Below are 57,244 nucleotides of genomic sequence, written 5' to 3'. Positions count from 1 at the left end.
TACAAAAGTCATATCAAAGTGAACCGACAGATGAATTACAACGTGTCGAAAATTGGGGTCAACAATATTTTCAGGCAAAGATAGCTAATGCTCTTACAGGAAATATCTATGCTCAGACTTTACTAGATATTAATCAGGTAGAAAGTCTGATTAATCAGTATGCCGAAAAAATTGGTGATATCGAGCAAGGTTTAGCTGGAGAAGAAGATGAACTGGATGAATATCTCTGTAAAAAAGCCTAATTTTAAAGGATTGAATGAGGATGTAAAAGCTCATGCAGTTAAATAATCAAAATCCTTCTTTGTTGACTTCAACTAAAGAAGCAAAAATCACAATCAAAAATGATTACTTACAAACAGTACAAAAGCGGTTAGCCGCAGCCACGATCGTTATTCCTTTGATCGGGACACTGATAGCGCTGAAATTCGCTTGGGATTTTGGAATTAATCTCATGGAATTAGAACTGCTTTTGGTTTTCTGGTTTCTCACAATGATTGGCGGGGTGACTGTAGGTAATCATCGGCTTTTATGTCACTGTGCTTTTAAGACCCACCCATCTGTGCGAGTTGCTTTGGCTATCTTGGGTTCTATGGCGGCTCAAGGCCCTGTGATTAATTGGGTGAGCAATCATAGACGACATCATCAATATAGCGACCAGATAGGAGATACTCATTCACCCAACCTTTATCAAGGAGAATCTTGGGGAAAGTTAAGGGGAATGTGGCATAGCCATGTTGGCTGGATACTTAACGGCGAAATCACAAATACTACAGTGTTTGCGAAGGATTTGCTGCAAGACCCTGTGATGAAAAAAGTCAATCAACAATACCTAATTTTCGTTTTTTTAGGTCTTTTGATTCCAGCTATTCTTGGAGGACTTTTATCAGGTACTTGGATAGGTGTAGGGCAAGGATTTTTGTGGGGAGGGCTTGTGCGAATTTTTGTAGTCCATCATTTAACTTGGTGTCTTAACTCCATTGTTCATCTGTATGGTAGTCGCCCTTTGAATACTAGTGAACAGAGTACTAATAATGTTTGGCTGGCAATTTCTACAGGAGGAGAAGGATGGCATAACAATCATCATGCTTTTCCTAACTCAGCAAAGTTTGGGTTGCAATGGTGGCAAGTTGATTTAGGGTACTGGTTAATCCGCACTCTGGAAGTATTAGGTTTAGCTTGGGATGTTAAAGTTCCCACACTCGGAATGATTGAAGCGAAAAAAACTGCTAGCTGATTTTAGTCTAAATTTTGGAGGATGTATGCTTTCTCAAAAAACTGAAACTTTGAAAGTATCTACTACAGAAATCAAAGAATGGTTGATTTCTTATCTAGCAGATTTGCTAGAAATCGAACCCGAAGAAGTAAATGTAGAAACCACTTTTGCCCGTTATGGTTTAGATTCATCGGTAGCGGTGGTTTTAACCGGAGATTTAGCAGATTGGCTAGGAAAAGAGCTAGAGCTAAGGCTAGTTTGGGATTACCCGACGATCGCATCTCTTGCACAACATTTAAGCGAATAGTTTTAGTACGAATTTTATGGAGATGCTGAAAATGGTTTTATCTACCTTACAAGAAACAAAAGACTACATTGCTCTAGCTGCGTCATTAGGAAAGGAGTTTGCTAAAACAGCAGTCGAACGGGATGCCAAAGGTGGTAGTCCGACTGCCGAACTAAATCGTCTGCGAGAAAGTGGTCTGCTTAAACTCCTGATCCCAGAACAATATGGTGGATTTGGTCAAAGTTGGGTTACAGCCCTCAAAGTTGTACGAGAAATTGCCAAAGCGGATGGCTCCCTTGGTCAACTTTTGGGATACCACTATGTCAATTCTGTCATCCCTGAACTAAATGGTACTCCCGAACAAAAAGCCCGATTCTACAGCGAAACTACTCGCAACAACTGGTTTTGGGGTGATGCTGTTAATCCGCGAGATCCTAAATTGGTGCTAACAGCAGATGGAAAAAATTTCCGGCTCAATGGTACTAAAAACTTTGCCACAGGCAGTACTGGCTCCGACATTATTGTAGTGACAGCAGCGCGAGGATATGTAGAGAATCTTCCCGTTAGCATTGTTGCCAAGCATCGGGAAGCTGTGGAGAATCTTCCCATTGCCATTGTTCCCACCCATCGAGAAGGAGTGGTTCTCAATGACGATTGGGATTACATTGGACAGCGACAAACCGATAGCGGTAGCGTCACTTTTAATAATGTCTTGATTCACCGAGATGAGATTCTGGGCAATCCTAACTCTAAAGATGCGCCTAGCTCCTTTGCCTCATTGGTAACTCCTGCTTTCCAGTCCGTCTTTGTCAATTTCTATCTGGGAATTGCACTAGGTGCCTTTGAGGAAGGCAAGCAATATACACTATCTGGAAGCCGTCCCTGGATTTTTTCACCTGCCCACACGGCAGCTAAAGATCCTTATATTATTGAGCAATACGGTAATCTCTGGGTGAGTTTGATTTCAACCATCAGCCATGTTGATTATGTCAACTCGGTCTTCCAATCTGCCTGGGAAAAGGGAGAAGACCTGACAGCCACCGAACGCGGTGAAACTGCTGTTATTATTAGCACTGCCAAAGTCTTGACTACACGAGTGGCATTAGAAGTGACAAGCAAGATTTTTGAAGTGATGGGAACTCGTGCTACTGCGACAAAATATCGCTTTGATCGCTTCTGGCGCAATGTCCGTACTCATACTCTGCACGATCCAGTTGTTTACAAAGTCCACGAAGTTGGTGACTGGGTACTCAACGAACAAATCCCACCCTTCACCATTTACACCTAAGCCAAATGGTACGAAGTTAATAGTGAAGACAAGATTTAAGGAGGATGTAGAACCTAATGCAGTTAGACAATCAAAGTCATGGTTTGGCGACTTTAAGTAAAACAACAAAGATAATAATCCAAAATGATTACTTACAACAAGTACAAAGGCGTTTTGCTATAGCCACAATCATAATTCCTTTGATCGGGACAATGATAGCGCTCAAATTCGCTTGGGATTTTGGAATTAATCTCATGGAATTAGCATTGCTTTTGGTCTTCTGGTTTCTCACTATGGTCGGAGGGATTACTGTAGGTTTTCATCGGGTTTTATCTCACTGCACTTTTAAAACCCACCCATCTGTTCGAGTTGGTTTGGCTATCTTAGGTTCTATGGCGGCTCAAGGACCTGTTATTAATTGGGTGAGCAATCATAGGCGCCATCATCAATACAGTGACCAGATAGGAGATACTCATTCACCCAACCTTCACCAAGGAGGATTTTGGGGAAGGTTAAACGGAATATGGTATAGCCATATTGGTTGGATGCTTAACTGCGAAATCACAAATTCTACAGTGTTTGCGAAGGATTTGCTGCAAGACCCTGTGATAAAAAAAGTCAACCAACAATACCTAGTTCTGGTCTTTTTAGGTCTTTTGATTCCAGCTATTCTTGGAGGACTTTTATCAGGTACTTGGATAGGTATATGGCAAGGACTTTTGTGGGGAGGACTTGTGCGAATTTTTGTAGTGCATCATTTAACTTGGACTATTAATTCCATTAGTCATCTGTATGGCAGTCGCCCCTTCAATAGTAGTGAGCAGAGTACTAATAATGTTTGGCTGGCAATTCCTACAGGAGGAGAAGCATGGCATAATAATCATCATGCTTTTCCTAACTCGGCAAAGTTTGGGTTGCAATGGTGGCAAGTTGATTTAGGGTACTGGTTAATCCACACTCTGGAAGTATTAGGTTTAGCTTGGGATGTTAAAGTTCCCACACTCGGAATGATTGAAGCGAAAAAAACTGCTAGCTGATTTTAGTCTAAATTTTGGAAGATGTATAAGACTCTTAGGGACTTTCAAGAAATAAATTATCCAAATGAACGAACCACAGAGACGCAGATAACACAGAGATAGGAGAAATAGAGAAGATTTTTGCGTCAGTTTTGGGATATTTTTTTATTTGGAAGTCCCTTATTTGAGCATCTCTTTTTCAAGATTTAACCAAGTAATTAAATACCGTGCTACTGGTTGATAAATATTAGACATCTTGCATAAATATATTTATGCAAAAATGGGGGAAAGGATTTTGATTCCTTTTCCCTTTTGCCTAACTTATGCAAGAATTTGATTTAAGCTCAAATCAAAATATATATTAAATTGTTCTCCCCGACTTACTTAGTAAGATGACGCAAGTTTCCCTCACAGACCTAATAGCTGGCGCACAGGCCGGCCTTTTGGTGAGCTTTCCCACGGATACGGTTCCTGCACTTGCGGCGATACCAGAAAAAGCCGGATTAATTTTTACGGCTAAACAACGCAGTCAAGACAAACCTTTGATTTTGATGGCTGCTAATGCTGGAGATTTGTGGCCTTATGTCAAAGGTGATGAGAACGAGTATAAAATATGGCAAGAATTAACAGATAAATATTGGCCAGGAGGGGTGACGTTAGTTTTACCAGCAAGCGATCGCGTGCCAAAAGTTATGAACCCTATTGATCCAACGACAATTGGGATTCGAGTCCCAAACAGTGCGATCGCTCAATCTATTCTGACTCAAACAGGCCCTCTTGCTACCACTAGCGCCAATTTTTCCGGTCAACCGCCTTTGCAAACGATCGCAGAAATTCAGACTCAGTTTCCCCAGGTTTTGACTTTAGCAACAACAGAATGCCAAGGTGAAATGCGGGGGATGGGTGTACCTTCCACCGTTGCTAAATGGACAGGGATCAATTGGCAGATTTTGCGGCAAGGTGGGATCAAGTTAGATATTTCGACTGATAACAAGGTATAGATAGCTATAATGTTGTTTTCCTGATTTGAACAACAGAGAAATCTGAAACTTTAGTTTGCGCTGTTGTGGTTAATTAACAAGTTAATAATTGCCAGATTATGAATTGGAGCAACTGGATATATCTAGGAGCAGGAATAGCACTAGGTATGGTTTTCCGTCAGTTATTTGGGCGATGGCCAAATGTTTCATCTAGCTCATCCCCAGTAGCGCCATTAGCTCAACCGGATATGCCATCAATATCACAACAGCTACAGCAAACCCATCTGGCATATCTGATGGCTAGGGAAATGAGTCTGTTTAAAGCTGGTTTTTTGGCACGAACTACCCATGAATTGCGATCGCCTTTTAATGGTTTAATTGGCTTACATCAATTAATTTTGTCAGATTTGTGTGAAAATCCAGCTGAAGAGCGAGAATTTATTGCCCAAGCTCACGAGCGAACTCTGAAGCTGCTGAAGCTGATGGATGAAATTCTCAACGTTGCAAGAGCTGAACATGGTACCAATAAATTAGATATTCAGCCTAGACCCTTAGCCCAAATTTTAGAGGAAGTTCATAAATTAACTTATATGCTGGCGGCAAATCGCAATTTTCCCTTGCAATTGTTACCCAGCGACCCAGAAATTTATGTTTTGGCAGATTATCTTTGGCTGCGCCAAGTATTAATAAGTTTAATAGACACTGCAATTAGTCAGATGGAGGAAGGTAGCATCTGTATTTCCAGCAGCGCCATAGGTACAAATAAATTTGTAACCATTTGGCTGGATGTACCAACCCATGCTATGACCTGGAGCGAGCCGATTGATTTGCTCAAATCTGAAGATCATCTGACCAAAATTGACCAAGAAAACGCTGCTCTTTCCCCAGGAATGAGGCTATTAATCAATCAGACTTTGATGGAAGTTATGGGAGGAAAGTTAGAAATCCTGCCCTCGACCATTGTGAAAGAACCACTTCAGCAGTTTACCAGACTACAAATCTCTATCCCCCTAGTGATTCCTGAAGCTGAACTTCTGTAGCAGCAAGGAAAGCACGGTTAGCTAGGTTGTGTAGCACCATCGTCGTGGTAGTGTTGGGTTGAAAACCAATCTTTTCGTAGAAACCCTGTTGGTGAGTAGTCATTAGATAAATGCGCTCAACCGACCTCATGCGGGGATGATTCAAAACGGTTTCGACTAACTTGCTTCCCAACCCACTATGTTGAGAATCTGGATGAATCACAACATCCCAAATTGTGGCGCGATATATGCCATCAGATGTTGCTCTCGCAAAGCCAATGAGTCGATCGCGATCGCACACAGAAATCACTGGTTCACTGTTGGCAATGGCTATACCTAAATCCTCAATACTACGTCCCTTTGCCCAGAAAGCTGAAACGTTTAACAGTTCTTGAAGTTGGTAAAGGTCAATTTCAGACTGGCGTTCGCTAAATTGAATCTGAGGCTCATTCATCTCTAGAAATTGCTGTACGTGTATATGTATATCCAAGGAGAAAGAAAATTTAATGACAAACCCACTTCCACAGAGGATGAGTTGCTCCCTGTTGACGTATCCGATAAACTTGTTTTTCTAAACGTTGTTTTTCCGGCTCTGGTAATCCGAATAGAATATTTCGACTTTGCCAAACTAAAACAGCAGCAGTCATACCCAGACAAAAGGCTAAACCAAAGGTAGATAGTGGATGGTAGAAGAGTCCAAATCTCACTGCCACCCAGGTAAAATATTGTTGCCACAAAGAAATTTCTGCACGTAGACCCCACAAGGAAACAGGCGCAATGGTCAGCCATAAACAGCCCACAAACAGCCATCGGCCATATACTGTCAGCTGATGTAGCCTTTGTACTTGTTGGGCAAAGGCTGGGTCAGATTTGTCAAAGTCTGGGACAGTAGTTAATGGTTCTTCTGGTTGATCCATAAATGGAAATAAAATTTCAAAGCATAGGTGAGCAATTTAAAATGCTTTTACCCAATTGTGAAATATACACAAGTTTAACTATCCTGAGAACTAGTAGGTGTATCAATTGACCCAGCACCTTCTACCACGCTGGTTTGACCTTTGCGCTCTCGCCACCAAGCTAGGAGAGTACTGGCGATGAAAATACTTGAATAAGCACCCATCGTGAAGCCAATAATCAAAGCTAGGGAAAAGTTTCTCAGTGTTTCTCCGCCAAATAGGAATAGGGAAAACAAGGTTAGCAAAACGGTTAACGTGGTATTAATTGAGCGCGTTAGAGTTTGATTGATGGCATCATCAACAACTTTGTCAATGTCATCGTTAGGATGTAGAGTCAGTATTTCTCGAATGCGATCGTAGATAACTACGGTATCTGTCACTGAGAAACCGGTAATAGTCAAAATAGCAACGACGAAAAGACTATCAACTTCAATACCTGCGACTAATCCCAAGATGGAGAAAGCACCCAGCGTAATCAAAACATCATGGAATAATGCAAGAATTGCGATTACGGCATAGTCTATCTGGAAACGCACACTCAAATAAATAACGATCGCAGCAAAGGAGACAAGCAGAGCTAATAACCCTTGGGAAAGTAGTTGACGACCAAGTGTTGGACCAACGGTATCAATTTGAGTGGCTTTCGGGTCAAAGGCTCCAATTTTTTCACTCAAAGCTGTTTGCAACTGGGTGCGTTGCTCGACATCTAATGTCTTTGTGCGAATGGATATTCCCTGTTGGTTTTTACCAACAACTTGGATGCTACTATTATTTAATTTCTGAGCGTCAACGACTTCCCTGACGTTAGAGATATCAATGGGTTGAGTGCAGTTGTTTGCTTGTGTACAATCGCGTTCAAATTGTAGTCGTGTACCACCAACAAAATCTAAGCTGGGACGTAGTGGTGCGCCGAGTTGTTGCCAAGAAATCACCATCGCCACGATGCCAATGATCATCAGGGTGGCAGAAATTGTCCACCATAATCCACGCTGTTTGATGACACTAAATTTCATAACTGCACCTCTGCACCAGACTTAATTGACGTTGAGAGATTGGGACAAAACAACTCTGGCTTACGCAAGTTGGGAAATTGCAATGATAAGAACAGCAGTGTGCGGCTACAAGTAATGGCAGTAAACAAATTCACCAATAACCCTAGCGCCAATGTCAAAGCAAAGCCTTTAACTAAACCTGCTCCTAAGAAAAACAGTGCAGCACAAGAAATTAATGATGTGACATGACTATCTAAAATGCTAGACCAAGCTCGGTAGAATCCTGACTCTACAGAACGATATAAACTTTTGCCAGCGCGTAGTTCTTCACGGGTGCGCTCAAAAATCAATACGTTAGCATCAACTGCCATACCGATACTGAGAATAAATCCAGCAATACCGGGAAGAGTTAATGTCACACCTAGCAAAGCGAAGGTGGCATAAGTCAATACGGCATAGATAATCAAGGCAAAGTCGGCAATTAATCCTGGTAGTCGGTAGTAAACTAACATGAAAATCAATACTAACAGCAATCCGCCAGCACCAGCGTAAATACTGCGTTGAATACTATCTTTACCTAATGTTGCCCCAACAGTGCGGTTTTCGACGATTTGCACTGGCAAGGGTAAAGCACCCCCCCGTAGCTGCACACCTAAGTTGTTAGCTTCTTCGGCGGTAAATCTACCTGTAATCACAGCAGCACCACCAGTAATACCAGTAGCGGCATGTTCTGGCCCGACACTGGGAGCGCTGATCAATTCATTGTCTAGGAAAATACCAATACTGCGTCCTGTACCGGCAAGTTTTTTCGTCAGTTCGGCAAACAGTTCACCACCCTTTTGATCGAAGCGAATGGCAACATTCCAATTGTTGCCTTGAGAGGGTTCACCGGCTGCCTCTTTGAGGAATTTCCCTGCGAGTGGGGGGTTTGTGCTTTCAAACAATTCAGCGATCGCTTGATTATTTTTCTGTAAATCTTGCTGATTTTTGACAATTTCTGCTTGATTGTTACTCTTTCTCAAATCTTGCTGCTTGGATTTATATTCAGCTCTGGATGCTTGGAAAGCAAGCAGTTGGGTTTCTGTATTTGGTTTTTGTGTCCGAAATTCTAACTGTGCTGTACCCCCTAACACCCGTTCAGCTTGTTGGGGATCGCTGACTCCGGGTAACTGCACTAGAATTTGATCTTTCCCTACAGTTTGTACCACTGGTTCAGAAACGCCAAGACCGTTAATGCGGCCTTCCACTACTTTTTTCACAGCTTCCAATTCGCGATCGGTGATTTGTTTAATCTCCGGTGTTGTTTTCACTTGAATTGTGAGCTGTGAGCCTCCGCGCAAGTCCAGTCCTAACGGAATCGAAATTGTGGTAATCACCGCAATGGCGGCGATTACCAGGACTACAATTAAAATTAAAAGCGATCGCTGTCTTTGCATACCATAACTCGCAACTGACAAACGCTATGATAGCGTTCTTTTGCTGCATCCATCATGAGTTAGGACTCCCGCTTCGTCGATAGGATTTTTATTGGTACTGGTAATGCACCACCGCGTAGCTGAATGCCTAAGTCATTGGCTTGTTGTGCAGTAAACCGTCCTGTAATCACAGCAGAGCCTCCAGTAATACCAGTGGCGGCAAATTCTACACCCACGGTAGGAGCGCTCATTAGTTGATTGTCAACAAAAACACCAATACTACGCCCAGTGCCAGCAAGGTTTTTCGTCAGTTCGGTAAACAGTTCACCACCTTTTTGGTCGAAGCGAATAGCCACATTCCAATTGTTACCTTGACTCGGTTCACCATAGGCATCCTTGAGATATTTGCCAGTTAATGGTGGATTGGTGCTTTCAAACAATTCGGCGATCGCTTGATTATTTTTCTGCAATTCTTCTTGATTCTTGACAATTGCGGCTTTGTCCTTGCTGTTTCTCAATTGTTGTTGCTTGGCTTGAAATTCGCCTCTAGATGCTTGGAAAGCAAACAGTTGGGTTTCTGTATTCAGCTTTTGGGTACGGAATTCTAACTGCGCTGTACCACTTAGCACCCGTTCGGCTTGCTCTGGATCGTTAACTCCTGGTAGCTGTACGAGAATTTTGTCTGCACCCACTATTTTAATAACTGGTTTTGAGATACCTAAACCGTTTAGACGACCTTCAATTACTTTTTTAACGGCTTCTAATTCTCGTTCAGTGATTTGCGGGATTTCTGGTGTTTTTTGTAACTCAATAATTAACTGATAACTTCCCCGTGGGTATTGGCTTTGTCCCAATAGGGCGGGAATGCAAGAACTCAAGGTCATTGCCACGACTACCTGAGTTGAAATTAGGGCTAATAATGAGCTTTGTTTTTGCATACCATAACCTGCTTCAACTAAAGATTATGATACCGTTCTCTTACGGAGCTAAAAGTTAAGAGTTATAAGTGAGAATTTTTACTCCTCACTCATAACTCCTCACTTTTAGACTCGCAACGCTACCATTTTTTCCACAGCTTCTACTATTTGCTCTGGTTGGACGATTGTCAGTCGTTCTAGATTGCCGTTGTAGGGTGTGGGGATATCTTGGGAAGAAAGCCGCAGTACTGGCGCATCCAATTCATCGAATAAGCGATCGTTTATTGAGGCGATGACTTCTGCTCCAATACCCGCAGTTCGCATGGATTCTTCCACAACAATGACTTTATGGGTTTTACGTATTGATGCACCAATGGTATCAAAATCTAATGGTTTGAGGGATATCAGGTCGATAATTTCTGGATCATATCCTTGTTTTTCAAGAGTTTTTACTGCTTGCACCACATGATGGCGCATCCGCGAGTAAGTAATAATGGTTACATCTTTTCCTTCACGTACAATTTCGGCTTTATCTAGAGGTAACAAATATTCTTCTTCTGGTAAATCTTCTTTCAAGTTGTAAAGCAGAACGTGTTCAAAGAACAACACGGGATTATCATTGCGGATGGCGGATTTCAGTAGTCCTTTAGCGTTTCTTGGTGTGGAGCAGGCAACAATTTTTAACCCTGGTACAGCTTGAAAGTAGGTTTCTAGTCGCTGGGAATGTTCTGCGCCTAGCTGTCGTCCCACACCTCCAGGGCCGCGAATTACCATCGGAATTTTAAAGTTACCGCCAGAAGTATAGCGCAGCATCCCAGCATTGTTGGCTATTTGGTTGAAGGCGAGTAGTAAAAAGCCCATATTCATCCCTTCGATGATAGGACGTAACCCAGTCATTGCGGCTCCCACAGCCATGCCAGTAAAGCTATTTTCGGCAATGGGGGTGTCTAAAATGCGGAGTTCGCCATATTTTTGGTACAGGTCTTTGGTAACTTTATAGGAACCGCCGTAGTGTCCGACATCTTCACCGAGAACGAATACGCTGGAGTCACGCGCCATTTCTTCATCAATGGCTTCCCGTAAGGCGTTGAAGAATAGTGTTTCTGCCATTTAGACCTTTTAGTACGATTATGGTTTTAGAATTTTATCGTGCTGCTGTCGCAAATACGGTGAGCGATCGCACTAGTTAGAGTTTAGATTGTTTAAACGAACCGTCCATAGCATACAGCGAGCAATTGCCATAACTATATCAAAGCAGGAGCAACGCGATTTGGTGAGATTGGATAAAAAGGTGCGATGCCTTCTCTACGAGACGCTACGCCTACGCTAAAAATTATATTTAAGTACAAAGTGGCTTTATTTGCCATTATTATACTGATTCACCGGAAAATTTGTCTTGATGAAATATCTCAAAAAGATTACAGCAAGCTATTTAACGATTTTTTAAAAAAGAAGTAAAGCAATCAATTAGAAGATGTTTTAAAAGTTCTCTGGTCGGTAGCAAAACGTTTTAGTTTTAAATGAACACCAGATACACAGATAAAGCATAGGTAAGAAAATAAACTTATTTTATTATCTTTAGTTAATAGGTAAATTGCGGAGAAAGTAAAAGCGATCGCCTTTATCTTCCAATACTCTTGGGTTAAGCATTTCTTTGTTCTCTCTGCGTCCTTGGCGTTATTCTCTAACGAAACTCTGCGCGATGGCGGTACCCTGCGGGAAGCCGAAGCGTCTACGTTAAAAAAATTTACTTTGACAAAGAGTTTTAGCCTTAACTGAACCGTATTGCTTTATCTTTCTGTAAAATAAAGTTAAGGCGGCATTAATAAATGGGGTTAATTACTATGAATGAATCAACGGCAAAACAACCTGCACGTAGAGGCAGAATTTTCCCAGAACGCACTTTACCACCAGAAGAACTTGCTAGACGCAAAGCTGAAGATGAGGCATTTTATCATCGCTGTCGGGAAATTTTTGAGCGTGTACGTCCCGATTTAATTAAGGAACACTACGGCTGGTATATTGCAGTAGAGCCAAATAGTGGTGATTACTTAATTGATGTGGATAAAATGCAAGCTCATAAAAAATCCCTTGAAAAATACTCAAATAGTAGACATTGTGTATTCTGTTTAAATGAAACGGGAACCACTGGCACAATATGATTCAGGGGGACTTTGGAGATAATGGGCAACTATTTTTTGAAATTGATTTGATTACATCTGATGGATTAGATTTGCCTGTAGATGCTATGTTGGATACTGGTTTTACAGGCTTTATGGCTATTAACAAACAAGATTTAGATGGTCTTGATTGGGTTTATATCGGTGAGGAATCTCTACGAACTGCTAAGGGAGAATCAAGATTTGATATTTATTTAGGCAAGGTGATATTAAACGAGCAAGAGTATGAAATTAATGTTTATGTGGGCAATGAAATTAGGGAAGTATTGTTAGGCTCAGAGTGGCTAAAAATTCTGCCGTTGGTGGTGAATTATCAGGCTGGTATATTAACTTTTGGTTAACTGCGATCGCAGTTATAGCGGTTCCGATTCAGATGCGGTACAACATTATATCGCGGGTTGTAGGGGCACGGCACTGCCGTGCCCCTATGAGTGTACGTCACGTAAACGAGAAGTGCTATATTTTTAAATGAACAGCCCCTCCAGAGATAAAGCATAGGTAAAAAAATAAACTTATTTCACTATCTTTAGTTAATAGGTAAATCGCGGAGAAAGTAAAAGCGATCGCTATTCCAATCACTGCCTTTTATTCGTCCTAAATAGCCTGTTAATGGTGAAGAAAGTTCAATCAGAATTTCGTGCATTTCTGCTATTTTTATTGGCTGTGGCGGATGTGAGCCGAAATACGCACCATGTAGAGCTTCAACACCAGCAGATTTTATACCTGAGTTTTCTAAATAGTTTTTGACAAGCTGGATAATGTGCGATCGCAACCTTATAGATTGTTCAACTTTATTAATATAAGTATTAATTTTATCTTCAGCTAAACCAAAAGGAGCTTGTTGCAAATACTCTTTTAGTTCTAACAAATTGATAGAATTTTTATAGTGTGCTTGCAGTTCAACTAGTTTTTGCAGTGTTTCAGGGCTAATAACATTCATTTCATTTTCGGTAGCTGTTCTTGATGCGTAAAAATTTAATTCTCCGGCGGCTACAATTAATTTAATAGAATTGTCATACTGAAATTTCCCAAGATGGTTCATACCTATTTTTAGTAACTGTGCAGGTGTACCATCAGGAACTTTCTCCGTTTTAGTTGCTTTGCACTCTCCTACTATTGGATAAGGTTGTTCAGCGTAAAAATCCATGCCTCCTGCGCCACCCGTTGCATCTGGATTCAAACCTGAACCTGTAAAGCCTAATTTTAGTAATCCTCTACGAACTAATTTTTCAAATGTATGTCCGTCGCTAGAGTTCCCAACTTCAGCAATTTTATGAATCCAAGGTAAGTCTAAATCTAATGAGTTTTTTGATTTATCACTACTCCAACCCAAAAATGCTTTGATATCGTCGTCTAATTGTTTCGCTGCTGGTTGGCTAATGGTTAGGGATGCGATCGCACTCTGCAATTCTTCCAATTCAGGATGTAGCGGGGGTTCTAGCTTTTCTAATTGGCGTTTGCGTTGGGCGAAGGTGCGATCGTTTATTACTGGGTTGGCTTCAGAAACCGTTAGAGAATTAGGTAAACTAACAAATTTTCCTAGCTTTTCCTGAATGTTGGGATTAACTAATATTTCTTGCAACTCAGGTAACTGATAGACACGCAAGTAAGCCAGGAAAAGATACTGTTGTTTTTGTAGTATCTCCTTTAATGCTTTTGGTGTCCATATTGTTAACTTAGACAAAATATCTAATGGCTTACTCTCGTCTAAAATTTCGCAAAGTTCACATTTAGCCCAAGCTTTAATTGAAACTGAAGAGTCAGCAGGATAAAGTGCAAATCTCTGCCCAGGACGAATAAACATCCTGGGTAAAGCTGCAATTGTTCGCCCCTGTATTAAAGCTTCAATATCAGAGACAGGTAGACACAGCGCTGTTGGAATTGAAAACTGCTGATTCATTTCTAGTTAGCTATAAGGTCGATATTGTCAGCAGGATTAATTGGCTGAGGAATTGAAATAGGAAATTCATTATCAACCCAATTATCATAAGAAGGAGGGCTGATAATTTCTCGAATCAGAGGGTTATTCATTGCTATTTTTTTCTGTTTAATAAAATCTAGAACTTGTTTCTGAAAATCTAAAATATCTTTCTCCTCTGTGATCCCGTAATTTTCACTACCCCAGTAAACCCATGAGATAGCTACAAGAGCTTGAATATCTTCACTTTGTAGTGCTACCCACTTTCCGCCTTTTCTTTTGTCTAATAGTAGTCTCAATTTCTCTTTAGCTACTGCTGCACCTGGATTAATAACATTTGAGCGAACTAAACAACCACGGGTTAAGTTAAATGTTTCGTAGTCAATTAGTCGTTTCAATGCAGCACCTACATTTGCACCATCTTGCTGAACTACATCTACTCCAATCCTTAATTTGTTCCTTTTGCCAATTAATTTGCCAATTATTTTGAAATCCATGAACCCATTATTTACTGCGCTAGGCTCTACTTCTTCAAGTGATTCAATTATTACTCCTTCTAAAGTTTCTCCAATTAAGCTATAGAAGGAAAGCCAAAGGGCATTAGAAATTGATTTTTCATCTTCTAACAGTTCATCAATAGCCTCCTTCACATCTACTAGCTCTTGATGGAAGTATGTTTCAACAAGAGATATATTAACTTGTTGTCCTGTATTTTTGTTATTGTTATCAGCAAACTTATTATCATAATCTATTTGATTTTTCTCAACAATATCTTCTTCGCTTTGAATCTCACTATTATTAATGTACTCAATTGGCAGAAAATTCTCTGCACACCATTTTAAGATTGACCTAACAGTAGGTTTCTCTTTACCTCGTTGCCTAAGCTTATTTTCATCAAATGGGTAGAGAAGATGAGGAGGAATTTGTTGATTTTCTTGATAAAACTCTTGTAGCCATCCTTTAACAAGAGCAATAATATCATCAGAATTGAGATATTTTAATTCAATTGGTTGTCTATCAGCTTGTTCACTTACTAATCTATCAATGACTGCCTCAGCTTGTGGCAAAAGTCTGATTTGCTCATTCCAAGTTTCAGGATACATAACCGACAGGAAAACACCTCTTTTGAGATTGTTATATAGATCCTTAACTAAGCTTGCAATAACTTGTGCTGTTGTCAAACCATTTTCTGCAACGTCTGCATTATCTAATTCATCAAAGCAAAGTACTGGAACTTTATAATGGCTAGTAATATCTAGAATCTGCCGAATATTACGTAAAGATTCTGTCTCTCTATCCTCTTTTTTGGGATTTGGCAAACCCATTGCTTCAGCTTCTTCCTTTGTTAGTTCTAAACCAGATAGCCAGCGATTTGCATAATTAACATGATCTGGAGAAAGTGTCCACAAAATTGCTTTAACTATGTAAGGGTTGCTAATTTCAGGCTTTATTGGTAGAACTAGCTTTGTAAATTGTTCAACAAAGTTAGTTGAATATTTATTTAACCAAGTTGGATATTGGCTAATATACTGTTGTGGTGTGTAGTTCCATTGCTTCGCTTCGTTAATTAAAGCCGCCGCGATTTCTTGCCACTGCATCACCTTTTGATTACCATAAGCTCTGAGGCTAGAGGCAACACTTTGTAAAAATTCATATTTGATTTGATTTAAGTTATCATATTTACTCATGTAAATAAATAAGCTATTATTTTCTGCCTGTAAATGATGACGAATTCGACTAATAATATGGCTTTTACCTAGTCCTCTTTCAGCTACAATAGTGATACCTACAGTTGTACGCTGCCCTTTTTGGATTTTGTCAAGTGCATCAAATACCGCATTAGAGGCATGAGCATTAATTGAGGATACATCAGGAAAACTTTTTCCCCATATTTGCTGCGGTTTAACAACAAGATGCCCTGCAAATGGGTTTTGTTTCTGAATTAATTCGTCAATCATAGATGTGCTATTAATCATATTAGTGTGAGGTTTATGAGTAAAGAGTCTAAGAAAGTTTAAGGTTTCAGACGTTTTGAGTAGCAGCGTAATCCATTGAGTTCTGTAGTAATAGAATCTTCTATTTTGTCGCTTGCATTATCCTCTACGGTTCCGCCTTGCAGTTGCAAAATATCGTCGGCTTGCATTTCCAGCAGCCAATCATTAAACTCTGTACGACTCACCCGATCGCCAATTCCTCTTCTAATGCGATAAATTGGCACTAGATTATTAAAGTTGTACTCATAGTTCAACTTGTCGTAGACTTCCAACGCCACAGATTTAAACTCGTCGTAGGATGCGATCGCACCCTTAACCCCATTAACCAGTACATCTGCACCAGCCACCGCAACATCAATCTGACTAATCCACCTCGCCAACGCATTCGCCGCCCAAGTACCAACAATCGTCCCTTCAAACTTAAAATCGCTACTTCTCAAACCCTCACCTAATACCTCTAAACCCTTGCCAGATGTCAGAGAATATCCCTTTTTGGAAATTGCGATCGCACCCTGCTTCTGCAATTCCTCGAATATGCCCTGATAATCTGCTACCTTCTGGCTTTTGGATACAATTCGCTTAGTGAGTTGACCCTTCTTAACTTCCTGCTGAGTTCCTCCCAAATCCCACAAAGCCAAAAGGAGACGAGTGCTAGTATTTTTTGATGTCATATTGAGTGTACTTTTTAACAAAAAGCATCATAGTAACTGTATCTTTTTAAATTATTTACCCAGAAAAAATAACCGAGAAATTGCTGAACATTTCCGCGTTTGGGCTAAATTGACGCGAGTTAAATGAACCTCTCCCTACCTAAACTTCAAGTCTTTGCCTCTCCGACTCGGAGAGGGAGGGTTTTACTACGTAAAACCAGGGAGAGGTCTTTTTTATTTAGACGGACAGTAACTATATAACCCGTCGAAATGAGGTTACAGCAGTTTTCATGTATTTGAACCACAGATGTCGTAGGGAACATGCTGTGCCCCTACCGCGTGGTCTATTTACCTGAAAATAGCTGTAAATAGATTAATCAAAAATCAACAATATATTTCCTTAGGATGAATGCAGTTTCTCTCAAAGGCGGGATGGAATACTTGAGAAAATGGATAAAGATAATAGAGAAACGCTGTAGCTGTGCAGTTGTAAATTGAGTGGTAGATGTTTTTTCAATACCAGGCGAAATAACAGGAATTCCAACTTTGTTTTTGCAACAGCTACGCTTTTAGCAAATACAGGTGATGATGAAATCCAATGAACACAACAATATATAAAGAACGTAAAATAGTTTCGCGTCTATTTGCAGTCCTGCTTTCCGCATTGCTAATGGTACCCTTGCTGAGTAGCTGCGGTGGCGGTTCCCGAAACGCTTCAGTTCCACCACCTGTTGATGATAGTGTTGGTAGAACAGTCAGCGAACGCAACACCACAAACCAACCCGAAGCTAAGAAAGGATTGGGTACAGGGCAGAAAGTAGCGCTTTTGGCGGGAGCTGCGGGACTTTATTACCTCTACAACAAGCATAAAAATGCTTCACAAGAAGGAGCAGAAGGCAAGTATTATCTTTCCAAGAATGGGCGTGTATACTACCGTGACGCTGAAAAACGCGCTCACTGGGTAACTCCACCAAAAGAAGGAATTCGAGTGCCGGAATCTGAGGCGCAAAAGTATCAACAATTCCAAGGCTATAACGGGAGTACCACAGGTCGCGATCTCACTGGCATAACTTCATCCGCAGCTCCATCACTCTAGATCAGTGAAGCGTGTGTAAATAAGAAAGCGGGTTTCCCGGAGGATAACGCCAATCGCGCACGTCGGAAACACGAACTTAAATCAGGAGACAGATTATGGTAGATGAATTTTTGCGAAAGGCGAAGGATTTGCTTTTAGGGTCGAACAGCGATCAAGCTGAAGAAGATGCTAAATTGCGCGATGGGCTACGCCCCGCCGGAGGCGATCGTAATGTACGTCCAGCCAGCGAAGATCCCTACGGTGATCCCGCAGATCCGGCATCTTACGGCAACGTCACCCCAGCCAGTGAAGACCCCTACGGCGACCCCGCAGATATCGCCTCTTACGGCAACGTTCGCCCAGCTAGCGAAGACCCTTACGGCGACCCCGCAGACCAAGGGGAGTTTGGTAACGTCCGTCCAGCCAGCGAAGACCCCTACGGCGACCCCGCAGATGAGGATTCCCGTCGTTAACGTGAAACTGGTATTTGGTCACGCAGTATTGCTTGTTTACCTATCAAATTAAACTTCACAAAAAACTAAATATCTCTCCTACAAGGAGAGATATTTTTAATTTTCCCCCTTCCCATGTCGGGAAGGGGGTTGGTTTTCCGTGGACTTTTCCAGATTATTTAAATTCTTCGAGTTGATCTACACGTAACCAAATATTAGGTGTTGGCACTTTTCCAAACTTAATCAGGGCGTAATCACCTTTGATATCTACAATTTCGCCCTTGGTTTCAAACAAATAAGAAGGAAAGCGAGTATCACTGGCTTTTGCCTCCAGACTGTTTTCCAGTTTCTCGCGGACAGCGCGAACCATATCTCCTTTTTTGACTGCCATTAGTTCCTCTCTAAAATTTGTAACTAGTTTCATCTGCATTTTAAGAGAGTTCCGACTTAGAAGTAAAACTCCTAACTCCTAATTCCTAACTCCCAACTCCTAACTCCCAACTCCTAACTCCCAACTCCCCGTAGCGTTTGACACTGGGAGCAAAAATGACTAGATCGCCCAGCTAACCTAAGCCGTTGAATTGCTGTGCCACAGACTCGACAGGGTTTTCCAGCGCGGTTATAAACCCAGGCAACACCACCATAGTTGCCGTTAGTACCTTGGACATTTAGAAAATTACTAAAAGTCGTACCACCAGCCTCAATACTCGTTTCTAAGACTTGAATTATGGCTGTTCGCAAACGCTCAATTTGCTTTAGCTGCAAATCTATACACAAGGTTTCAGGTAAAATTCCACTCTTAAACAACGCTTCATCGGCATAAATGTTACCTAATCCCGCCACCACCGATTGATCTAGTAGCGCAGTCTTAATTGGACGGCGGCGATTTTGGAGTTTGCTTGCTAGATACTCAACAGTGAATTCGGGTGAAAATGGTTCTGCTGCCAGTTTTCCCAAACCAGTGATAATACTTTCTACCGCAACACCAGGCGGAACCAACCACATTTTACCGAAGGTACGCTGATCTACAAAGCGTAATTCCTGGTGTTCCCCAAAGAATAATCTGACCCGCGTATGCTTGTGTAATGGTTCATCTCGATCCAACCATAGTAATTGACCAGTCATTCGCAGATGAACCCCTAGCCAACTGCTTGAGGGAAGAGAAGATGAGGAGAGTTCGGCCAGGAGATATTTACCGCGACGATGCCAAGTAGCGATCGCTGCGCCAACCCCAGAGGGGTATGCATTCTTTTGAATTCTATCAAGAAATTCATTGACAGAAAAAGGGTAGGCGATGGTGCGATCGAGCAACACATCTCCCCCCGTGATTTCTTGGTTGAGGGTCAATTGATTTAGACCCCTTCGGACTGTTTCAACTTCAGGCAGTTCAGGCATTCAAACAGATTAAGCAAGCAATTTTGATGTCCTTGGGGGGTCAATAAAGAAGAGATTGGGTAGTAACTTACACAGCCGTAGATAGCTCGTATTACTACCCTAGAGAAACCGTAAATACCCGCAGGGCGGCTCTCGTAGATTAGGGTAGTCTAGGATGAAGAACGAATGAACTGAAATTTTCAGACTTCAGACTTCAGACTACCCTTCATCATCGCATCAAATAAGCCCCTTGTAGCTTTGCTGCTATTTTTTAGGTGCTTTAGCCTTTGGTGCTTCAACCTCGACTAATTCATCCTGGGCAAAGTTGTTGGTATTGATACCAGAATAATTGACCTTTTCAAAGCGGACAATTACAGGGTATTTGATGCCGCTTTGGTCAATAGAAGCCACAGTTCCTAAATCCTGAAACCAGTAGGATTCAGGGCGGAGAATACGTACTTTAGAACCACGTTGAACCATGATTATTTTCCCTTTTAGTTATCAATCGCCAATCTAGAGGGCTAATTGATTTCACTCTACAACCTCAAGGTTGCAACAAGAGTCTTTGTTAAGTTATTTGTCTGAATTGGGTATGGGGCATTGGGAATTGGGCATGGGGCATGGGGCATGGGGCATTGAATATTAGTTATTCTTTCTCCCTCATCTTCCTGATCTCCCCAAATTTAAAACGGTATTGTAACCTACTTGACAAGGTACACGTTATAGCTTACCTTCGTTCCCAAACAGTTATTTTGTACAAACTTATGTTTTAGTTAAGACAAACACACTTCCCTCGTTACCTCTACCGATCCGCAGATTGTTATCTATATAAGTGATATCTAACCAGCCTTGCTGTTTGTCACTGTTTATGGCAACATCAATCGCCGGAAATTTTCTACCTGCTTCAATTTGTTGGATAAAAGTTACCGGAGAATTGTATTCTATTAAACGTTGTAAGCCGATAATAGACCGCTCAAATTTCACCTGGACACGCCGACCGGAAACTGGCTCAAATTTAGCAGCAATGCTGACTAATCCTGACAAATAAGGTAAGCCATAAATCTCAGCTATGTTGTAAATACTGGTAGTCTCTACCCGGATACACTGATAGATTTGACCGAGTTTGCACAAAGGTAGACGATCTAAGTTTAAAAGAGCCTTGCTAGTGGTGTATAGTAATCGCCAATTGCCATCTAGCAAATTACTAGCTTCCACCGGACGGGGCGTAGGATTAAAGTCTTCTAAATTGGCGATCGCTGCTAGGATAGCCTGTTTCTGTCCTTCAGTCGCCAGTAGACCGCGATTTGTAAGTGCGATCGCATCGATCAGAGCTGCTTTTCCCATCATCGCCTGTCACCTCAAAAATCACTCACCTTCCATCAGCATAAACAAGATATTCATGAGATATATGTAGAGCCATAAAAATAACTAAGAATCGCTTGACCTAAGCCTTATGCCCATTAAATAAAAAATTTCTATCTCAATGCGGATTTGTCAACCAAAGGGTTGAAAAGATAACTAAATAAATCCGTGTCAAGTGATAGACTCTAAATGTCAACTTACCTAAACCTTTTCTTGTCCTGACTCGATATGTTGAACTCTCCATTACGTGAAGAACCTCGTAACCAACGAGCCGATGTCATCCACCTAAAGCCAGAATCTTCTTTGTTGGACTGGTTGCAAAGCAGCGATCGCATCATATCGCGTGACGTTCACGAACCGGATTTTCAAGATAACGAAGAAGGAATAGACTCTTTAATGGGTGTAGAAGATGGAATTGGTTACGACCTCGATGATGATGAGGATGATATAGAAATCGCTGAGAATTAGCCTTTTCAAGCTAGGGAATTGGTAGTATTCCTAGTTCCTGGTATTTAGTTTTATAAGTGTGGAGTGAAGGGAAACTTTTGTGGACGCTAAATTATCTCCTGAGCAAGGATTAAATATTTCTGGAATCGCTCTAGCCTCTTTATTAGCCGTAGGGCTAGGTACAACAGCATTTTTCTTGGATTCGATGGCCAATCGGCTACCGTGGCAAAGTATGTCGTTAACCCTGCCACTACTGTTGTGTACGCTGGGTTCAGGTGCCGTGGGCTATTGGGTAATACCCTTACTTCAAGCACTCAAAACTGGACAAATCATTCGTGAAGATGGACCCCAAGCCCATTTAAAAAAGGCAGGCACCCCAACAATGGGAGGTATATTTTTTATACCTGTATCTGTGATGCTTGCCTGTATATTGTCTAACTTTGCTAAAGATGTGCTTGCAGTTTCGGCTTTGACAATCAGCTACGGATTGGTTGGCTGGCTCGACGATTGGCAAATTCTGCGCCGGAAATCAAATAAAGGTATATCTCCCAAAACAAAACTGGCTTTGCAAGTGAGTTTTGCGGCAGTGTTTTGTTTCTGGCTGATGTTTAATCAACCTTCTAATATTACAAATATTGCTCTGCCTTGGGTGGGCTTCACACTACCATTAGGATTCCTATTTTGGCCTCTAGCAGGTTTTGTGCTAGTTGCAGAAAGTAATGCCACTAATTTAACAGATGGTATTGATGGGTTAGCAGCAGGAACAGTAGCGATCGCACTTTTGGCATTAGGTGCCCTGATCGCCCCGACAGCACCAGGGTTGATGGTTTTCTGTGCGGCTTTAAGTGGTGGTTGCTTAGGTTTCTTAGCCCATAATCGGAACCCAGCCCGCGTTTTCATGGGAGATACCGGTTCTTTGGCGTTGGGAGGAGCTTTAGCGGCTGTAGCATTATTGACAAACACCTTAGTAGCTCTATTTATTCTCAGTGGTATCTTCTTCGTAGAAACCCTTTCGGTGATGGCGCAGGTAAGTTATTACAAAGCTACCAAAGGACCCGATGGCAAAGGCAAGCGCCTCTTTAAAATGGCACCTTTACACCATCATTTAGAACTAACTGGCTGGTCAGAATTGCAAGTGGTGGGAGTATTTTATATAATCGCTGCTATATTGGCTACTATCTGTTTAGCGTAGGCGCAGCCCAACCCAGGTCTTACCCTGAGCCTGCACCGAAGGGCATCGCTCCATTCTGAATCTTTTAAAAAATTACTCGAATACAAAACGACAACTCCCACGTCTTCAGGGAGTTGTTTTTTTATTTATTTTGCTGAAACCCAAAATAACAGCAAGTTCGCACAAAAATATGAAAAGATTTATGATATGTGATAATGATTATCCACAAGGTGAGACAAGGGGAATTTAGAGTATGGTGGCTGACGTAATCAACAATTCAGTTCCCGTTACTGTTCTTACAGGTTATTTGGGAGCAGGTAAAACGACTCTACTCAATCACATCCTCACCTACGAACACGGCAAAAAAGTTGCTGTGATTGTTAATGAATTTGGGGAAGTGGGTATTGATAATCAATTGATTATCGATGCAGATGAAGAAATTTTTGAAATGAACAACGGCTGTATCTGTTGTACAGTGCGCGGCGACTTAATTCGCATCATTGGCAATTTGATGAAGCGGCGTGATAAATTTGACCATATAGTAATTGAAACCACTGGACTAGCCGATCCTGCACCAGTGATTCAGACATTTTTTGTTGATGAAGATTTGCAAAGCCAACTGTCTCTAGATGCAGTGGTGACAGTCGTAGATGCCAAACATATTTGGCAGCATTGGGATGCAGACGAAGCCCAAGAACAAATTGCCTTTGCCGATGTGATCTTACTTAATAAAACAGATTTGGTGGCGCCAGAAGAGTTGGATGAATTAGAAAAACGGATTCGGGCGATGAATGCGATCGCCAAAATCTACCGTACCCAGAATTCGGAACTAGGAATAGACGCTTTATTAGGTGTAAAAGCCTTTGATTTAGACCGCGCATTAGAAATTGATCCAGATTTCTTAGGCGAAGATGCCCACGTACACGATGAAAGTGTTTTTTCAGTAGCTTTAGTAGAAGCAGGTGCAGTGGATGGAGAAAAATTAAACACTTGGCTTTCCGAGTTACTGCGTACCCAAGGAACAGATATATTTCGGATGAAAGGCATTTTAAATATTGCTGGAGAAGATAATCGATTTGTGTTTCAAGGAGTACACATGATATTTGATGGGAAACCCGATCGCCCCTGGAAACCAAGCGAAACCCCCAAAAACGAACTAGTTTTTATCGGTCGCAATCTTGATGCAGCCCAACTCAAGCAAGATTTTCTCGCTTGTTTAGCATAAAAGGGGATTGGGGACTGGGGATTGGGGATTAGGAAGAAACAAGGTACACAAAGGAGAGATGTGTTTAATAATTCTTCCTTGTCCTAGTCCCCCTAATTCCCAATCCCTAGTCCCCAGTCCCCAGTACCCAGTACCCAATAACTATGAACACCACAACCAGCAAATCTAAGGAATTTGAACAAAATTATTCGGGGACACTTTCAGATTATGTAACTGCGATCGCTTGGTCGCCACAAGGTAAAACTTTAGCAGCAACTTCTGCCGCCGGGGAAGTAGTTCTGTGGAATGATGGCGAACTCACAACCTTACAAACTGCTAACGGGAAATCCGTAGACTGTCTGGCCTTTTCACCCGATGGAAAATTTTTAGCCGTTGGCGGACAAGATGGACAGGTGAAAATTTGGCGCGACACCGAATTAATTGCCACCTTGTCAAATGCCCCCGCATGGATTGACAAGCTAGCTTGGAATTATACCAGTAACCAACTGGCTTTTAGTTTGGGGCGTTACGTCCAAGTCTGGGATGCAGATACTCAGGAAATTGTCGTGACACTAAATTTCGACAACTCTTCAGTACTGGGTATAGATTGGCGCATTGACGGGCAATATTTAGCCATTAGTGGTTATAAAGGAGTCAAGATTTGGCATAGTCAAAACTGGGATGAAGAACCATACAGCTTAGAGATGACTACTGTCAGTTTAGCGATGGCTTGGTCGCCCGATGGCAAATTCCTGGCTTCTGGCAATATGGATCGCAGTGTCAGCGTTTTGGAATGGAACAACCCCGACCCTTGGGTAATGCGTGGCTTCCCTGGTAAAATTCGCCAATTGGCATGGTCAGAAGCTATTACCAAAGTGGGTGCGCCAATACTGGCATCTTCTAGCGTTGAAGGTATTGTGGTGTGGGAAAAGCTAGAGGATGATACCTTGGGTTGGGAAGCGCGAGTATTAACAAATCATGTGGGTGTGATCAATGCGATCGCCTTTGCACCCAAAAGCTTCCTGCTCGCTTCTGCTGCTACTGACGGCTGGTTATGTTTGTGGAACAAAGCCAAGGAAGTATCCCAAATTATCACAGGTGTCTCAGCAGGATTTTCTAGCCTAGCTTGGCATCCCGAAGGTAACTTACTGGCCGCAGGCGGTGAACAGGGCGAATTACTTGTATGGTCAAAAGTTTTGCGGGGTCAAGGATTCGGGCGTAGTTAAAAAACCTTAATTTTATCTTAGGGACTGACAAGAATTAAATTACCCAATCTTGTGGGGTGGGCGACACGAGAGCCCGTATACAAGGGCTCTCGTGTCGCCCACCCCACAATAAGTAGTTGAGTATTTTTTTATTTGTCAGTCCCTTAGTCCGCGCAGTTTGTATAGCCGCGAATTCTATTGCCCTGGCTTCTTAGCGATCGCAATTTGTACCCAAGCTGTTAAGCTCTTGTTAAAAGAGCTAGTCTGGGGATTAGAAAACTTGCTAGAGTGAACAGAGTTAGCCTTGATGTCTAATCGCCAAAACCTATACATCTCATGGATTTTGCTAATATTGCATCCCAGTTGAACGCTGGAACGATTTTACCAGAGGGGATTGTTATTCTCACCCTCTTGGGGGTTTTGATAGTTGATTTGATTTTGGGGCGTACATCCGCACGCTGGATTGGATATTTAGCGATCGCAGGTTTATTTGCTTCGATTGTCGCCCTATATTTTCAATGGGACGCTCCTAATCCCATCGGTTTTACCGGCGGCTTTAATAGTGATGACCTGAGTATCGTCTTTCGCGGGATTATTGCCTTATCTGCGATCGCCACTATACTGATGTCAATTCGCTACGTTGAACAGAGCGGCACCCCTTTAGCCGAATTCATCGCTATTTTGCTGAGTGCCACTTTAGGAGGGATGTTTTTATCCGGGGCTAGTGAGTTGGTGATGATTTTCATCTCTCTAGAAACCCTGAGTATCTCCTCTTATTTATTGACAGGTTATACCAAGCGTGACCCCCGCTCCAATGAAGCAGCGCTGAAATACTTGTTAATTGGAGCTTCCAGTACGGCAATATTTTTGTACGGTGTATCACTGCTGTATGGACTATCTGGAGGACAAACTGAACTAAGTGCGATCGCTAATGGCATTGCCACAGCTAAAGTCGGTCAATCTTTAGGTTTAGTGATTGCCTTGGTTTTTGCGATCGCAGGTATTGGCTTCAAAATCTCTGCTGCACCCTTCCACCAGTGGACACCAGACGTTTACGAAGGCGCTCCCACCCCAGTCATCGCCTTTTTATCAGTCGGTTCCAAAGCAGCTGGGTTTGCCCTAGCCATCCGCTTACTAACAACAGCCTTCCCCCTTGTTGCTGACGAGTGGAGGTTTGTCTTCATTGCTCTAGCCGTTCTCAGCATGATCTTGGGTAACGTAGTCGCCTTAGCCCAAACCAGCATGAAACGGATGCTAGCTTATTCATCCATTGCCCAAGCTGGGTTTGTGATGATTGGCTTGATTGCTAGTACACAGGCAGGATATGCCAGTATGATATTTTACCTACTGGTTTACCTGTTCATGAACCTGTGCGCCTTTACCTGCATCATCCTATTCTCATTACGCACGGGAACCGACCAGATTGCCGAATACTCTGGCCTATATCAAAAAGACCCACTCCTAACATTGGGGCTGAGTATTTCCCTGCTTTCCTTGGGTGGTATTCCCCCATTGGCTGGCTTTTTCGGCAAGATTTACTTATTCTGGGCAGGTTGGCAAGCAGGACTTTATTGGTTAGTTTTGCTAGGCTTAGTTACCAGTGTCGTCTCCATCTACTACTACATTCGCGTAGTTAAGATGATGGTAGTTAAAGAACCCCATGAAATGTCCGACGCGGTGAAGAATTATCCACAAGTGCGTTGGGATTTACCTGGGCTAAGACCTTTGCAGGTCGGGTTGGTGGTAACATTAATTGCCACTACTATAGCAGGAATTTTGTCAAATCCACTGTTTACATTGGCCAACAATTCCATCTCCAATACCCCATTTTTGCAAGCAACAATCAACAGTAATGTAAAAGCACAAAACCTAGTGCTTTTGCCAAAGTTAGATTCGGTTAGTCAGTCTCAACCCTCAGTTGATTCTACTGCTAAGATTTAACCGAGTCTTAATCAAACTTTCTACTCAAAGACACGCCTGTTTGCTAATTAGCAGACAGGCGTTTCTCATATAAAGTACATCATTATCTGGGCAATTAAAGATAACACCCGAAACCCCACCCCGCTCAGGGTAACGGTTCTTTTATTATTTATTATGGGAATTTGGCAGACATCATATTAATCGGTATCCTAATTACAAATTCTGCACCTTTTCCGGGAACAGAAAAACAGCTAAGTTGTCCGTTATGTTTTTCAACTATAATCTGATAGCTTATGTATAAACCTAGTCCAGTACCTTTGCCCACATCTTTTGTGGTGAAAAACGGATCAAATAGCTTTGAGCGAACTTGTTCATTTATCCCCAAACCATTATCAGCAATAGTAACCGCTATCCAGTTTTCATCCATTACCTCAGTTTTAATTTGAATTTGGGGATTATTCTTTGGCAGTTTTCCATTGTCAGTAGTTTGTGAATCGACTGTTGACGACTTACCATTCTTTGCCAATACCTCCAGTGCATCAATGGCATTAGCAAGAATATTTATAAACACTTGGTTCAGTTGACCAGGGTAGCAATTTACATCGGGCAGTTGACTATATTCTTTGATGACTTTGATTTCTGGGTACTCATGGCTACCTTGTAGGCGATGCTCCAAAATCATTAAAGTACTATCAATTCCTTCATGGATATTAACTTGCTTAAGTTCTGCTTCATCCAGCCTAGAAAAGTTACGTAGTGATTTAATAATTTCCTGAATGCGTTCTGCTCCCACTTTCATTGACTGGAAAAGTTTAGTTGTATCTTGAATCAGGAAATTTAAGTCTATTTCTTCTATTTGCTGTTGGATTTCTGGAGAACTATTTGGACAAAATTGTTGATAAATTTGCACCAATTTCAGTAAATCTTGAGTATATTTATACGCGTGGTGAAGGTTGCCATAAATAAAACTCACTGGGTTATTAATCTCATGGGCGATACCAGCTACCATCTGACCTAAACTAGACATTTTCTCAGCTTGGATAAGCTGAGTTTGGGTAAGTTGCAGTTCATTTAGGGTTTCTTGTAAAGCAGTTGTACGTTCCTCAACCCGAATTTCTAGCTCTTGATTCGCTTTCTTCAGGGCTTCCTCTGCCTGTTTTCGTCTCTGAACCTCTTTTGCTAACTCATCGAGTTTCTCATTCAGGAGAACGAAATTACTGCTGGCTAAAGTTCTGTTTTCCAAGCGTAAGAGAATTAAAGCTGAAGATTTACAAGACCAAGGTTGAATAACGGCTCCTTGGCTACGACATATTAACGTTTGTCCATCATTCTTTCGTAAAGTCAAGGAGCCAATAACCATTGCCCTACTACTTGAACATGCTTGCAGGTACTTGACAATATCATTAGCAGATTCAGTTACAAGTTCAATGAGCATTTTCCCCCGCAGTTCCTTACGGTGTAACCCCAACATATCTGCTACTGGTTGATTGGTAGCTAACAACTGACCCTCTCCACTCACCAGGAGTAAAGGTTCTGGTAAAACTCTGGCAAGTTCAAGAAATTGTTCAGGAGTCATGGTATTTCCAATTTTGGGGTTTGACTCTACTTTATATATCTGCACTCAAGCTTGTATGCTGGGGTTGGTTTAGTACTGAAGGGTTTAGACAGATTCTAGTCCCCGAAAGTACTCTCGACCTTCTGCATCTTCTGCTTCTTCTGTAAGTTTTAAGTAAACAATAACTCTACATCCAGAAGCACCCTCTGCTATGGTCTCTTGTAATTCTACTTTCGCATATCCCAGATTATTAGCTGCGATCGTTCCAAAAACGTTTGAAGTCATCATACACATGGCAGGACGATTAAGTACTTTGTCACCAAATGGGCAGACACGATTGCCAAAGACAATTTTTTCATCATTCTGCTCAATTATATAAAAATCGCCCTGGATTCGTTTTTTTAAATCAACCAACACATCAGCTACCTGCTTACGAGAAAGGTTGGAGACTTCCAGGGCAGATTTATAATCTTGATTCATCTGTCTCCCCATCCTTTCACCAACTACGCTAATAAATCCAGAAGCTTCTTTTAAACCAACTACATCCTGTAAAGTGCCAGATAATTCTCTGATTAATGTACGTAAAAATACATCACGTTCTAAAGAGAGATTCAGTGTACCGATTGAGTGGTTAAGTGTATTGGTCATAAATTTTGAGAACACAATGTTGGGGCTACACGTCTAGAGTTCCCCAAAACTTCTCTAAACTAACTGCTTAATCTCTTTAATTCAGAGAATTTAATACTTGCTTTTATTTCTAATGAATGGAAATAGTCACCACAAATTATGAACCTTGACCTTGCTACATACAGTTACCTATTTTGGAAAGTCTCTTATAGCTTACATCCTCATCAGTAGTTCATTATGAAGCATGAATTATTATTTCACTATGACCTGCTAAAAAATCTAACGTTTTTTCCTAATATTAATTTGAATAATTGGTATATTTACTAGTTTAATAAATGGGAATAGTGATTATAAACTCAGAACCTTTGCCTAATACAGAATTTACTTCTAGAGTTCCTTTATGTTTTTGGACAATTATTTGATAAGCGATTGATAATCCTAATCCTGTTCCTTTTCCTACAGGTTTGGTTGTAAATAAATGGCCAAACATTTTTTGCTGAACATCAGCCGATATTCCCACCCCATTATCTTGAATCCGAATCGACACATGATTTTTATCTTCAGTTAGAGCCGTATGAATTGTAATTTTATTGGGATTTACCTTAATATCATTAAAACTCAGTCCACAGTTAGACTCTTCTAAAGCATCAATGGCATTTGCCAACAAATTCATAAATACCTGATTCAGCTGTCCTGGGAAGCATTCTACTAGAGGGAATTCTCCATAATCTTGAACTAATTCAATAGCAGGACGAATCTTATTAGCTTTCAAACGGTGCTTGAGAATGAGGAGAGTGCTATTAATACCTTCATGAAGATTAAACAGAACTTTTTGTTCTGTATCTGCTCTAGAGAAAATTCTCAAGCTGTTGCTAATGTTGGAAATGCGATCTGTACCTTCTCTCATTGAGGAAATGAGTTTAAGTAGATCCTCTCGCACATAGTCCAGGTCAATTAGTTCGATTGTTTCTTGAATTTCTTGAGACGGTTTGGGATAGGTTTGCTGATAGAGGTCAATGAGATGTAATAAATTCTGAATATACTCTTTAGCCGGAGCCAGATTACCTGCTATAAAGCCAACTGGGTTATTAATTTCATGAGCTACTTCTGCCACAAGACTTCCCAAAGTAGACATCTTATTCTGCATTATCTGAAGATTAAGAAGCATCGTTTCTAGCTCATAGCTTCTTTCTTCTAAGTTGTTTTGATATTTCTTTAATTCATCAATTACTTTCCTGAGCAATGATTCTTTTTTCTGATTTGTATCTTCGAGTTTTATTCTGTCTGATTCAGAGCGTTCCAATTGTTTTTGGATAATTCTATTCGCTTTTTTTAATTCCTTAATTTCTTGTTGATAATCCAGGATTTCCATCAGTTTTTACCGAGTTCCCAAAATTAAAGTTACAAAAGTTTCATTATGAAATTGCGTCTGGCTAATTCGATCTATAGGAGCAATCTCTCCATAAGAATAAAATCCGCAGGCAGGTAAATAGTCAGTCAGGCAAAGTTTCGTATTCTGATACTCTTCTTGTGCCCTTGTACCAAGTATTTGCCGACGAGCTACACATGAAAAAAATAAAACAGCACTCGGTTCTGCACCTGGGTAATTATCTAAGGCATTCATAAACGATGCTTTTGAAGCTGCCAGAATATCTTCATAAGCTGCTTCTGAAATTTGAATAATTGCTTGATCGGGAATATCTCCAAAAAATGTTATGCTACCAGATTCCTGATTGTAAGCAATAGGCGCTCTTATATAAAAACTGTCTCCATTTTGCTCAAATACTGCTAGTGGATATTCCATTGAGGGAGGAAGCGAACCTAAATAATGATGATAAAAATCTAAAGCTGGTTTACCATCTATTTGATAGACTATGTTCTTATCTACCTTAGTAATTTTGCTTGTTTGACCAATGGGATGCCAACCACTTGCAACAGCGTGAGAAAACAATATTCTGCCGGAAAAAAGTAGAATTGGTACAGAATCACTTAATACTTCTGTTTGAAAAAATTGATATGTATTTTGATATCTTGATTGATCGCCTGCCAAACCACCGAATATCGGCACATATTGACCAAGAGCTAGCTTTAAGCCATTCAATATAGAAACACCACTAGTTGTGAGGCTCTCTGGATGAGTTAAGCATAGCTTTGGAGGTGCGGCACTTTTTGCTTTAGCCTGCTCTACAGCTTGTTTAGTGGCAATAATTGGATCAGCTGAAACTTGGCGTCCAACTCCTGCGTGAATTTCAACTTCGTCTGAGCAAAACAACATCAAGGTGATTGAGTCCTGCTGAAAATCTAAGACTGAAGAAATTTCTCCATCTGTTGTTCCACCAATCAACTCAATCCCAGGAAAAGCCTGATAAATTTGCTGTAAAATCAGAGAATGTTCAAAGTCAATTGCAGCAAAAATAATCCCAGCTTTGGGTATATCTCCTGCAAGAGAACTGGCACATTGCTGAAGAACTTCTTCAACTGCTGATAGAGAATCTGGATCGTTACTATGAGCTACTACTGCCTTGAACATAAATTTATTTATTTCTTATTAATTATTAAATAGGAAGCTTGATAATAAACTCTGAACCTTGTCCTAGTGCTGAATTTATCTCCAGAGTTCCTCCATGTTTATGGACAACAATTTGACGAGCAATTGATAATCCTAATCCTGTACCTTGACCGACAGGCTTAGTGGTGAATAAATAGTCAAAGATATTTTGCTGGACATCAGCCGACATTCCCACGCCATTATCTTTAATCCGAATCAAGATATGATTTTTATCTTCAGTCAGAGTCGTCTGAATCAAAATTTGATTAGGATTTGCTTCAATTGCAATATAGGTGCGTCCTATATTAGACTCCTCTAAAGCATCAATAGCATTGGCTAATAAATTCATAAATACCTGATTTAGTTGTCCGATGAAGCATTCTAAGTCTGGCAAATTACCGTAATCTTTAGTTATTTGAATATCGGGTCGTTCCTCCGATGCTTTTAAGCGGTGTTTGAGGATCATGATTGTGCTGTCAATGCCATCGTGAATATTGCAAGAAACTTTGCGATCGCTATCTGCTCGAGAAAAGGTTCTCAGACTGGTACTAATGTTGCGAATACGCTGAACACCCTCTTTCATTGAGGAAATTAAATTAGGTAGATCGGCAAGTATATACTTCAAATCTATCGCGGCAATTTGCTCTTGAATTTCTGGAACCGGATTAGGATAATGCTGCTGATAGAGGTCAATAATGTTAACCATGTCTTGGAAGTATACTGAAGCGTGTCCGAGATTGCCATGAATGAAACCAACTGGATTATTAATTTCATGAGCAACTCCTGCTACTAATTGACCAAGGGCAGACATTTTTTCTGTCTGTACAAGGTGAAGTTGAGACTCTTGGAGGTCTTTTAATGCCCTAGACAAAGCTGCTGTCCTTTCTGCAACTCGTTTTTCTAAAGTTTTTGTGAGATTTCGTAATTGAAGATGGGTTTGAATTCTAGCTAATAATTCTTCTTCATGAAAGGGTTTGGTAATGTAATCAACTGCCCCCATATTTAGACCCTTTACCTTACTATCAGTATCAGAGTTGGCGGTCATAAAAATTACGGGAATATCACAAGTAGCTGAATTTTCTTTGAGCCTTTTGCAGGTTTCAAATCCATCTATTCCCGGCATCATTATATCCAATAATATCAAATCAGGTAGTCTATTCTCAACCTGGCAAATTGCCTTTTTACCCTCATTTTCTGTAATGACTTTAAAGCCTACATTAGTTAATATGCCAAAGACAATTTCTAGATTTGTAGTGGTATCATCCACCACTAAAATTAAATTATCTTTTGGTTCATAAAGTATTCTCATCTCTGGCTTGTCATTCATATACTTAAATTAATTTTACTTCTTGTTCACTATTGCCCTGCGATCGCAGCTCAGTCACTTCTATTTTGTTCGCAGACTGACTGGCTTTCTTTCGCGTCTGACAATCCTATAGTTCCCAAAAACTCTGATAACAGCAACATTTTCACAATAAATTACCCATAATCGACTATGAGTGCGATCGCTACAGCATAGACATTAACCACCAATCTTCACTTTCACCGGAGTTGAACATCCTCTTTTATGAAGGCGATCGCTCTGAAATTAGTCATTATTACCCTTGTTATTTTATAAAATAAGCGCTACTCGGAACAATATTGTTGATGTCATAACTTAACTTTTTCAGTTAATCAACAGCGTTTCTCATGAAGGAACAGACACAGATATAGCTACTTTTATTAAAAAATATAATTCCAAATAAATACGGTTATTTTTTTAATAAAAAATATTGAAAAATAGCCACATAGCTCAATACGGTTCAGTTAAGCCTAAAACTATTTATCAAAGTCACTTTTTTTAACGTAGACGCTTCTCTACGAGACGCTACGTGTAGCTTGCTTCCACGAAGTGGTACGGCTTCCCGCAGGGTACCGCAGAGGAAACAGAGAGAAAGGAGAAATAGAGAGGGTTTTTGGGTCAGTTTTGGGACATTTTTTTATTTGGAAGTCTCTAGTATTAGCAACCGTCTTGTCACACTATCAGTTCGCATTAGTTGGTTAGCAACTAGAGCAACCTCAGCGTCAAGCTTTTACCCGTGCGGTATCCAATACTATTAACATTGCAGATTATGCTCATAATTGTTGTTTCTATGGCTTACTATTGCCATACGAAGACTATCCACATTATGAAATAGGATTTTTTATTGTTTAATTTATATGATAAAATATGATTTTTTAATAATTATCTGGAACTATGTAATTTTGGAAAGGCTAACTTTGGTATAAAACTATAAGGTTTCCAAAGATATTGCTACCAGATTCATCTGGTAAATGTTTGCTATTGCTGCTTTCAATTTGTGGACTATCTTTGAAGTTTTGATACAGATTTTGGATTAGGGCTTAGGTAAAGAACAGCCGAAAAGAATTATTTCCAGGTAGGGGCAATTCATCAATTGCCCCTACGTATGGTTTTTTGTTTTTTTGAATTTTGTTGTCAATGATGATTTGTCAACATAAGTGTTTTTGAACTAACTATTTTTACCAGCTTTTAATCGGACACCCGTTATTAAAGACGGTGTATTTTTGGCTGCGATAATAATAACGAGCACAAATACTACTTGATTTTTTGTTTAATAAAAGTCACAACCTGAGTTAGTTGTTTCTTCAAACCATCAATTTCTGCTTGCATTTTGACAATTTTTTCATTCAACACATTAATTTCTGCGTCGGAGACTCCTCCAGCAATAGGAGTGGCGTTGCTTGCCACCGTAGGCATCCCACTATTTGCAGCAGTAGGGGTAGCTTTGCTTGCCGCCGTAGGCATCGCAGTATTTGCAACGCTAGGGGCTACTACCGTACCATTGGCGACGCTAGAAGTTTTAATTGTGCTATTTTTGACAGCAATCGGCGCTCCTACGGATACTAGTTCTGGGCGTGGCTGTTTTGCCTTGGTCATAGCTAACTTAATTGCGTTAATTAGTTGCTTCTGATCAAAAGGCTTGCCCAAAAATTCAAAATATTCAAATGGTTCTGTGATTTTCTCCGTTACCTCTTCCTTGCGACCAGACATGATCACTAAAGGAATTTTCCTTAACTCTGGATGGGCTTGAACTTGCTGAAAAACTTCCCAGCCACTCATCTTAGGCAACAGGAAATCCAGCATAATCAGGCTGAGTTTTTCCTGAAGGATGAAATTTAGTCCTTCCACACCGTCTTTTGCTTCCAGTACCTCAAAATTGCCCGGAGGCAACATTTCTCGTACTTTCACCCTGACAACTGTAGTGTCATCGATAACTAAAATTTTGTTGCTTGCCACGACTGTTTGCTCTAACAGAAACTTTAAGTGTAAATAGCGACTTTGCCGATTGTCCTTGAGAATCCTCCCACTATATACAAAATTTCTAGCAATTGGGGGATAGTATATTTCGGTATAAATGACATTGTTAGAGGTGTTTTGTAAAACTTTTGCTGGCGCTCTTTTCAATTTGGATCATGGTGATATTTAACGCCGAGCGAAAGTCCCCACCCTCAATGTACTGATATGGTGGGGATGGACTGCGGTCAACGATGAATTGACAGACCACTACTCTATATCCACATCTTGCTTGGATGTCTATGATTTCGTCACAACAAGCCGAATTAAAGTCTGAAATTACGGCAATGCCTAGCTGGTTACGTCGCCCGATTGGTAAAGCCAGTGAAATCTCTACCGTACAACGCATTATTAAGCAGCGCCAAATTCACACGATTTGCGAAGAAGGGCGCTGTCCCAACCGGGGAGAGTGCTACGCCCAAAAAACTGCAACTTTCTTACTAATGGGGCCTACCTGTACACGTTCTTGTGCTTTTTGTCAAGTAGATAAAGGTCATGCACCGATGCCTCTTGATTTAGAAGAACCCCAAAAGGTAGCCCAGTCCGTGCAGCTTTTGGGGTTGCGTTATGTGGTGCTGACTTCTGTAGCCCGTGATGACTTACCCGATCAGGGTGCAGGGCATTTTGTGAAGACGATCGCGACTATCCGCCAGTTGAACCCAGAGACTCAAATTGAAGTGCTGACCCCAGATTTTTGGGGTGGTGCTGGTGTTGGGGAATCAGGTCAACGCCAGCGTATAGCGATGATTGTGAAAGCCAAACCAGCTTGTTTCAATCACAATATTGAGACAGTGCAACGGTTAACTGGGCCAGTGCGGCGGGGAGCCAAGTACGATCGCTCACTCTTGGTACTAGCTATGGTCAAAGAAATCGATCCGACAATTCCCACCAAATCAGGTTTGATGCTAGGCCACGGAGAAACACTGGATGAAGTTGTTGAAGCAATGGCTGATTTAAGGGCTGTAGGGTGCGATCGCTTGACTATCGGGCAGTATATGCGACCATCTTTAGAACATTTGCCAGTCCAAAAATATTGGACTCCAGAGGAATTCGATCAACTCGGCAGATTAGCATGGGAAATGGGATTCAATCATGTTCGTTCTGGGCCTCTGGTTCGCAGTTCCTATCATGCTGGTGAGGAGGGAGTGCGGAGTAGGGAGTAGGGAGCAGGAAGCAGGGAGCAGGAAGCAGGAAAAGAAAAAATAACCAATCCTCAGTCCCCAGTCCCCAATTCCCAATCCCCAATCCCCAATCCCCAATCCCCAATCCCCAATCCCCAACTTTACACAAATATTCTTAAAGAATTTGGGTATTTGGTACGCCAGTTTGGTATTTCTTAAAAAGTCCTGACATTAGGAGAATTGGATTATGACTGCTAAAACGAAGATTTCCGCCGTTGCCGATAGTGGAGCTAAACCTCCCTACGCCTATCGCACAGGCTGGGCACTGTTCTTGTTAGCTATCAACTTGCTGGTAGCAGCCTGGTATTTCCACATTATTGAATAATTAAGAAGTGGAGTGGTGCTGCTCAAATCGTTCCTTTGAATAAACCTTTGGGACGAATGAGCAGCACCAAAATCATGATCAACAGTGCTACACCTTGTTTGTACTGTGAACCCAGCCAAGGAGTGCTGATTTCTTGGACGATGCCAATAATCAAAGCTCCGGCGATCGCACCGTAAGGGTTGCCAATGCCACCAAGAATCACCGAGGCGAATAAAGGTAAAATTAAAAACCATCCCATATTCGGGCGCACGGCTGTAATTAACCCATACATACTGCCGCCCAATGACGTAAGAGTACCAGCAATTAGCCAAGTCCAGAAAATTACTCGGTCTACATTGATACCGGAAACCCTGGCTAAGTCTAGATCGTCAGCAACAGCTCGCATCGCCTTACCAATTTTGGTATTTTGCAGCAGATAATGTAGCCCCAAAATTGCTAGCACCGCCAACCCCAATACCAATAATTGATTTTGCGGCACCTTTAAACCAAAAATATCTAAAGCCGGGGTAACAGGTAAATTATAATTTTGGTTCTTGCCACCCCAGATAAAAATAATCCCATTACGAATAAATAAGGCAAGTCCGATGGAAATAATAATCAGCGTCGTGGAAGTAGCACGGATAGAGCGCATCCTTGACCACAGTAGCTTTTCCGATAACAGCATTGCTGCTACTGTTCCCACCGTCGCCAGGATCATCGACAGCCAAATATTGACTCCAAGAGTGTTTATCAGCCAGGTGAGATAGGCTCCTAAAGTGAGAAAGTCACCATGAGCAAAGTTAGATAGCCGTAAAATTCCAGATGTAAGAGTGAGTCCGACTGCCGCTAGAGCAATAATGCTCCCCACCGCAATGCCATTCACGATTAGTTGGGCAAATTGTGTATCCATAAGTCTGAAGTTACTTTTAAAAATTTGAGGTTAGGGAACTCCAAGAAATAAATTATCCAATCTTGTGGGGTGGGCGACACGAGAGCCATAGAAACTGGGCGGGCGAGACACCCACCCCACAAGAGTTAATTGGATATTTTTTTATTTGGAAGTCCCTTAGTGGTTTATACAATAATTTTTTTGAGTAGCTGCTAAATTCGACATCATAAGTTATGGTTTATAACAACATAAGTTATGGTTTATAAATAAAAAAGAATTGTCGGCTAATATACATAAAATCCTATTGTGATTTTTATGTGAAGCTAAACTTGTTCACCGGTCTAGTTGACCATGCAGCAGTACTCAAGCTTACCAGACCAGAACTCACGGATAGATGCAACGCCAAAACTTTTGACAACAATTCAGCAACTTCGCGCCCATCTGTGGCTGGAGAGCAGCTTGAACCAGTTGCAAAGTCACCTTAATGATTACCTAATTTCTGCTTGTAACACTGTCCCACAGACAGAAACCGCACAAGCAGAAATTTTCCAAACTGTAGTTAATGAAATCAATAGTGCTGTAAACAGCAGTAATCTGGCGCTTACAGATTGCGCCGTAGGCATTGCTCTGTTTCAACCACAAGAAACTGTGGCAACAGTTTACTATGTTTCTCATTCTCCATCCCCCAATTCACAACCTTTATTTCTAGAAGTACTGAAGAGCCAAAAAAAGCTGCTGTTGAGATTGCAAGAGGTTATAGAACTCGAAGATTTGCAACAGCTTGAGAATCAACAACCACCGAGTGCTTGGCCTTTGGCTGATGATTCTGGCAGCGTTATGGGCTGGCTAATTATCGCCGCAGCGCCCCTAATTTCTGATCGTGATTCTATAAGAGAATCACAAGTTCAACTGAGATCACACTTTATGGCGAGGTCTGCCAACAACTGTACAACAGCTTTGGTACAACTTAGACAGATCCTATCTTGGCAACAACGGTATCAACAGTTAAGTAACTCTAATCAAGAATTGGAGCGTACCAATCAACTCAAAAACCAGTTTTTGGCAAATACCAGCCACGAAATTCGGACACCGCTTAGTTCCATTATTGGGTTTACCCACCTGCTTTTAGCGCCAGGGTTTGCACCAACTAAAGAACGCCAGGAAGAGTATTTAAATATCATTCAGTCTAGCGGCAAGCACTTGCTAGCTCTGATTAATGATATTTTGGATCTCTCTAAAATTGAAGCAAATCAGATGGAAGTGCAGTGGGAAATACTAGATGTGCAACTGCTGTGTAGCAATGTTTTGGCACTGGTGAAAGAGAAAGCCGCTAATAAGGGTTTGAAACTGTGTCTAGAACTTGAACCCGATGTTACAACCCTAGTAGCCGATCCCTTACGACTCAAGCAAATGCTGTTGAATTTACTTTTCAATGCCCTAAAGTTTACAAGTATTGGAAGTGTTGGCTTACAGGTTGCTCCCAAAGGTGCATTTATGCATTTTACAGTTTGGGATACTGGCTCTGGCATTTCCCAAGAAGACCTAGCTCAACTGTTTCAACCCTATTTCCAAGTTGCCAAGGCTGTAGCTGATGGCGTTGAAGGTACTGGTTTGGGTTTAGCAGTGACTCGAAAACTCGCCCAAATTCACGGTGGTTCTGTGAAAGTGGAATCGGAAGTAAATCATGGCTCCCGTTTTACCCTTGTACTTCCCTTTAAGCCAGAGGTGGGAGTGTGGGGAGATGGGGAAGCAGGGGAAGGAAAATTTTCTTCATTTCCTCTACCTTTGACTCCTAGTTCTTCTGTAGATATTTTGCTGGTAGAAAATGATTTACCCAACGGTGATTTAATGCAAATTTATCTACGTAAATTGGGATATCAGGTGACTTGGGTTAAGAATGCTACTGAAATGTGGGAAACTCTCAGAGAGTTAGACCCAGTAGTAATTCTAATGGATGTTTGTCTGGCAGATGGAGATGGTCTGAAGTTGGTGCAACAACTGCGAGAACATTGGCAATATAAGACGATTCCAGTAATTGTTCAAACAGCAATGGCGATGAAAGGCGATCGCGAAACCTGTCTAGCAGCTGGAGTAAATGACTATATTTCTAAACCGATTGATTTACCACTTTTAGCCCGTTTGGTGGCCAAGTACAGTAAAGCACCGGAGTAGAGAGTGAGGGAGATGAGGAGAATAACCATAACGCCCAATGCCCAATACAACTCTTGGAGAGGCTGCGCCAACGACTTCTCTACGAGACGCTACGCGAACGCGGTAGTTGAGCGTAGCGATGCACTGAGCGTAGCGATGCACTGAGCGTAGCGATGCACTGAGCGTAGCCGAAGTGTCGAAACTCAGTACAAGTGCCCAATGCCCAATGCCCCATAACTAATGACTACAATAGAAATTGTTGGGTGCTATAGGGTTTTGGCAGGATTGGGAAATGATGCTGACAGAAAAATTTGAGCAATTAAGAGCTTTGTTTACAGAAATGGAGCAGGCGTTGATTGCCTACTCTGGGGGCGTTGATAGTACTTTGGTTGCCAAAATTGCTTTTGATGTGTTCGGCGATCGCGCTTTGGCTGTCACGGCTGTTTCTCCTTCGCTATTACCAGAAGAGTTGGAAGACGCGAAAATTCAAGCTGCAACCATTGGGATTCCTCATAAAATCGTCCAGACTCACGAGATGGAAAATCCTAATTACACCTCTAACCCTGTTAATCGCTGTTATTTTTGCAAAAGTGAGTTGCACGACACTCTCAAACCTTTAGCTTTAGAGTTAGGTTATCCTTATGTCGTGGATGGCGTGAATGCCGATGATTTGGATGATTATCGCCCAGGAATTCAGGCGGCTAAAGAAAGAGGGGCGCGATCGCCTTTAGCAGAAATTGGTGTCACCAAAGTTGAAGTTCGCCAACTTTCGCAACAACTCGGTTTACCTTGGTGGGATAAACCTGCTCAACCTTGCCTTAGTTCCCGGTTTCCTTACGGGGAAGAGATTACTGTCGCTAAGTTGCAACGAGTCGGTAGAGGAGAAATTTATCTACGAAAGCTAGGTTGGCAAAATTTGCGCGTGCGATCGGAAGGGGATACAGCACGCATTGAATTACCACCAGAACAAATCAAAGAGTTTGTCTTGACTAACGATTTACAAAGATTAGTTTCGGCATTTCAAGATTTCGGATTTATCTACGTCACCTTAGATTTAGAAGGTTATCGTAGCGGTAAGTTGAATCAGGTTTTGAATCGGGAAGCCTTGAGTATTAAAGTATAGGATTTTTCTTGTATGGAGATATTGATCGCTCAATTCTGGCGCTGAGTGACCTTATATTCTATCTGCTGTAGTGCCGATCGCCATACATCATATCCCTCTTGAGACAGGTGCAACCCATCTGTAGTCAACTCTGAGCGCAAATTGCCTTCCATATCGGTAAACCAGCTATAAATATTTAGATAATTAGCGCCTTCTTGTTTGGCAATCACAGTTAGTTGAATGTTGATGTGACGAATGCGGCTATTGGAAATTTTTGGTAGGCGAGTCGGCAAAATTGATTCGACAATGATTTCCGCTTTGGGGTGAGCCTGCCTTAACCTACGGACAATCCGGCGATAATTACGCAAAATTGTGTCATCACTAGCGCCTTTGCGTAAGTCGTTAATCCCAGCCATGACGTAAATCACATCTGGCCGCGTTGCCGAAAATGCCCCCAATCTTTTTAAAACGCCACTGGAAGTATCTCCAGAGATACCTTGATTCAGCCACAATTTCCCAGCAGGTAGTTTTTCTTTAGGAAACCACATGCTTAAAGAATCACCAACTAAGATACTTAGATGATTTGAACCTTGACCTTGAGCGATCGCTCTCGCTTCTAAAGCTAGTAAACTTTTCCAGTCATCATAAGTTAGTTGACGTTTCTTGATCGACTCCCACAAGGATTGTAAATTATCACTATCTAAGCGTGTATAAATCTGACCTGTTTTTAGAGCCGCCAATCTTTGGTAGTAAAGTTGATTGCCAGATGTCAGTGATATACCAGTTGCTTGGGTACTGGCGTTGAGTGATGACTCTGTTGGCGCTGGTAATCCCTGACTGCTCAATTCTGGTACGCTAGAGACGTTTTTATCACCTACTGTTGCCTGCGAACTTTTTAGGGGTTGGAACGCTTGGCCGCTAAGTTGTGGTAAGGAGATATCAACGCTGTTGATAATTTTTGTACTGACTATTGCCTGCGAACCCTGTTTTAAATCCCACAGGAATCTAGAATTTTCTGGCAGGACAATCGACAGATGTGGAAGAGCCGATGCTGGTATTGCTAATCCTGTTAACAAGCCTGCTGCCAACAGATAAGGGTCCCTCATCGCTTTCTCTCTCCTCTACTCACTGCTTTTAAATATCACAGCATTACTTGCTTGCATTCAGGAAAATTTTACTTCGGTTAATCTACTATTCTTATTTACACTGCATAATTCTGTAAAGCGTGTTCACAAGATTATATTTGACAATTTACGATCTCTTTAAACTAGGGTTTTCTCGGTGGGATATAAGTCTTAATTTGTAAGAGAGCATCTCAGGAAATTTACTAGAGCCAGAGGCGATGTCTGACGACAAGCCGTTTCACCTCCACGCTTTTTAATTTCTCTAAAATTGAGCGGTGCAAATGCGTCAGTTATCAAATATGGGAGCAAAACTACACGCTGTAGGGGCAATTCATGAATTGCCCCTACCTAAAAATCAGGGTTTTAGCTATTGTTTGCGTAAGTCCTGACTTAGTAAAAATTCTGGAGGAATAGGCAAAACTTTAGCTGTTGAAAACATTGATATCATACGATGGTGTGTCCTCAATGAGCAAGTATAAGGTTTGCCATACTGAGAATTTGAGAACGAACTTACTTAAAAAAGTTAGATTCTCAAAGCGGTTTAGGATAACTCTAGAGTCATCTAAAGGGCTGTGAGACATTATATACTGGAATGACAAAAGTTAAATTTATTTTTATCCAAAATTATCCGAAATTAGGCTCTCTTTGGTTATAAGGCTTTAAAACTTTTCTGTTGTCTGCTTTCTGATTCGGTGTTTTAGACAACTACCAAACTTCAATGAATTTAATAAGTTTAAGGCTATAACCTAAATATGCTTCTCCGTTATGTTGAGTATTAAGATGTTAAAAATTATTTTTTTAGTGGCGTTATTGGTTACTTTTGCCAGAGTGAGAAGATGATCTCATTTTTTATATTTATAATTTGTTTTGGGATTGTGCAAATGGGGGGAGTGTTTTTTGAGCGTGGCGAGAAACTTAAACTTGACAAACTACTATTAGGATATTGTTGAATTTGCAAGGAGCCAAGCGTTCTGAGTCCATGCATTATTAAAGAACTCTACCTCTGGCACTTTTAATTCAAATGAATGGGGTGGTGATTGTAGCAACAAAGGCGAACCTTTATCATGGGCTTCAACTAAGTTAACTATCCAGGGAAGAAAGTCTAAGATTTCTTTTGGTAATACAGTTAACTCAAAATCCCACACCAAATTAAGACCTCGGCAGATTTGTCCTTTTCTTAACACAGTCACTCTACCAGCACTCTTGTTAATAGCAAGTCGAAGAATAAATGGGCGGAATGGGACAAATTCATCAGGTGCTGTATAAGCATACACATTTATATAATTTAGCCTGTGCCTCTGATCCATCCAAGATGCGATGGGTGAATTACTACTATAAGATGTACCAGTTATGATTACGGGCATATTCATAGCAGCAGCAAAGTTAGAGTAAAACTTATGCCTTAGTTCGCTAACAATATGTTTAGCTTCTTGGTTCATAGTTGCTACACCTGTTACAAAAATAATACTTGCGGTAAGCTATGTTAACGCATGGCTTGATAAAAGACGGTTTTGAAACTCCCAGACTTGATATAAGCTGAGTTACTGGGCAATGGCTAAAGGCTCCGCTACCGCTAACAGCACTATTTTGGTAAGAGACTTACAAAGAAAAAATATCCAACTAACTCTTGTGGGGTGGGCGTCTCGCCCGCCCAAGTTATAGGGCGCTCATGTTGCCCACCCCACAAGATTGGATAATTTATTTCTTGGAGTTCCCTAAGCACTCCAAACCGAAGCAAAAAAAAGGCAGACGCCTTATCTGCCCTCAAGACCTTAGAGTTAATCCTTGGTTTTAGAGCTTAATAGCGTCGAGAGTATCCGCCTCCCTCACCACCTCGTCTACCACCAGAGCCGCCTCCGTCGGTCTTAGGCTTGGCTTTATTAACTTTTAAGCTCCGACCCATCCACTCAGCATTATCAAGGGCTGCAATGGCCGCTTCCTCTTCTGCATCTGATGCCATTTCTACAAAACCAAAACCTCTAACCCGACCTGTTTCGCGGTCGATAGGCAATTGAACATTTTTTACAGTTCCGTATTCTGCAAAGACTTGCCGGAGGTCATCTTCTTTAACCTCGTAAGCTAGATTACCGACATAAATTGACATATAATGTCTCCAGAATCAGGGGATGTAGAGATTTAGATCCGGAGAGGGTCTGTAATACAAGTATATATAAGAACAAACTATACAGCCGAATTTAATCTTCCATGCATATTTTAACATAAATTAAAAAGTTATGTTCATAAGCCACACTATACTTATCTATTAATCTAAATACTCAGACAGTTGGCAAAACTAGTTTAAAATCAACCTACGAGCGATCGCCTGAAAGTAATTTGTAATTCTGTTTTGAGAAAACCAGTGCGATCGCTTGGAACGTAAAATTATTTTTTATCCAGCATTTGCTAATACTTTAACACCCATGTTTTGCGACTACCTCATCCAAATCCTGACTGCCCGTGTATACGATGTTGCTCAGGAAACACCACTGGAGTATGCCCCAAATTTGTCTGCGCGGCTGAATAATCAACTTCTGCTAAAACGTGAGGATATGCAGTCAGTATTTTCCTTTAAGCTGCGGGGTGCTTATAACAAAATGGTGCAACTGCCACCAGACATATTGGCACTGGGTGTAATCGCCGCATCTGCGGGAAACCATGCTCAGGGAGTCGCCCTTGCAGCCCAACGCTTGGGAACCAAAGCAATTATTGTCATGCCAATAACCACACCTCAAGTCAAGGTGGATGCGGTGAGAATGAGGGGCGGAGCAGTGGTGTTGCATGGAAATACCTATGATGATGCCTATAGCTATGCCCGTGAATTAGAAGTAGAAAAAGGATTGACCTTTATTCATCCCTTTGATGATCCTCATGTCATTGCTGGACAAGGAACAATCGGGATGGAAATTTTACGGCAATATCAGCAACCTATCCATGCGATTTTTGTGGCAATTGGCGGGGGCGGATTAATCTCTGGGATTGGGGCTTATGTGAAACGGTTGCGTCCCGAAATCAAGATTATTGGTGTTGAACCAGTAGATGCTGATGCCATGTCTCAATCGCTCAAAGCTGGACATCGGGTGCGTTTGTCCCAAGTGGGGTTATTTGCTGATGGCGTGGCGGTGCGAGAAGTAGGTGAAGAAACCTTCCGTTTATGTCAGCAGTATGTAGATGAAATCATTTTGGTGGATACCGATGATACTTGTGCTGCGATTAAAGACGTGTTTGAGGATACGCGATCAATTTTAGAACCAGCCGGTGCATTAGCGATCGCAGCGGCCAAAGCCTACGCAGAACGAGAACAAATTGAGGGACAAACCTTAATTGCTGTTGCCTGCGGTGCAAACATGAACTTCGATCGCCTCCGCTTTGTGGCAGAACGGGCACAGTTAGGCGAACGCCGCGAAGCGATCTTTGCAGTCACAATTCCAGAGGAACGGGGAAGTATTCGCCAGTTTTGTGAATGTATTGGCAACCGTAATCTTACTGAGTTTAATTATCGCATTGCCGATGAAAAAACAGCCCATATTTTTGTCGGTCTGCAAATTCAAAATCGAGCTGATGCTGCAAAGATAGTAGAAACCTTTGAAACTCAAGGATTTGAAACTCTTGATTTAACAGACGACGAACTAACTAAATTACATCTGCGGCACATGGTGGGTGGGCACTCTCCCCTGGCTCACAATGAATTGCTCTACCGTTTTGAGTTTCCCGAACGTCCCGGCGCATTGATGAAGTTTGTTACTTCCATGAGTCCCGACTGGAATATTAGTCTTTTTCACTACCGCAACAACGGCGCAGACTACGGGCGAATCGTTGTGGGTATCCAGGTTCCCCCTCACGAGATGGATGAGTGGCAAGCTTTTCTCGATCACCTGGGCTATCGCTATTGGGATGAGAATAAGAATCCAGCATACAAGCTGTTTTTGGGATAGGGGGAGATGAGGGAGATGGGGGAGGAGACAATAGAGGGACAAAGAGACATCAAAAGAATAACAATCCCTAATCCCCAATCCCTAACCCCCAATCCCCAATTTAGCGAGAACTACCCTCTAATATCAGATTGGAGTCTAAAGTATAGAAGCCAATTTGGTTAGGAACCCTAGAGAATCTACCTGTGCGATAGCCTCTAGATAATTCATTCAGCACCTTATTTTTGATCTCTCTAAGTTGTTGAGAATCTATTTCTCCATAAATTCCGGCGATGACTTCAGCGACGCTGAAAACTTTACCTGGATTTTGTTCAAAGAGAGAGGTAAGGGCATCAATTAAGAATTGACCCTCAAAGACTTTGAGCATTGGTACTGTTTTTGTCGGGGGTACGAAAGGTTTCTTCTTTTTGCTTTTGATGCTTTTAGAAACACTATTACCATTATTTGGGGCTACCAAACTTAAATCCAGAGTATAACAACCTGGCTCATCGGGAATAGTTACCCAGTAATTCCTTTCTCTACCTTGGGTGAGGGAAGATTGAACTCTACCTTTAACTACTCTGAATAGATTGGAATCTAACTCTCCATAAAGCGATCGCACGATAAAATCGATATGACAAACAATACCTATTTGCTCTTGCAATAGCTGTTTTATGGCTTCTGTTCGCGAGAGAGCGTGCTGATACTGCGGTAGCATGGGAATTTCCGCTACCTTCGTTGAATTATCGTTGTTCTCTATGTGTATCTTTCTATCTGGCGATGTAGTTAGAGTTTGACTCCCTTTTGTATCAACAGCAGCAGAAAAAGAATTATTTATCTCAACCTGATCTGAGTCTTTTTGTACCGACTTTACAGACTCCACCAAATTGATTTCGTCAATGTCATCAAGCGGTGATAAAAACAGCAGAGAGCCTTCTGACGAAAGATTTGAGGTTTCATCAGACGCCGTTAGCCTTGATATCTGCTTGTTAGCATCAGAAAAAGACCAGTTAGACAACAACGCTTCTACATGATCGAGCTGCGATCGCGCTTGCACAAAGAGGCGTTCATATTCTTCTGTGAGGCGAGCATAATAGTCTCGTAATTCCAACAGTGGTGATAGAAAAGTGCCCGGAGGTGGTTCTAATTGTCCGTTTTGAGTCATAAGGCTTTAATCAATTTAAATCGATGTCACTTTTATAAGACATTGCTCTGGGTTTTGCTCTATGAGAGGTTGGCTGGGATTTCTTAGGCGGTTGGGGAGGCCGACATCTCTCACAATATAAGGGTCGAGGGCCGAAAGTCTCGCGCTTTGTCAGATCGTTACACTCTTTACAGACAAACTGGAAAACACGAGTATGAATCTGTCTTTTGTGCGCCCTAACAGTATATTCCCTAACATCAATGAATTTACTTGCCATAATCAGGATTGTGAATTGCCGTCCGATCAATGTCCTATCAATATAGCTATTCAAGCAAATCAAACTGCATCAGTGTGTGTTTATGTAGAAGTTTTATTCAAATCAGTGAATTTTCCGCCTAGCATAAAGTGCAGATGAGCAACTTGAGAGTTAGCTATTGACTATCCTCTCACCATATAATTGGTGATGAGCAAACACTGTTACCATTCTTTGGGCGCAGACGATTTTCATTGCACTCATCAAAAAAACCGCCTCCTGTTTTGAGGAGGCGGTGTGCGATCGCTAATCAAACTATGATTGCAATAAGTTTTGTCCAGTATGCTAGGTAAATAAGTTTGTAGTAAGGACTTTAGTCCTTGTCTTAAGCACTTCAGGGCTGACTACGAACCCATGAATTTCAACTTCACAGACTACTGCTGACTGGGAGCAGCAGGTTGTGCAGCCGGTGGCGATTGAGGTTGTTGACGTAAACGGCGCAAAGACTCCCGCAACTTGTTCTGGCTAGTGTTATCTTTTCGCCGCCGTCGATTTGTGGTTGCTTCTGACTGTTGTGATGAATCAGTAGCCGTGCGTTCACGCTGGATGCGGCGTAAGGACTCTCTTGCACTTCCTTGATTGCGAGTTGTCGTAGCTTCAGATGATGAGCTTGTAGCAGTACTTTCCACACTTTGAGGTTGCAGCCGCCGACTCAATCCAGATATTGCTGGTTTTGTGGCTGTAGCTTCATTAGATGAGGGTGTTAACTCTCTGCGCCTGCGTCTGGGAGTTTCCTCTGTGGAGTTAGCAGCCGTTGTCTGCTGGGTTCTCTCTTGTGCTTGTCTTTGTGCTTGCCGTTGTTCAACTTCGCGCGATCGCCGTGAACCTTTGATCGCAAATTCAGTGGCGATCGATACCCCTTGTCTACCGCCATCTGCGGGTTTTAATTTCCACTCACGCGCTTGTCTGGCGGTTTCTTCATCTAATTCGCGGTTTCCACTAGAGCGAGCAATCCGCACATTGGTAACATTGCCTTGTGCATCAGTATCTACAGCTACTTCTACTCTGCCTTCAACTCCTCGCCGTCTCGCTGCCTCTGGATACTTGGCATTACAGTTGCGGCAAGCTGCACGACCATTACCATCACCTGAGCTATTAATTTTTGGAGATGTTGGCACTATTGGCGCTGTTGCTACTGTCGGACGGTTTCCTACTCCACTGCCAGAGCCAGAACCAATTCCTGAACCTGTACCACTACCAGAGCCAGAGCCAATTCCTGAACCTGTACCACTACCGGAGCCAGAGCCGATTCCTGAACCTGTACCACTGCCAGAGCCAGAGCCAATTCCTGAACCTGTACCACTGCCAGAGCCAGAGCCGATTCCTGAACCTGTACTTAAAGCAACGCCGGAGCTAGAACTACCAGAGTTACCTGTCAGGACTGAACTACTGCCACCGCCACCGCCACCGCCACCGCCACCGCCACGCTGAGGAGCAACAGTTGTTACAGGAACTTCTGGTTTGGGAGCAGCTTCCCTATTTGTTGGTTGTGAGTTTTGAGTAGTTTGTTTTGGTTGTTGTTGAACTGGCTGAATTTGAGTAGTTTGTTTTGGTTGTTCTTCAACTGGCTGAATTTTTGGTCTTTCAACCAATTCTTGTACTGATTTTTGTACTGGTGGAGTTTCTATAGACTGTTTTTGAACAATTTCTGGTTCTTTTTTGGGTGATTCTGGAATTTTTTCAAGTGTTTTTTCTGGTTCAGCAGTTGGAGAATCAACGATCGCCACCTCTATAGGTTCATCTTCTCCCGTGGGCACTCTCGTCAAATAATTACCTATGCCTGAGGACAGTACGCCGATATGCAGCGCCAGTGAACCGATCAGACTGTAAGTCAGAAAAGACTTGAGAGCCTCAACTTCTTTGGAACGTTGCTCGACAGTAGTGCCGGAAAAGCTCATAGCTATTGCTACCTATTCTCACTAACTTAGTCATATTAGAATGCATGGTTGCAAATATCAAGTAAAAAATTAAAATTATTTCGGGCGTTCTTATGCAACAGATACTTAATGATAAAAATATCTTTGAAGAATACTGTTGATTATGACGATTTCTAGATAAAATTAATTTTTGCGTGATGTGCTAATAAAATTAATTTATGTAAAATAAAAAAAGATTAAATAAAGTTAATGTAAATTAGATTTGAAAAAATTATCATTACATCTTAAACTTTATTGAGAAAAAGTTTCATTCTTTAGCTTGATTCTGGTAGTCTGATTTTGTATTGTTGATGACGTTTAGAGGCACTACATGGGAATTCAGAATTTGTTTGAAGCAGGCGGTGTGGTCATGTTGCCCCTGCTGGCGTTTTCAGTGTTGGCAGGGGCGCTAATGATTGAGCGGGCGAAATTTTGGATACAGATTGGTAAGCGTCAAAACCGGGTGGTGCGAGAGGTTTTAAATCTTTATCGACTTGATAATGTCGTTAGTGCTGTGGATAAGCTGCAAAAAAATGTAGATTTACCTATAGCACGCATTTTTCTGGCTGGACTACAGCTAGAAAGACCGACTCCAGAAAAATTTCGTTTGGCTTTGAAAAGCGAAGCGCAAGCAGAAATACCTATGCTCAAGCGGTTTCAAGCTGTATTTGATACCATTATTGGTTTAGCGCCTCTGTTGGGACTTCTCGGCACAATTTTAGGATTAATTCGCTCATTTGCTGGACTGAATATTGGTGATGTCGGAGGTACTAAAACTGGTGTAGTCACTGCTGGTATTAGTGAAGCTTTAGTTGCTACCGCCTCAGGATTGATTGTAGCTATCTTTGTGCTTTTAGGAGCCAGTATCTTCCGGGGACTATACCAGAGGCAGATAACAATGATTCAAGAGTACGGCGGACAGCTAGAAATACTGTTCCTCGATCGCTATGACCAACTTGATCGCCACGAACAACAGGAGAAGTCTTATGGATCTAGATGATAATGAACCAGATTTACCACCATTTATAAATGTAGTACCTCTGATTGATGTAATGTTTGCCCTTTTGACATTTTTTATTATGTCAACGCTGTTTTTAACCAGATCAGAAGGGCTACCAGTAAATCTACCGAAGGCGGCCACGGCGAAGGAACAGCAAATTCCCACTAAAATTACCATCACGGTAGATGAAAGAGGTCAGGTAAGTCTAAACCGCGATCCCATAGCAGTTAATGATTTAGCACCGCGAGTGCGGACTTTAGTTGGTTCTAACGCAGATGCATTGGTGATTATTAATGCTGACCAAAAAGTATTACACGGTGAGATAGTGAGCATAATGGATCAAGTACGTCAGGTGAAGGGAGCAAGATTAGCGATCGCTACCCAAAGATAAAATGTAGCTATATTATGCTTTAAAAGTTCAGAGAGTCAGAAAAATTCCCTATTCTGACTCCTAACTGCTTCTTGTATGATGTCTACTATGAGCTACAGTCACACATCTGTAATTCTTGAGATATCAGTTTAAATAATAATTGTTGGTGTGAATGGATAAAAAAGTGGTCACCGTTGAACTCATGTAATGAGAAAGCAGCGATCGTCTGCTCTCGCCATCCTTGCAGAGCCTCATGACTAACTTCTTGGTCTTGCAAACCACCAAAAACAGTAATAGGACACTCTAATGGCTGTTTTTGAGTGTAAATATAAGTTTCCACAACGGCAAAATCTGCCCGCAAAATAGGAAGGAACATCTGCATTAGTTCCGGGGTTTCTAATACTGCTTTGGGTGTACCGTTAAGAGTGCGTAGCTCGTCCTGCAAATCTGGGTCTGATAAGATATGGAGAGGTGGTTTAGTGAACGGGATTTCTGGGGCGCGACGAGCAGAGATGAAGAGGTGAAAGGGAACAAGACTATACTCAGAGCGGATTAGACGGGTCAACTCGAAGCTAACTAATGCGCCCATACTGTGCCCGAAGAAGGCGAATGGTTTATCTAAATATGGTATGAGAACTGGAGCGATCGCTTCAACAAGAGGTTCTAATCGCGTCAAGGCTGCTGACTTCATCTGTCTTCCCCGTCCCGGATATTCCACAGCACAGACTTCAACGTTACTAGGTAGATTATTAGGCCATGTGCGAAAAATTGCCGCGCTACCACCAGCATAGGGGAAGCAGAATAAACGCAAGTTGGCTTGAGGATTTGGTTGAGGACAGATAACCCAGGAATTGAAGGTCATTTTTTTTACTAGGAATTTATTGTTTCTCTACAAGGTTCTGAATAATATCTATTTAAATTCGGTCGATGTCTATTAATTTAGACCATATATTTGGAAGTCTCTAATAAAACTGAGTAGGTATTGAGTAGACAGATACTTCTAATCTTCATATTTTCAGTATTTTTCGCTAGGGTAGAAAAAAGCAACTTTTGATAGACTAAGAACGCATTTCGGATCAAACGTGTTCTTACTGACTTGCAGCTGGATTTCTTGTTTTTGATGAAAAAACACCTAATAGAAAAATTCCACAGCGAGTTGTATCATGACTACGACACCTGAATTAAGATATTTTAACTGGGTTAAACAAGGATTCCACCAGCTTAGTATTCGGCAAAAAATTTTTTGTGGGTACGGACTGGCTTTAGGAATTGCAGTTTTGGGAACAACGGCGGGGTTGCTAATAGGCGATCGCTATTTTCAACAAGCTAGACAACAGATGATCTTGGTAGATGAAGAAGGAAGTTTGTTAAGTAGTTTGCAAGGTCAACTGTTGGAAATACAGACCCTTCAGCAAGAAATAGTGCCCTTTTTGCAGCAACCGCAAGCTTTGCAAAGAGGAATTTCTAGTTTCAAAAGCGATCTAGCCGATGCGGAAACGTTGCTTTCTCAAGCACGGGAATTTAGTCAAGCCAGTTCGCAAAAGGATTTAGAAGCTCTGCTCACAAAATATAATAGCCCGATAGTCGGATATTTTGAACAACTCAGGGCGCTGATTCAGCAAATTTTACCATTAACTGCACAGCCAGAGGGAGCTATAAAAGCGCAGCAATTAATTTTGAAATTTAGTCGAAGTGAGGATGCTCTCAAGTTTTATCAATTTGCCCATGACTTAACCGACTTTGCCAAAACTCTTCAACAACGCCAACAAAAGGCTGATTTAGCTCAAAAAAAGGCTGCGTTAATCCAAGCTCAGATTATTATTGCTAGTATGCTGCTGTCAGTAGCGATCGCAGCTATTCTAGCTTTCTACACCAGTCAAATGATCGCCTATCCCATTAACGCGGTGACGAATATTGCCCAAAGAGTTACCCAGGAAGCTAATTTTGACTTGCAAGCACCTGTAATTACCCAAGATGAAGTTGGGGCGTTAACTAACTCTCTTAATCAACTTATCCAACAGGTGAAGCACCTTTTAGAAGAACAACAAGCCGAAGCCCAAATCCGACTGATTCAAAGTGAAAAAATGTCTAGTTTAGGACGGATGTTAGCTGGTGTCGCCCACGAAATTAATAATCCGATAAATTTCATTTCTGGCAACCTCGTACACGCGAAAACCTATACTGACGATCTATTAGCCCTACTGCAAATATATAAAGCCGAAGTTCCTCACCCTTCGTCTGCCGTGCAAACACTAGCAGAAGAAATTGATTTGGAGTTTATTTTAGGAGATTTGCCAAAACTCTTCAACTCAATGACAGTTGGCGCTGATCGGACGCGAGAAATTGTCCGCAGTTTGAAAGATTTTTCTCGTTTAGATGAGGGAGAAGTGCAGTTAGTAGAGCTACACGCTTGTCTAGAGAGTACACTATTAATTTTGAACAATCGCCTGAAAAATGGTATTAGCCTTGTTCGCAACTATGGAGACATTCCAGAGATTCCAGGTTATACAGGTTTGCTTTATCAGGTATTTATGAATCTTCTCAGCAATGCCATTGATGCATTAGAGGAAAAATTGGCACAGAATCCAGAATTTCTCCCTGAAATTACTATTATCACAGAACGCTGCCAGAATGATTCAGTGATAGTCCGAATTGCAGACAACGGCTCTGGTATTTCACCAGAAAATCAGAAAAAGATATTTGAAACATTTTTCACAACCAAACCACGAGGTATTGGTACAGGTTTGGGGCTAGCGATCGCACATCAGATTGTGGTAGAAAAACATCAGGGTAAAATTACCTGCCAATCTCAGTTAAATCAAGGAACAGAGTTTGCGTTGGCTCTGCCCACCACAAGTATCACTTTGCCGATTTCTCATCCTTGAGCTACTAGCTTTGAAAATTTTAATAGTTGATTATTCAGAAACAAACTTATGGGACTTTTCGATCAAATTATTGGTGCTGTTGCTAATCCCAATCAGCAGGGTAGCTTAGGTCAGCTAGGAAGTATTATTAACACTGTACAGCAGTTGAGCAGTAGCACAGGCGCAGATCCTTCTACCATCCAATCCGTTTTGTCAATTGTCGGTGGTCAAGTGCGTTCTGCTCTACAAGACAAACAAGCCACAGATGGTGATGAAGCCGCACAAACTCTAGTGAGTCAATATGCTGGTACTTCTCCCAACCCCCAAGCCGTAGATTCGCTATTTTCTCCTGAGATCCAACAGCAAGTAGCTGAAGTTGCAGCCCAGCGCACTGGGTTGGATGCTGGTATAGTTCAACAATTGCTGCCTTTAGCCGTACCTTTAGTACTAAATTTTCTGCACTCCGGCTCCAATGCTCAGAATCCCGAAGCTGGCGGAAATCCTGTACTGAATTCCTTTTTGGATGCTGATGGCGATGGTGATATCGATATCGCTGATGCCATCCAAATGGCTAGTCGATACATCAGACAGTAACACTTTTCCCCCCACTCCTGTACAGACGCGATTAATCACGTCTGTACTCCTAATTCCCTTCCAATAAACCAGACATCAGTAATTATGACTTGCTAGATTCTTAGCTAAGACATAGGCTGAGAACATGGGAAATTTGTAAAATAAATCAGACAGTCTATGTCTAAATTGTTTGACTGTATCACTAACGAACAGCAAGACTTTATTTCTGCCCAACACATTTTTTTTGTTGGCTCTGCACCTTTAAGTCCTACGGGTCATGTTAACCTGTCTCCTAAAGGTCTGGGATGCTTTCGCATCCTCTCTCCCAATCGAGTAGGTTACGTAGACCTCACAGGCAGTGGTAACGAAACATCAGCCCATTTGCAAGAAAATGGGCGGATAACCTTCATGTTTTGTGCCTTTGAAGAACCCGCGTGTATCCTGCGTCTTTACGGTCAAGGAACCACGATTTTACCGAGTTCTCCAGACTGGGACTCCATGTACTCTCTGTTTTTGCCGATACCTGGAACTCGTCAAATTATCGTCGCTGACATTGAAAAAATCCAGACTTCCTGTGGTTTTGGCGTACCACTCTATGAATATCAAGGTCAGCGCCAGACTTTAGTAAACTGGGCTAGTAAAAAAGGCGAAGAGGGAGTTCGAGAATATCAGCAGAAGAAAAATCTCGTCAGCATTGACGGTTTAGCGACACCACTGAGTAAATTACCCTAACTTCACCTGATGGATTATTCTCTCTCCAGAGTCATAGAAGAGCGTTAGGAGCCGTATGGCTGCGTTTATTGACAGTTGAAAATAAAGGATATGGCTAATTAAGTTCAACTGAGTTGATAAAAGTCCGTAGCATTTACTTATTTTTGTCAATATTTTGTCGAAATTCTTAATAATTGTGGACGGGAATGCTAGTAAGTTGGAAATCTTAACAATTTTCTTCTGATTGTTCACAAGCACCAATACTCACCCAGCAACTAGAACCATCTTGCCAATGTTCCTTCTTCCATATAGGGGCATTGTGTTTTAGCGTATCAATAGCATATTGGCAAGCTTCAAACGCCTCACTCCGATGCGGAGAACCCACAGCTACTAAAACGCTGATTTCCCCAACTCGCAAACGTCCAACACGATGATAAATAGCAACTCGATTTACATCAGACATAGATAAGCGAATATCAGCAGCAATTTGATAAAATATTCGCAATGCCATCGGTTCGTAAGCTTGATACTCTAGAGCAATCACAGGTTTACCATCGGTTTGATTGCGAACCATGCCACTCATGACAACCACAGCACCATTGGCTGGATCGTCAGACTTGGTATAGATTTCTTCAAGAGACAATGGTGCAAAGGTAATGGCAAAACTATCTTCGGCTCTTGGTTTAATAGCAGAGGCAAGTGTAGTAGTCATAACTGTGTTGATATTATATAGGCTTTTTATATTGTCTCTGAACAAAGTGTTGCTGGTCTATGTTTAGCGTACCTTTGTTAGCACCGACAGGCAAGGCGATCATCTGTGTATACTTGATCGCGTACCACACTAAAGTCAGAACATGGTGGTTTGATCGTCGGATCAAGTTATGTAGGTGAGGGTACAAAATTTAAGGTGTACTTGCCACCAGTTAATCAAGTTACAATCCAGTCGTTAGAAAATATAGAAATAACGACTGGATCTGAACCAAGACTTGCGCTACACAACGCAAGAATTATTGAAAACCCTATATGTAGTTATTAGTCATTAGTATAATCAGCATTATCTAGACGATCGCAGTCATATCTACCTTTAATCTCTTGATTGAAAAAGCTGCCAATTGAGTCAGAGGAATGCAAATCTTCCCAAGTATCCTCGTCTACGCCTAAGTACTGATAAACAGATCCACTTTGAAACTCAACTTGCAAAATCTTTTCGTTGCGATCGTAGCCTACAGCCATAGCCATTGATGAGATAACTGGTAACATGGGAATTGGTTCTTCTTCAAAGGGTAGTGCAGTCGTTTCGGCGATTACCTCGCTCAGTTCTTGCAATCCTTCATAAGCTTGTATGGGCGCCGGAATTTCCAAAAACTCCAGTTCGTCGCCTCGATCGAGCAACAACTGCAAATATCCATCAGAGTGAGCGATCGCCACTAAACTGCTCAAGTCTACCTTAGATAGCTTCATTTATTTTCTGCTCTCCTGTTGGCGTAGTCGGGAGTGTTAAAGTTTTATGCAACACTTAATTGCTTTTATAGTACATTTATACTATAAAAGCAATTCACCGTCAAGTTTTTTCACCAAGCGAGAATTTTAGGTGTACGGAGACGCCTTAGCAAAGTAGTACGAACAGTATCTGCGAATGCACTCATGAGGTTCAGTTTTATCTGACTTATTTACAGAGTGATGCTCAACTTTTAGGTCAAGCTATCACAAAAAATTGGAGTCATCATTCTTGATTATGCCAACTCCTTGGTTATTAGTAAATATAGCGTTTGCAGCACCATAGAGATTAACAAAAAATGTCTCATTAGCTTCAACTTTATTATCACCGTTGACACCAATGCTAATAGTTTTACTAGTTTCACCAGGAGCGAAAATGACCGTTCCCAGAGCAGAATTGTAATCATGGTCAGAAACTTTAGCAGTACCATCACTCGTACTATAATTAACAATAATTATCTGAGAACTACTACCAGTAAGAGTTACAAAAAATTTGGCATTATTGAACATACCTGTAGTGCCTTCATTAACGAAAGCATCTGAAATGCTGATATATGGTTGACGTGGTTGTTGATCATCATTGAGGATGGTAGCAACTCCTAAACTGTCAGTAATTGTGGAGTTTGTGGGATTAAAGAGATTGACAGCAAATCTCTCGTTATTTTCAAATTTGTTATCGCCGATAACGCCAACACTAATAATTTTGCTGGTTTCCCCAGGATTGAAAACGATTGTCCCGTGAGCAGAATTGTAATCAGAGTCAGAAACTTTAGCAGTGTCATCACTTGTATTGTACTCTACAGTGACCTGTTGATTGCTGGGATCGGAGAGAGTAACGTTAAAGTTAGCGTTAGTTGTTGTGCCTGTATTGCCTTCAGTAACTGAGACATCCGAGATACTGATAGTTGCTTGTTTCTCATCATTGATAATAGTACCAACTCCTAAATCATCTGCAAATGTGGCATTTGTTGCACCCGAAAGATTGACGGAAAATGTCTCGTCGCTTTCAAATTTCTGATCGCCGATAACACCAATGCTAAGAGTTTTACTGGTTTCCCCAGGATTGAAAGTAATTGTTCCCAGTCCCGAATTGTAATCA

57 protein-coding genes and 1 pseudogene (1 of these 58 cut by a window edge) are annotated in these 57,244 nt (G+C 41.5%); 26 read left to right on the top strand and 32 right to left on the bottom strand.

Annotated features, from left to right (window positions below):
• The 7 genes from V7K50_RS27890 to V7K50_RS27860 all read left to right on the top strand — a co-directional run.
• Positions 1-242, top strand: partial view of an acyl-CoA dehydrogenase family protein gene (locus V7K50_RS27890; RefSeq protein WP_334965842.1) — the end only. 1,366 nt of this gene lie to the left of the window's left edge; the window shows 242 of its 1,608 coding nt (coding positions 1,367-1,608); its start codon lies off the left edge, out of view; the stop codon is at positions 240-242.
• Positions 243-274: 32 nt separating this feature from the next.
• On the top strand, positions 275-1,234 hold the full coding sequence (locus tag V7K50_RS27885; RefSeq protein ID WP_334965840.1) for an acyl-CoA desaturase: 960 nt from the start codon (positions 275-277) through the stop codon (positions 1,232-1,234).
• A 25-nt stretch (positions 1,235-1,259) separates the two neighbouring features.
• Positions 1,260-1,520: an acyl carrier protein gene (locus V7K50_RS27880; RefSeq protein WP_334965838.1), complete on the top strand. Its 261-nt coding sequence runs from the start codon at positions 1,260-1,262 to the stop codon at positions 1,518-1,520.
• Positions 1,521-1,551: 31 nt separating this feature from the next.
• Complete coding sequence (locus tag V7K50_RS27875) at positions 1,552-2,787, top strand: acyl-CoA dehydrogenase family protein (RefSeq protein WP_334965836.1); 1,236 nt, start codon at positions 1,552-1,554, stop codon at positions 2,785-2,787.
• 56 nt (positions 2,788-2,843) lie between these two features.
• Entirely contained in the window at positions 2,844-3,803 is a 960-nt protein-coding gene (locus tag V7K50_RS27870) for an acyl-CoA desaturase (protein ID WP_334965834.1), read from the top strand.
• Between the two features lie 371 nt (positions 3,804-4,174).
• Entirely contained in the window at positions 4,175-4,783 is a 609-nt protein-coding gene (locus V7K50_RS27865) for an L-threonylcarbamoyladenylate synthase (protein ID WP_334965831.1), read from the top strand.
• Positions 4,784-4,881: 98 nt separating this feature from the next.
• Complete coding sequence (locus V7K50_RS27860; protein WP_334965829.1) at positions 4,882-5,802, top strand: sensor histidine kinase; 921 nt, start codon at positions 4,882-4,884, stop codon at positions 5,800-5,802.
• Here V7K50_RS27860 and V7K50_RS27855 read toward each other — a convergent pair.
• The 6 genes and pseudogenes from V7K50_RS27855 to V7K50_RS27830 form a co-directional block, all read right to left on the bottom strand.
• Complete coding sequence (locus V7K50_RS27855) at positions 5,765-6,235, bottom strand: GNAT family N-acetyltransferase (protein ID WP_334965828.1); 471 nt, start codon at positions 6,233-6,235, stop codon at positions 5,765-5,767. The genes V7K50_RS27860 and V7K50_RS27855 overlap by 38 nt on opposite strands.
• Positions 6,236-6,284: 49 nt before the next feature.
• On the bottom strand, positions 6,285-6,698 hold the full coding sequence (locus V7K50_RS27850; RefSeq protein WP_334965826.1) for a hypothetical protein: 414 nt from the start codon (positions 6,696-6,698) through the stop codon (positions 6,285-6,287).
• 74 nt (positions 6,699-6,772) lie between these two features.
• Entirely contained in the window at positions 6,773-7,750 is a 978-nt protein-coding gene (gene secF / locus V7K50_RS27845) for a protein translocase subunit SecF (protein WP_334965824.1), read from the bottom strand.
• Positions 7,747-9,165, bottom strand: coding sequence for a protein translocase subunit SecD (gene secD, locus V7K50_RS27840; RefSeq protein ID WP_334965912.1), 1,419 nt, complete (start codon positions 9,163-9,165; stop codon positions 7,747-7,749). Before secD ends, secF begins: the two co-directional genes overlap by 4 nt.
• Before the next feature lie 83 nt (positions 9,166-9,248).
• Positions 9,249-10,082: pseudogene (locus V7K50_RS27835) on the bottom strand (preprotein translocase subunit SecD); the annotation flags it as partial.
• 105 nt (positions 10,083-10,187) lie between these two features.
• Entirely contained in the window at positions 10,188-11,171 is a 984-nt protein-coding gene (locus tag V7K50_RS27830; RefSeq protein WP_334965822.1) for an alpha-ketoacid dehydrogenase subunit beta, read from the bottom strand.
• Positions 11,172-11,905: 734 nt separating this feature from the next.
• On the opposite strand from V7K50_RS27830, the gene V7K50_RS27825 reads away from it, so the two are divergent.
• Positions 11,906-12,223, top strand: a complete 318-nt coding sequence (locus V7K50_RS27825; protein WP_334965821.1) for a hypothetical protein — start codon at positions 11,906-11,908, stop codon at positions 12,221-12,223.
• Positions 12,220-12,582, top strand: coding sequence for an aspartyl protease (locus V7K50_RS27820; protein WP_334965819.1), 363 nt, complete (start codon positions 12,220-12,222; stop codon positions 12,580-12,582). The genes V7K50_RS27825 and V7K50_RS27820 overlap by 4 nt, the downstream gene beginning before the upstream one ends.
• 185 nt (positions 12,583-12,767) lie before the next feature.
• On the opposite strand, the gene V7K50_RS27815 is transcribed toward V7K50_RS27820, so the two are convergent.
• The 3 genes from V7K50_RS27815 to V7K50_RS27805 are packed head-to-tail and all read right to left on the bottom strand — an operon-like array spanning position 12,768 to position 16,824.
• A complete protein-coding gene (locus V7K50_RS27815) occupies positions 12,768-14,141 on the bottom strand; it encodes a DUF1802 family protein (RefSeq protein WP_334965818.1) in 1,374 nt (457 codons plus the stop codon).
• A gap of 2 nt (positions 14,142-14,143) precedes the next feature.
• Complete coding sequence (locus V7K50_RS27810; RefSeq protein ID WP_334965816.1) at positions 14,144-16,135, bottom strand: hypothetical protein; 1,992 nt, start codon at positions 16,133-16,135, stop codon at positions 14,144-14,146.
• Between the two features lie 38 nt (positions 16,136-16,173).
• A complete protein-coding gene (locus V7K50_RS27805; protein WP_334965814.1) occupies positions 16,174-16,824 on the bottom strand; it encodes a hypothetical protein in 651 nt (216 codons plus the stop codon).
• Between the two features lie 577 nt (positions 16,825-17,401).
• Between V7K50_RS27805 and V7K50_RS27800 the strand changes: the two genes are divergently transcribed.
• Together V7K50_RS27800 and V7K50_RS27795 are read left to right on the top strand one after the other, a co-directional pair.
• A complete protein-coding gene (locus V7K50_RS27800) occupies positions 17,402-17,899 on the top strand; it encodes a hypothetical protein (RefSeq protein ID WP_334965812.1) in 498 nt (165 codons plus the stop codon).
• 95 nt (positions 17,900-17,994) lie between these two features.
• Positions 17,995-18,351 carry a translation initiation factor gene (locus V7K50_RS27795; protein ID WP_334965810.1) on the top strand — a complete coding sequence of 119 codons (357 nt, stop codon included), beginning with the start codon at positions 17,995-17,997 and terminating at the stop codon, positions 18,349-18,351.
• A 154-nt stretch (positions 18,352-18,505) separates the two neighbouring features.
• Here the strand turns inward: V7K50_RS27795 and V7K50_RS27790 are convergent, their stop codons facing one another.
• The 4 genes from V7K50_RS27790 to V7K50_RS27775 form a co-directional block, all read right to left on the bottom strand.
• Positions 18,506-18,721: an NAD(P)H-quinone oxidoreductase subunit O gene (locus tag V7K50_RS27790; RefSeq protein WP_099103214.1), complete on the bottom strand. Its 216-nt coding sequence runs from the start codon at positions 18,719-18,721 to the stop codon at positions 18,506-18,508.
• 113 nt (positions 18,722-18,834) lie between these two features.
• Positions 18,835-19,725: a DNA-formamidopyrimidine glycosylase gene (locus tag V7K50_RS27785; protein ID WP_334965808.1), complete on the bottom strand. Its 891-nt coding sequence runs from the start codon at positions 19,723-19,725 to the stop codon at positions 18,835-18,837.
• 243 nt (positions 19,726-19,968) lie between these two features.
• The gene (locus tag V7K50_RS27780) at positions 19,969-20,184 is read right to left on the bottom strand and encodes a photosystem I reaction center subunit IV (RefSeq protein WP_094349537.1); all 216 of its coding nucleotides are present in this window, start codon (positions 20,182-20,184) and stop codon (positions 19,969-19,971) included.
• 282 nt (positions 20,185-20,466) lie between these two features.
• Positions 20,467-21,051, bottom strand: coding sequence for a PAP/fibrillin family protein (locus V7K50_RS27775; protein WP_334965806.1), 585 nt, complete (start codon positions 21,049-21,051; stop codon positions 20,467-20,469).
• Positions 21,052-21,294: 243 nt separating this feature from the next.
• Here V7K50_RS27775 and V7K50_RS27770 point away from each other — a divergent pair, with 243 nt between their 5' ends.
• The 4 genes from V7K50_RS27770 to V7K50_RS27755 all read left to right on the top strand — a co-directional run bounded on the left by V7K50_RS27770 (position 21,295) and on the right by V7K50_RS27755 (position 25,114).
• Positions 21,295-21,534: a DUF3134 domain-containing protein gene (locus V7K50_RS27770; RefSeq protein ID WP_334965804.1), complete on the top strand. Its 240-nt coding sequence runs from the start codon at positions 21,295-21,297 to the stop codon at positions 21,532-21,534.
• Between the two features lie 79 nt (positions 21,535-21,613).
• Positions 21,614-22,705 (top strand): phospho-N-acetylmuramoyl-pentapeptide-transferase, encoded by a 1,092-nt coding sequence (mraY, locus tag V7K50_RS27765; protein WP_334965802.1) that lies wholly within the window; start codon positions 21,614-21,616, stop codon positions 22,703-22,705.
• Positions 22,706-22,937: 232 nt separating this feature from the next.
• Positions 22,938-23,909 (top strand): CobW family GTP-binding protein, encoded by a 972-nt coding sequence (locus tag V7K50_RS27760; RefSeq protein WP_334965800.1) that lies wholly within the window; start codon positions 22,938-22,940, stop codon positions 23,907-23,909.
• 143 nt (positions 23,910-24,052) lie between these two features.
• Positions 24,053-25,114 carry a WD40 repeat domain-containing protein gene (locus V7K50_RS27755; RefSeq protein ID WP_334965798.1) on the top strand — a complete coding sequence of 354 codons (1,062 nt, stop codon included), beginning with the start codon at positions 24,053-24,055 and terminating at the stop codon, positions 25,112-25,114.
• Positions 25,115-25,288: 174 nt separating this feature from the next.
• On the opposite strand, the gene V7K50_RS27750 is transcribed toward V7K50_RS27755, so the two are convergent.
• On the bottom strand, positions 25,289-25,426 hold the full coding sequence (locus V7K50_RS27750; RefSeq protein WP_334803158.1) for a hypothetical protein: 138 nt from the start codon (positions 25,424-25,426) through the stop codon (positions 25,289-25,291).
• Between the two features lie 3 nt (positions 25,427-25,429).
• Between V7K50_RS27750 and V7K50_RS27745 the strand changes: the two genes are divergently transcribed.
• Positions 25,430-27,034 (top strand): NAD(P)H-quinone oxidoreductase subunit N, encoded by a 1,605-nt coding sequence (locus tag V7K50_RS27745; RefSeq protein ID WP_334965796.1) that lies wholly within the window; start codon positions 25,430-25,432, stop codon positions 27,032-27,034.
• Between the two features lie 151 nt (positions 27,035-27,185).
• On the opposite strand, the gene V7K50_RS27740 is transcribed toward V7K50_RS27745, so the two are convergent.
• The 6 genes from V7K50_RS27740 to V7K50_RS27715 form a co-directional block, all read right to left on the bottom strand.
• On the bottom strand, positions 27,186-28,589 hold the full coding sequence (locus V7K50_RS27740) for an ATP-binding protein (protein WP_334965794.1): 1,404 nt from the start codon (positions 28,587-28,589) through the stop codon (positions 27,186-27,188).
• A gap of 84 nt (positions 28,590-28,673) precedes the next feature.
• Complete coding sequence (locus V7K50_RS27735) at positions 28,674-29,216, bottom strand: methanogen output domain 1-containing protein (protein ID WP_334965793.1); 543 nt, start codon at positions 29,214-29,216, stop codon at positions 28,674-28,676.
• A 307-nt stretch (positions 29,217-29,523) separates the two neighbouring features.
• On the bottom strand, positions 29,524-30,567 hold the full coding sequence (locus tag V7K50_RS27730) for a sensor histidine kinase (RefSeq protein ID WP_334965792.1): 1,044 nt from the start codon (positions 30,565-30,567) through the stop codon (positions 29,524-29,526).
• Between the two features lie 6 nt (positions 30,568-30,573).
• Positions 30,574-31,725, bottom strand: a complete 1,152-nt coding sequence (locus V7K50_RS27725) for an FIST signal transduction protein (protein ID WP_334965790.1) — start codon at positions 31,723-31,725, stop codon at positions 30,574-30,576.
• A gap of 25 nt (positions 31,726-31,750) precedes the next feature.
• The gene (locus tag V7K50_RS27720) at positions 31,751-33,070 is read right to left on the bottom strand and encodes a hybrid sensor histidine kinase/response regulator (protein ID WP_334965787.1); all 1,320 of its coding nucleotides are present in this window, start codon (positions 33,068-33,070) and stop codon (positions 31,751-31,753) included.
• 1,269 nt (positions 33,071-34,339) lie between these two features.
• Positions 34,340-35,041: a response regulator gene (locus V7K50_RS27715; protein ID WP_334965785.1), complete on the bottom strand. Its 702-nt coding sequence runs from the start codon at positions 35,039-35,041 to the stop codon at positions 34,340-34,342.
• Between the two features lie 299 nt (positions 35,042-35,340).
• On the opposite strand from V7K50_RS27715, the gene lipA reads away from it, so the two are divergent.
• Both lipA and V7K50_RS27705 read left to right on the top strand, forming a co-directional pair.
• Positions 35,341-36,261, top strand: coding sequence for a lipoyl synthase (gene lipA / locus V7K50_RS27710; protein WP_334965910.1), 921 nt, complete (start codon positions 35,341-35,343; stop codon positions 36,259-36,261).
• A 205-nt stretch (positions 36,262-36,466) separates the two neighbouring features.
• Positions 36,467-36,604 (top strand): photosystem I protein PsaX, encoded by a 138-nt coding sequence (locus V7K50_RS27705; RefSeq protein WP_334965783.1) that lies wholly within the window; start codon positions 36,467-36,469, stop codon positions 36,602-36,604.
• Between the two features lie 22 nt (positions 36,605-36,626).
• On the opposite strand, the gene V7K50_RS27700 is transcribed toward V7K50_RS27705, so the two are convergent.
• A complete protein-coding gene (locus V7K50_RS27700) occupies positions 36,627-37,493 on the bottom strand; it encodes a branched-chain amino acid ABC transporter permease (protein ID WP_334965781.1) in 867 nt (288 codons plus the stop codon).
• 330 nt (positions 37,494-37,823) lie between these two features.
• On the opposite strand from V7K50_RS27700, the gene hrmK reads away from it, so the two are divergent.
• Positions 37,824-39,644: a hybrid histidine kinase/response regulator HrmK gene (hrmK, locus tag V7K50_RS27695; protein WP_334965779.1), complete on the top strand. Its 1,821-nt coding sequence runs from the start codon at positions 37,824-37,826 to the stop codon at positions 39,642-39,644.
• A gap of 79 nt (positions 39,645-39,723) precedes the next feature.
• Here the strand turns inward: hrmK and V7K50_RS27690 are convergent, their stop codons facing one another.
• Positions 39,724-39,858 carry a hypothetical protein gene (locus tag V7K50_RS27690; protein ID WP_334965777.1) on the bottom strand — a complete coding sequence of 45 codons (135 nt, stop codon included), beginning with the start codon at positions 39,856-39,858 and terminating at the stop codon, positions 39,724-39,726.
• A 57-nt stretch (positions 39,859-39,915) separates the two neighbouring features.
• Between V7K50_RS27690 and larE the strand changes: the two genes are divergently transcribed.
• Positions 39,916-40,746 carry an ATP-dependent sacrificial sulfur transferase LarE gene (larE, locus tag V7K50_RS27685; protein WP_334965775.1) on the top strand — a complete coding sequence of 277 codons (831 nt, stop codon included), beginning with the start codon at positions 39,916-39,918 and terminating at the stop codon, positions 40,744-40,746.
• A 29-nt stretch (positions 40,747-40,775) separates the two neighbouring features.
• Here the strand turns inward: larE and V7K50_RS27680 are convergent, their stop codons facing one another.
• The 3 genes from V7K50_RS27680 to V7K50_RS27670 form a co-directional block, all read right to left on the bottom strand.
• On the bottom strand, positions 40,776-41,831 hold the full coding sequence (locus V7K50_RS27680) for an SGNH/GDSL hydrolase family protein (protein ID WP_334965773.1): 1,056 nt from the start codon (positions 41,829-41,831) through the stop codon (positions 40,776-40,778).
• A gap of 953 nt (positions 41,832-42,784) precedes the next feature.
• Positions 42,785-43,288, bottom strand: coding sequence for a hypothetical protein (locus V7K50_RS27675; RefSeq protein WP_334965771.1), 504 nt, complete (start codon positions 43,286-43,288; stop codon positions 42,785-42,787).
• A 359-nt stretch (positions 43,289-43,647) separates the two neighbouring features.
• Entirely contained in the window at positions 43,648-43,953 is a 306-nt protein-coding gene (locus tag V7K50_RS27670) for an RNA recognition motif domain-containing protein (RefSeq protein WP_334965769.1), read from the bottom strand.
• A gap of 316 nt (positions 43,954-44,269) precedes the next feature.
• Between V7K50_RS27670 and ilvA the strand changes: the two genes are divergently transcribed.
• On the top strand, positions 44,270-45,781 hold the full coding sequence (gene ilvA / locus V7K50_RS27665) for a threonine ammonia-lyase, biosynthetic (protein ID WP_334965767.1): 1,512 nt from the start codon (positions 44,270-44,272) through the stop codon (positions 45,779-45,781).
• A 100-nt stretch (positions 45,782-45,881) separates the two neighbouring features.
• Here ilvA and V7K50_RS27660 read toward each other — a convergent pair whose 3' ends face one another.
• The 3 genes from V7K50_RS27660 to V7K50_RS27650 form a co-directional block, all read right to left on the bottom strand.
• Complete coding sequence (locus tag V7K50_RS27660) at positions 45,882-46,922, bottom strand: hypothetical protein (RefSeq protein WP_334965765.1); 1,041 nt, start codon at positions 46,920-46,922, stop codon at positions 45,882-45,884.
• Between the two features lie 10 nt (positions 46,923-46,932).
• Positions 46,933-47,178 (bottom strand): hypothetical protein, encoded by a 246-nt coding sequence (locus V7K50_RS27655; RefSeq protein WP_334803138.1) that lies wholly within the window; start codon positions 47,176-47,178, stop codon positions 46,933-46,935.
• A gap of 410 nt (positions 47,179-47,588) precedes the next feature.
• Positions 47,589-49,112, bottom strand: a complete 1,524-nt coding sequence (locus V7K50_RS27650) for an energy transducer TonB (protein ID WP_334965763.1) — start codon at positions 49,110-49,112, stop codon at positions 47,589-47,591.
• Positions 49,113-49,461: 349 nt separating this feature from the next.
• Here V7K50_RS27650 and V7K50_RS27645 point away from each other — a divergent pair, with 349 nt between their 5' ends.
• Together V7K50_RS27645 and V7K50_RS27640 are read left to right on the top strand one after the other, a co-directional pair.
• Entirely contained in the window at positions 49,462-50,130 is a 669-nt protein-coding gene (locus V7K50_RS27645; protein WP_334965761.1) for a MotA/TolQ/ExbB proton channel family protein, read from the top strand.
• Positions 50,117-50,521, top strand: coding sequence for an ExbD/TolR family protein (locus V7K50_RS27640; RefSeq protein WP_334965759.1), 405 nt, complete (start codon positions 50,117-50,119; stop codon positions 50,519-50,521). The genes V7K50_RS27645 and V7K50_RS27640 overlap by 14 nt, the downstream gene beginning before the upstream one ends.
• Positions 50,522-50,606: 85 nt before the next feature.
• On the opposite strand, the gene V7K50_RS27635 is transcribed toward V7K50_RS27640, so the two are convergent.
• On the bottom strand, positions 50,607-51,362 hold the full coding sequence (locus tag V7K50_RS27635; RefSeq protein WP_334965757.1) for a thioesterase II family protein: 756 nt from the start codon (positions 51,360-51,362) through the stop codon (positions 50,607-50,609).
• Positions 51,363-51,663: 301 nt separating this feature from the next.
• On the opposite strand from V7K50_RS27635, the gene V7K50_RS27630 reads away from it, so the two are divergent.
• From V7K50_RS27630 to V7K50_RS27620, 3 genes are all read left to right on the top strand, one after another.
• Positions 51,664-53,385, top strand: coding sequence for a sensor histidine kinase (locus tag V7K50_RS27630; RefSeq protein WP_334965755.1), 1,722 nt, complete (start codon positions 51,664-51,666; stop codon positions 53,383-53,385).
• A gap of 48 nt (positions 53,386-53,433) precedes the next feature.
• On the top strand, positions 53,434-53,958 hold the full coding sequence (locus V7K50_RS27625; protein ID WP_334965753.1) for a DUF937 domain-containing protein: 525 nt from the start codon (positions 53,434-53,436) through the stop codon (positions 53,956-53,958).
• A 156-nt stretch (positions 53,959-54,114) separates the two neighbouring features.
• A complete protein-coding gene (locus V7K50_RS27620) occupies positions 54,115-54,669 on the top strand; it encodes a pyridoxamine 5'-phosphate oxidase family protein (RefSeq protein ID WP_334965751.1) in 555 nt (184 codons plus the stop codon).
• 205 nt (positions 54,670-54,874) lie between these two features.
• On the opposite strand, the gene V7K50_RS27615 is transcribed toward V7K50_RS27620, so the two are convergent.
• The 3 genes from V7K50_RS27615 to V7K50_RS27605 all read right to left on the bottom strand — a co-directional run.
• Positions 54,875-55,360, bottom strand: coding sequence for a molybdenum cofactor biosynthesis protein MoaE (locus V7K50_RS27615; RefSeq protein ID WP_334965749.1), 486 nt, complete (start codon positions 55,358-55,360; stop codon positions 54,875-54,877).
• A gap of 320 nt (positions 55,361-55,680) precedes the next feature.
• A complete protein-coding gene (locus V7K50_RS27610; RefSeq protein WP_334965747.1) occupies positions 55,681-56,109 on the bottom strand; it encodes a KTSC domain-containing protein in 429 nt (142 codons plus the stop codon).
• Between the two features lie 243 nt (positions 56,110-56,352).
• Positions 56,353-57,244, bottom strand: an 892-nt coding sequence (locus tag V7K50_RS27605) for a Calx-beta domain-containing protein (RefSeq protein ID WP_334965745.1), incomplete at its 5' end; no start/stop codon positions are given.

This window comes from Nostoc sp. (assembly GCF_036917135.1).
Lineage (GTDB): Bacteria > Cyanobacteriota > Cyanobacteriia > Cyanobacteriales > Nostocaceae > Nostoc.
The sequence above is the reverse complement of the archived record's forward strand: the minus strand, read 5'-3'. Positions and strand labels throughout refer to the sequence as shown.

What these genes read in the sequence shown, in the direction of transcription:
- V7K50_RS27885 (WP_334965840.1), top strand. Translation starts at nt 275, where the DNA reads ATGCAGTTAAATAATCAAAATCCTTCTTTGTTGACTTCAACTAAAGAA.
- V7K50_RS27880 (WP_334965838.1), top strand. Translation starts at nt 1,260, where the DNA reads ATGCTTTCTCAAAAAACTGAAACTTTGAAAGTATCTACTACAGAAATC.
- V7K50_RS27875 (WP_334965836.1), top strand. Translation starts at nt 1,552, where the DNA reads ATGGTTTTATCTACCTTACAAGAAACAAAAGACTACATTGCTCTAGCT.
- V7K50_RS27870 (WP_334965834.1), top strand. Translation starts at nt 2,844, where the DNA reads ATGCAGTTAGACAATCAAAGTCATGGTTTGGCGACTTTAAGTAAAACA.
- V7K50_RS27865 (WP_334965831.1), top strand. Translation starts at nt 4,175, where the DNA reads ATGACGCAAGTTTCCCTCACAGACCTAATAGCTGGCGCACAGGCCGGC.
- V7K50_RS27860 (WP_334965829.1), top strand. Translation starts at nt 4,882, where the DNA reads ATGAATTGGAGCAACTGGATATATCTAGGAGCAGGAATAGCACTAGGT.
- V7K50_RS27855 (WP_334965828.1), bottom strand. Translation starts at nt 6,235, where the DNA reads ATGAATGAGCCTCAGATTCAATTTAGCGAACGCCAGTCTGAAATTGAC.
- V7K50_RS27850 (WP_334965826.1), bottom strand. Translation starts at nt 6,698, where the DNA reads ATGGATCAACCAGAAGAACCATTAACTACTGTCCCAGACTTTGACAAA.
- secF (WP_334965824.1), bottom strand. Translation starts at nt 7,750, where the DNA reads ATGAAATTTAGTGTCATCAAACAGCGTGGATTATGGTGGACAATTTCT.
- secD (WP_334965912.1), bottom strand. Translation starts at nt 9,165, where the DNA reads ATGCAAAGACAGCGATCGCTTTTAATTTTAATTGTAGTCCTGGTAATC.
- V7K50_RS27830 (WP_334965822.1), bottom strand. Translation starts at nt 11,171, where the DNA reads ATGGCAGAAACACTATTCTTCAACGCCTTACGGGAAGCCATTGATGAA.
- V7K50_RS27825 (WP_334965821.1), top strand. Translation starts at nt 11,906, where the DNA reads ATGAATGAATCAACGGCAAAACAACCTGCACGTAGAGGCAGAATTTTC.
- V7K50_RS27820 (WP_334965819.1), top strand. Translation starts at nt 12,220, where the DNA reads ATGATTCAGGGGGACTTTGGAGATAATGGGCAACTATTTTTTGAAATT.
- V7K50_RS27815 (WP_334965818.1), bottom strand. Translation starts at nt 14,141, where the DNA reads ATGAATCAGCAGTTTTCAATTCCAACAGCGCTGTGTCTACCTGTCTCT.
- V7K50_RS27810 (WP_334965816.1), bottom strand. Translation starts at nt 16,135, where the DNA reads ATGATTAATAGCACATCTATGATTGACGAATTAATTCAGAAACAAAAC.
- V7K50_RS27805 (WP_334965814.1), bottom strand. Translation starts at nt 16,824, where the DNA reads ATGACATCAAAAAATACTAGCACTCGTCTCCTTTTGGCTTTGTGGGAT.
- V7K50_RS27800 (WP_334965812.1), top strand. Translation starts at nt 17,402, where the DNA reads ATGAACACAACAATATATAAAGAACGTAAAATAGTTTCGCGTCTATTT.
- V7K50_RS27795 (WP_334965810.1), top strand. Translation starts at nt 17,995, where the DNA reads ATGGTAGATGAATTTTTGCGAAAGGCGAAGGATTTGCTTTTAGGGTCG.
- V7K50_RS27790 (WP_099103214.1), bottom strand. Translation starts at nt 18,721, where the DNA reads ATGGCAGTCAAAAAAGGAGATATGGTTCGCGCTGTCCGCGAGAAACTG.
- V7K50_RS27785 (WP_334965808.1), bottom strand. Translation starts at nt 19,725, where the DNA reads ATGCCTGAACTGCCTGAAGTTGAAACAGTCCGAAGGGGTCTAAATCAA.
- V7K50_RS27780 (WP_094349537.1), bottom strand. Translation starts at nt 20,184, where the DNA reads ATGGTTCAACGTGGTTCTAAAGTACGTATTCTCCGCCCTGAATCCTAC.
- V7K50_RS27775 (WP_334965806.1), bottom strand. Translation starts at nt 21,051, where the DNA reads ATGATGGGAAAAGCAGCTCTGATCGATGCGATCGCACTTACAAATCGC.
- V7K50_RS27770 (WP_334965804.1), top strand. Translation starts at nt 21,295, where the DNA reads ATGTTGAACTCTCCATTACGTGAAGAACCTCGTAACCAACGAGCCGAT.
- V7K50_RS27760 (WP_334965800.1), top strand. Translation starts at nt 22,938, where the DNA reads ATGGTGGCTGACGTAATCAACAATTCAGTTCCCGTTACTGTTCTTACA.
- V7K50_RS27755 (WP_334965798.1), top strand. Translation starts at nt 24,053, where the DNA reads ATGAACACCACAACCAGCAAATCTAAGGAATTTGAACAAAATTATTCG.
- V7K50_RS27750 (WP_334803158.1), bottom strand. Translation starts at nt 25,426, where the DNA reads ATGTATAGGTTTTGGCGATTAGACATCAAGGCTAACTCTGTTCACTCT.
- V7K50_RS27745 (WP_334965796.1), top strand. Translation starts at nt 25,430, where the DNA reads ATGGATTTTGCTAATATTGCATCCCAGTTGAACGCTGGAACGATTTTA.
- V7K50_RS27740 (WP_334965794.1), bottom strand. Translation starts at nt 28,589, where the DNA reads ATGACTCCTGAACAATTTCTTGAACTTGCCAGAGTTTTACCAGAACCT.
- V7K50_RS27735 (WP_334965793.1), bottom strand. Translation starts at nt 29,216, where the DNA reads ATGACCAATACACTTAACCACTCAATCGGTACACTGAATCTCTCTTTA.
- V7K50_RS27730 (WP_334965792.1), bottom strand. Translation starts at nt 30,567, where the DNA reads ATGGAAATCCTGGATTATCAACAAGAAATTAAGGAATTAAAAAAAGCG.
- V7K50_RS27725 (WP_334965790.1), bottom strand. Translation starts at nt 31,725, where the DNA reads ATGTTCAAGGCAGTAGTAGCTCATAGTAACGATCCAGATTCTCTATCA.
- V7K50_RS27720 (WP_334965787.1), bottom strand. Translation starts at nt 33,070, where the DNA reads ATGAATGACAAGCCAGAGATGAGAATACTTTATGAACCAAAAGATAAT.
- lipA (WP_334965910.1), top strand. Translation starts at nt 35,341, where the DNA reads ATGATTTCGTCACAACAAGCCGAATTAAAGTCTGAAATTACGGCAATG.
- V7K50_RS27705 (WP_334965783.1), top strand. Translation starts at nt 36,467, where the DNA reads ATGACTGCTAAAACGAAGATTTCCGCCGTTGCCGATAGTGGAGCTAAA.
- V7K50_RS27700 (WP_334965781.1), bottom strand. Translation starts at nt 37,493, where the DNA reads ATGGATACACAATTTGCCCAACTAATCGTGAATGGCATTGCGGTGGGG.
- hrmK (WP_334965779.1), top strand. Translation starts at nt 37,824, where the DNA reads ATGCAGCAGTACTCAAGCTTACCAGACCAGAACTCACGGATAGATGCA.
- V7K50_RS27690 (WP_334965777.1), bottom strand. Translation starts at nt 39,858, where the DNA reads ATGGGGCATTGGGCATTGGGCACTTGTACTGAGTTTCGACACTTCGGC.
- larE (WP_334965775.1), top strand. Translation starts at nt 39,916, where the DNA reads ATGATGCTGACAGAAAAATTTGAGCAATTAAGAGCTTTGTTTACAGAA.
- V7K50_RS27680 (WP_334965773.1), bottom strand. Translation starts at nt 41,831, where the DNA reads ATGAGGGACCCTTATCTGTTGGCAGCAGGCTTGTTAACAGGATTAGCA.
- V7K50_RS27675 (WP_334965771.1), bottom strand. Translation starts at nt 43,288, where the DNA reads ATGAACCAAGAAGCTAAACATATTGTTAGCGAACTAAGGCATAAGTTT.
- V7K50_RS27670 (WP_334965769.1), bottom strand. Translation starts at nt 43,953, where the DNA reads ATGTCAATTTATGTCGGTAATCTAGCTTACGAGGTTAAAGAAGATGAC.
- ilvA (WP_334965767.1), top strand. Translation starts at nt 44,270, where the DNA reads ATGTTTTGCGACTACCTCATCCAAATCCTGACTGCCCGTGTATACGAT.
- V7K50_RS27660 (WP_334965765.1), bottom strand. Translation starts at nt 46,922, where the DNA reads ATGACTCAAAACGGACAATTAGAACCACCTCCGGGCACTTTTCTATCA.
- V7K50_RS27655 (WP_334803138.1), bottom strand. Translation starts at nt 47,178, where the DNA reads ATGGCAAGTAAATTCATTGATGTTAGGGAATATACTGTTAGGGCGCAC.
- V7K50_RS27650 (WP_334965763.1), bottom strand. Translation starts at nt 49,112, where the DNA reads ATGAGCTTTTCCGGCACTACTGTCGAGCAACGTTCCAAAGAAGTTGAG.
- V7K50_RS27645 (WP_334965761.1), top strand. Translation starts at nt 49,462, where the DNA reads ATGGGAATTCAGAATTTGTTTGAAGCAGGCGGTGTGGTCATGTTGCCC.
- V7K50_RS27640 (WP_334965759.1), top strand. Translation starts at nt 50,117, where the DNA reads ATGGATCTAGATGATAATGAACCAGATTTACCACCATTTATAAATGTA.
- V7K50_RS27635 (WP_334965757.1), bottom strand. Translation starts at nt 51,362, where the DNA reads ATGACCTTCAATTCCTGGGTTATCTGTCCTCAACCAAATCCTCAAGCC.
- V7K50_RS27630 (WP_334965755.1), top strand. Translation starts at nt 51,664, where the DNA reads ATGACTACGACACCTGAATTAAGATATTTTAACTGGGTTAAACAAGGA.
- V7K50_RS27625 (WP_334965753.1), top strand. Translation starts at nt 53,434, where the DNA reads ATGGGACTTTTCGATCAAATTATTGGTGCTGTTGCTAATCCCAATCAG.
- V7K50_RS27620 (WP_334965751.1), top strand. Translation starts at nt 54,115, where the DNA reads ATGTCTAAATTGTTTGACTGTATCACTAACGAACAGCAAGACTTTATT.
- V7K50_RS27615 (WP_334965749.1), bottom strand. Translation starts at nt 55,360, where the DNA reads ATGACTACTACACTTGCCTCTGCTATTAAACCAAGAGCCGAAGATAGT.
- V7K50_RS27610 (WP_334965747.1), bottom strand. Translation starts at nt 56,109, where the DNA reads ATGAAGCTATCTAAGGTAGACTTGAGCAGTTTAGTGGCGATCGCTCAC.